Raw genomic sequence first — 43,362 nt, forward strand, 5'->3', positions numbered from 1 at the left:
CCGTGAGGATTCCGCGGGTTGGGTGGGCGCGATCGCGCACTGGAACGACGACTACACGGGCTTGGAGATGCGGGTCCTCCGGGGCGAGACGGACTTCTCGTGGGCCGAGTCACCTCGGTCGCGGACCCGGCACTTCGTGTCCAACATCCGCACGACTGCCGGACCGGAGGCTGATGAGTTGACCGTGCGCTCAAATCTCTTGTTCTTCCGCAGCCGCGGAGACAGCGGCCGGTGGGAGTTGCTCTCGGCCGAACGCGTCGACGTGTTGCGCCGCACCGACGATTCGCTGCGGCTCGCTCGGCGCGAGGTGTTACTCGACCACTCGACGTTGCCTATCGACAACCTGTCGGTAGTCCTGTAGGGCCAGCTCCGTTCACCACCTCCGCGTGGATATCGCCGATTCCAGAAAGGGTCCAACCATATGACCACCGAAACAACCGGAACAGCTGACGCGACCGATCCCTACCTGCGGCGCGCGTTGCGGGAGGTAGCGGACGGGCTCAAGGTCGGGCGCTTACCGGCCCGCGTCGTCAGCGATCCCGCGCTACACACGATCGAGATGGAGCGGATCTTCGGGCGCGCCTGGGTGTTTCTCGGACACGAGTCGGAGTTGGCCAAGTCCGGCGACTTCGTCGTGCGGCACATCGGGGCCGATTCGGTGATCGTTTGCCGGGACAACTCCGGCCGCATCCAGGCGCTGTCCAATTCTTGTCGCCACCGTGGTGCGCTCGTGTGCCGCGCTGAGATGGGAAACACCGCGCACTTCCAATGCCCGTACCACGGCTGGGTGTACAGCAACACCGGAGAGCTCGTCGGCGTGCCGGCGATGAGTGAGGCCTATCCCGGCGGCTTCGACAAGTCGCAGTGGGGATTACGTCACATCCCCCATGTCGACTCGTACGCCGGATTCATCTTCGGCAGCGTCGATCCGAAGGCGCCGAGCCTGACCGACTACCTCGGCGACACGACGTTCTACCTCGACCTCATTGCGAAGAAGACAGCGGGCGGTCTGGAGGTGATAGGGGCACCGCATCGATGGGTGTTGTCAGCGAACTGGAAGACAGCCGCCGACAATTTTGTCGGCGACTCCTACCACACCCTCTTTGCTCACCGCTCGATGGTCGAGCTAGGCATGGCGCCCGGTGACCCAAACTTCGCGAGCGCACCAGCGGAGATCTCGCTGCAGAACGGCCACGGCGTCGGCGTACTCGGCTTTCCGCCCACGCTCGCCGATTTTCCCGAGTACGAGGGATACCCCGACGAAGTCGTCGACCAGATGGCGACGTCCTACCCGTCGCCGGTACACAAGGACCTGATGCGACGCTCAGCCTTTATTCACGGCACCGTGTTCCCGAATTTGTCGTTCATCAACGTGACCATCGCGCCGGACCACATGTCGCCCCCTACCCCCTTCATCACGTTCCGGGTATGGCATCCGCTCTCCCATGATCGGATGGAGATCCTCTCCTGGTTCCTGGTCGAACGCGATGCTCCGGAATGGTTGCGCGATGCGTCCCAGGCGTCCTACGTCAACAACTTCGGCCCAGGTGGGGTTTTCGAACAGGACGACGCCGAGGCATGGAAGGCCATCACCGAATCTGTCCAGGGCCCGTTCGCCGGTGAAGGCCTGCTGAACTACGAAATGGGCATGGACTTGACTCCGCTCACCGACTGGCCAGGGCCGGGAGAGGCCCTCCCGAGCGGGTACGCCGAGCAGAATCAGCGGCGGTTTTGGGGGAGATGGCTGGAATACATGGGTCAGCCTCCCGCATTCGGCGGGCGTGCTTGATGAAGCTTCTGCCCAGGCTATGCGCGAAGTGCGCCCGTTCACCAATCGGCGCCGCGTGAGTGCCGTGAAGGCGGGGGACCGCCGGGTCGCAATTGTCACTGCCGCCGCCGCGGGAATCGGTAAGGCGATCGCCCTGCGGTGGTGCCGCGAAGGTGGGTGCTGTGTCATGGCCGACACCGACGGCGAGGGCCTCGATGCGGCCGTGCATGAATTGGCCGAGTCCGGCGCGGCGGTTTGCGGCGTCGCCGGCGACGTTTGCCTCAGCGATGTTGCAAACAGTGTCGTCGAACGGGCGCTGACCGAGTTCGGGCGGCTCGACACACTGTTCAACGTCGTCGGCGGGAGCCTGGCTCGCAACGTGGAGGAGATCAGCGAGGAGCAGTGGCGCAGCCAGATCGACATGAACCTCGGCAGTGTCTTTCAGATGTCCAAACCCGTCATCCCACTCCTGCGCCAGGGTGGCGGCGGGTCGATCGTCAACGTCGCGTCGACGGCCGGGATCCTCGCCGAGAACAGGTGCTCCGCCTACAGCGCAAGCAAAGGCGGGGTCGTGCTGCTCACGAAGAACATGGCCCTCGACTTCGCCCGCGACAACATCCGCGTGAACGCGATCGCCCCCGGGGGCACCCGCACGCCGAGGATCGAACGGTTCCTGGCCGAGCACCCCGAACACGCCTCGATGATGGTGGACCTCTGCGCGATGCAGCGTTTCGCAGGACCAGACGAGATCGCGGCGCCGGCTGTGTTTCTTGCCTCGCCCGAGGCGTCCTACATCACCGGTGCCGTACTGCCGGTCGACGGAGGCATGACCGCCGGCGTCACTTTCCGGGCGTTCGAGGCGGTATGAGCATGATCCCCAACCGCTGGAATCTACACCGGACCCACGAAAGCACCGCGAGCTGAGATGGAAGCGATCGTTCTCAACGGCACCAACGACGTCGGTCTGACGTCGGTGCCAGACCCGGCGCCGCAGGACGGTGAGGTCATCATCGAAGTGGCGGCGACAGGGCTGTGTGGAACTGACCTCCACGAGTATGTCGCGGGGCCCACCTTCTCGCAGCCGCCGGTGGTGCTCGGTCACGAGGTCTCGGGCCGGATCGTGGAGGTCGGAGCGGGCGTCGACCAATCCCGCATCGGGGAGGGCGCCGCGGTGATCCCGATGGATTTCTGCGGGAGCTGCCACTACTGCCACCGGTCGCTCTACCACTTGTGCCAGCGCCCAGGATGGATCGGCTTCACCCGAAACGGAGGCCTCGCGAACTACGTCGCAGTGCCCTCTCGGCTCGCAGTCCGAGTGCCGGACGTGGTGGACCTCGAGGAGGCGGCGCTGACCGAGCCGACGGCGGTGGCGTTCCACGCGGTGCGGCGAGCGGAACTGCTCCTCGGCGAAACGGTGATGGTCCTCGGTGCCGGGGCACTCGGGCTCACCGTGATCCAGTGCGCACGCGCGGCCGGAGCTGCGCGAATCTTCGTCACGGAACCAAGCGGCGTGCGGGCCAGCCTGGCGCGCGACCTCGGCGCCACGTTGGTGCTCGATCCGCATGACCCCGGGACCACCGCGTGCATCCTGGAGGAGACCCGCGGTGTAGGGGTGGACGTGGTCTTCCATGTGGCGGGCAGCGCGGAGGCGTTCACACAGGGCCTGGACTGCCTCCGCAAACAGGGCCGTTTCATGGAGATGTCGTCGTGGGCCGGCGCGGCCTCGCTCGATGTCAACCGCCATCTGCTCAAGGAGATTCAGCTCCGGATGGTTTTCGGTTACGACATGTTCGACGATTTCCCGGCCGTTCTCGCCCTGATCGCCGACGGAAAACTCGCGCTCGCGCCGCAAATCACCGCTCGAGTCCCGCTGGACCGCGCCGTCAAGGAGGGATTGGGCGGGCTATTGGAGGGCCGGGAGGGTCTGGTCAAGGTGCTGGTGAAGCCGTGAGTGAGGGAGGCTTGATGGTCGTCGCCGCGACAAGCCGCGGTGTATTCACCGTGTCCGGCGACGGCAAGGCCCGGGCCTGGCCCGAGTTGCCGGGGCAGGTCATGGCCATGGCTGTCCAGGACGAGCGCGTCGCCGTCGCCGTCCACAAGCACGGCGTGTTTCTCGCCACCGCGGGCGCAGACCACTGGACTGACCTCGGCGATGGCCTCGCCCACCGCGACGTGCGCGCGCTGGCGTTCGATCCGCACACGCCCAACGCGCTCTACGCCGGAACAGAACCAGCGCACTTGCTGCGGTGGCAAGACGGGATCTGGGCCGAGTGTGGAAACGTCCTCGGCGTACCCGAAGCGAAAAGGTGGAGCTTCCCCATCCGCCCGGGAATCGCGCACGTCCGTACCATCGCCGTGCACCCACTAGAAGCTGACGTCGTCTACGTCGGCATTGAAGTTGGATCCCTCCTGATCACCCGGGACCGGGGACAGACGTGGGAGGAGATCGATGGCCTCGGTCACGACATCCACCGCGTGGTCCTGCACCCGGAAGCTCCCGACCGGCTCATCGTCACCACCGGCCAAGACACCAAGCCTTACCGCGGCGGCAAGGGCATTTACCGCAGCACCGACCGCGGATCGAGCTGGGTGCAGTCCAACAACGGACTTGGCGAGCGCAACTACACCGAAGACGCGATCGTGGTGCATCCCGCCGACCCCGACGTGGTGTTCCTCGCCGCGGCCGACGGCATCCCACCGAAGTGGGCTGCAGTGCGCCGGCTGGTGATGGGCGTGATCAACGGCAACGTCTATTTCTTGTCGCCGTCCAAACTGCGCCGACGCCGCGGCGCCGACGTGGGATTCTTCCGCAGCAACGACGGTGGCGCCTCCTGGGTACGGCTGGATAGCGAGGACGACCGCGGCCTGTTCGACATGGTCTGGGCGCTGGAAGGCGAGCTCACTGAAGGCGGCGAGCTGCTGCTGTACCACGGCACCACGGCGGGTGGGCTTTACGTGTCGGAAGACGAGGGCCACACCTGGAAGTGCCTGGCCGACGGCCTGGGCGCGATCACCCACATCGCGACGCCGAAGAAGGGAACAGCGCAGTGAAGCTTGGACCGACGCTGGAGTTCGACCACATACAGCCGGCGATCCGGAAACGGTTCACCTCTGCAGCGGACATCCCCAAAGAGGTGTTCAGCGACCCCGACGTCTACCGGGAAGAGCTCACCCGCATCTTCTATGGCCCCTACTGGCATCCGATCGCGCACCGGGCCGAGCTGGCCGAGCGCAACGCCTTCCGGACGAGATGGCTGGCCGACGTGCCGCTGCTGATGGTGCGAGACGGCGATGACCGCATCCGCGTGTTCGTCAACTCCTGCGCCCATCGGGGAACGCTACTGGAACAGCGCCGGTGCGGGGTGGCGGAGCGATTCGAGTGTCCGTATCACCGGTGGCTCTTCAACAATGACGGCCGTTTCGCCGGCGCGCCCCGCCGCATGCAGTTTCGCCCGGACTTTCGCGAGGAGGACTACGGCCTCCGGGAGCTGCACGCAGTCGAGGCGTGGGGTTTGATCTTCGTCAGCATGGCTGTGCAGCCGCCGCCGTTCGACGATTATCTCGGCGATAGCGCGGATCCGTTGCGCGACTGCATGGTCGATGACGGGAACTTGACGTTGCTGGGCTACCAGACGGTGGTGTTTCAGAGTAATTGGAAAACCTACATCGACAACGATCCCTATCACGCGCCGCTGCTGCACAGCGCATTCAAACTGCTCAACTGGCAGGGCGGCAGCGGAAACGTCTTGGTCAGCAAGCCCTATGGGCACATGTCGATTCTGTACGATGCGCAACCCTACGTGGACAACGGTTTCCTGGCTGACCCGAGTGTGGTCACGCGGATGGGGGATGACAGCCGAGCCCGCGTGATTGCGTTACGGCCGGTTACCGGGATCGTGCGTCACGTCGACACAATCAACATCCGGTACGCCCGCCCGCTGGGGGTTGATCGAACCGAGGTGCGATACACGTTCTTCGGCCATGCCAGTGACTCCGAGGACTTCGCACGCCACCGAGTCCGCCAGTCGTCAAACCTGCTGGGGCCGAGCGGCTTCATCAGTATCGAGGACGCCGCCATCTACAACCGCGTGCAGGCGACCGCGCGTGACGGCGGCTATCAGCGCTTTGTCGCCGGCGTCGGCCGACCATTGTCGGAGTCGTCGCAGAACGACGAAGTCGCCAATACCGGCTGGTGGGCGCACTACCAGGAGGTGATGGAGTTTTGCTGAAATCGAGCGTCGAAGATCGGCGGGCACGTGCCGCGTACCTGGTGGACGAACTGCTGGCAGCCTACGCCCGCGCAGTCGACGATCAAGACTTCACCGCGTGGCTTGCCCTGTTCGCGACGGAATGTGCCTACGAGGTGCGCGCGATGGAGAACGTCCGTGAGGGGCTGCCGCTGGCGTACATGATGGACGATTGCCGAGAACGGCTGGCCGACCGCGTGAAGATGATCCAGGAGGTCTGGGCGGGCACGGTCGAACCCTACGACACCCGCCACTTTCAGCAGCGTACGGCGATGCGTGAGCTCGGCGAAGACCGCTGGGAGGTACGGTCCAACGTCCTCGTCACCTACACCGGCGCCTCCGGCGAGCCGGGGATTCTGGTCAGCGGCTACAGCGAAGACGTCGTCGTCCTTGACGATGAAACCGCGCTGTTTCAGCAGAAATTCGTGGTGGTGGACAACACTCCGCCGCGCTATCTCGTGTACCCCGTTTGACTCGTCGACCGAAGGAGTGGATTAGATAATGACTGCCGTTGCGTTGATGTCGCCCGAGTGGGCACGCGCGTACCGCGACCTGTGGAACGACTCGGCCGAGATCCGGCAGGGTGCCAAAGAATTGAGCATGCTGATCGAATGGCGAGTACAGGACGCCAACGACCAGGTCTCACAGTTGGAGATCACCGATGGTGAGGCCGTCTACGGCGGGGTGCAGATCGAAGGGCGAAAGCCTGACTTCGTTCTGACTGCAACCGCGAGCGTCTGGCACCGGGTCGCGGACGGCGAGCTCGGCGTAGCGAACGCCATCGCGACGCGCAAGATCAAATTCGTGGGCCCGGTCAAGGTGGCGATGGCGAACATGGCGGTGCTCGGCGCCGGACTCCGCCTCCTAGGTCAGGTCGACGGACTCGTCTGGGGAGACTGAACATGGCAGCTTCTCCACGGTGGCAGTGCGACCGGGCGGCGGGCGCGTCCGGGGCCATTCAGTTTCACGGGGTGATTACGGATGAAGATGGTCGACCAGTTCCTAACGTCCTGATCGAGACCTGGCACGCCGCGGGGGACGACGACAACGCGGCGACGAAGATCGGACGGCCGCGGTGCGACGGCCGGATTAATGCTCGACCGACTTGCGTCATCACCGACCAACAGGGTCGATACAGCGTGAAAATGGTGCCGCCTCTAGCACCTGAGCACGGATCAGCACCGTTCATAGCGGTCTCAGTAGAAGCCCGGGGGCTTCTCGATCGGCTGATAACCCGCGCCTACCTTCCAGGGTGCCATCTCGCCAAGGACTCCCTGCTCCGCCGCCTGCCCGCCGAGCGGCGGCAAGCCCTGATTGCCACCCGCGACGACATCGGGCTTCGTTTCGACATCACGCTGCGGCCAGCAATTGGCATGACGGTTGACACCTCTGGTGAGCCGCGCCAGGAAGCAGCAACTTGACTGCGCCTCAGCAAGGTAATGGGGACTTCGAGTGAAGCGCTTTTCGCTCCGTGACAAGTTCGAGGACCTCCCGACAGCGGCTGACGTCAAAGCGCTGAAACCACTCAGCATTATTGGCGGGCTCTACGCGATGACGCTGGACATGCTCGTCGCGATGGTCAAGCCACCGTTCCAATGGCGCGAGTTCCTCTTCCAAACATGGTTCGTGGCGCGGGTTTCTGTGGTTCCCGCGCTGACGTTGTCGATTCCCCTCGTTGTCCTCACGTCATTCACCTTCAACACGTTGCTCAGCGAATTCGGCGCCACCGACTTCTCAGGAACCGGCGCAGCCTTGGGCGCGGTCAACCAGATCGGCCCCTTCGTCACCGTTCTCGTCGTCGCGGGTGCGGGCGCTTCGGCGATGTGCGCCGATCTCGGGTCGCGCACCATCCGCGAGGAAGTCGATGCGATGCGGGTCCTGGGGCTTGACCCGATCCATTCCCTTGTCGTCCCCAGGGTGCTGGCGACGACGACGGTCGCGGTGCTCCTGTCATCTGTCGTGACCGTGAATGGTCTCCTGGGCGCTTTCTTGTTCTCGGTGTACTTCCAGCACGTGACTCCCGGGTCATTCGTTGCCAGTATGACGCTGATCACGGGTCTCAGCGATGTCCTCGTGTCTCTGGTCAAGGCCACGCTGTTCGGTTTCGTGGCGGGTCTGATTGCCTGCTACCAAGGCTTGCGGGTGCAAAAAGGCGCGGCCGGTGTGGGTAACGCGGTCAACGAAACCGTTGTCATTGCGTTCTTGTTGCTGTTCGTCGTGAATGCCATCGTCACTGCGGTCGGGTTCGAGGTCACGAAATGAGCGCCGGCGTTGTCTTTCGGCAGCGGTTTCCACGCACCGCCCGCTCTTTGAGCCAGTGGAGGGCCAAGTGGAGAGGTCTCGGCGATCAGGCTCACTTCTACGGGCAGTCGGTCGCCTCGATCGTGCAGGCGGTGGGTATTTATCGGGCTGAATTGCTGCGCCAGATCGCCGCGATCGGTCTCGGAGCGGGATCCTTAGCGGTGGTTGGTGGCACCGTGGCGGTCGTTGCCTTCTTGAACTTATCGACCAGCGGCGCCCTCGCAAGTCAGGCCTACAACCAGATGTCTCAAGTCGGCGTGGAAGCGTTGGCGGGCTTCACCTCTGCCTTCGTCAACGTTCGGCTGGTAACCCCGGCCAGCTCCGCCTTCGCGTTCGCCGCGACGATCGGTGCTGGTACCACCGCGCAGCTGGGCGCAATGAAAATCAACGAGGAGGTCGACGCGCTAGCGGTGATGGGCATCCGGCCCATCGCCTATCTGGCCTCCACCCGTTTGCTCGCCGGCATGATCGTGGTCATTCCACTGTATTGCGTGGCCTTGTTGATGTCGTTCTTCTCGGTACGGGTCATCACCACCGCTTTTTACGGGCAGGGACCCGGAGTATTCGACCACTACTTCGACACCTTTCTCAGTCCGCAGGCTGTGTTCTTCTCCTTCGCCGTCACGGTCGCCGAAGTGCTGGTGATCATGTTGATCCACACGTACTACGGACTTAACGCCACCGGGGGGCCCGCGGGCGTGGGCGAGGCGGTCGGGCGCGCGACCCGGACCTCACTGATCGCGTCTCAAATGGTGATTCTGATGGTCACCCTGGCTCTCTACGGCCAGACCGGCAACTTCAACTACGCGGGGTGACGCATATGGCAGACGGTATGGGCGCTCGTCGGATCTCCCCTGAATGGTGGGCGATGTTGCTCGTCGTGGGCATCGTCGCGGCGGTGGTGCTAAGTCTGACCATGTTCAACAGGACGTTCGCCCCAAGCGTGCCGGTGACTCTGACAGCGGACCGCTCCGGTCTGATGCTGGAGCCCAACTCCCGCGTGAAGATGCGCGGGGTGCAGGTCGGCCGCGTCAGTTCTGTCGGCGGCGGAGACTCGACCCGCATCCAGCTGGACATTGACCCTGCCCAGATTCAATACATCCCGGCCAACGTCGAGGCGCGAATCCAATCGATATCCCTGTTCGGGGCGAAGTACGTCGACCTCGTCTACCCACCCAATCCAAGCCCACAGCGACTGTCCGCGGGAGCGGTGCTGAGATCATTGAACGTCGCCACCGAGGTCAACACCGTGTTTCAAAACGCGGTGCAGCTGATCAAGGCGATCGACCCGTTCAAGCTGAATGCCGTACTCAGCGCGCTTGCCGAGGGCGTGAGAGGACAGGGCGACAGGATCGGCGAAGCGATCACCGCGAGCAATCAGGTTCTGCTGCAGCTGAATCCGCGCACAGACACTCTGCGCGAGGACTTCCGCGCGCTCAAAGGTGTCAGCGACACCTACAGCGCCGCGGCAAAGAACATCATCGACACCCTGGCCGCCGCGACCACCACCAGCGCGACAGTCACCAGCCATGCCCAGCAACTCGATGCGCTGCTGCTCAACGTAGTGGGGCTGTCGCGCAGCGGAGTGGACCTGCTAGGGGCCAGCAAAGACAACCTGGTGACTGCGGTCAACCTGCTGGAACCCACGACGAACTTGCTTATGAAGTACAACCCCGAGCTCACCTGCTTGATCGTCGGCGCCAAGACCACTCTGGACTCCGGCTATGCCGACATGCTTGGCGGAAACGGCAAGTCTCTCATCATGGACGCGGAGCTGTTGCCGGGATACGACCCGTACCGGTATCCGAAAAACTTGCCCATCAACGCTGCTAAGGGCGGGGAAGGAGGCAAGCCCGGGTGCGGCTCGCTCCCCGACGTCGCCCAGAACTTCCCGGTGAGACAGCTGATCGCCAACACCGGCTTCGGCACCGGATTGGATTGGCGGCCCAATCCCGGCATCGGATTCCCCGGGTACGCCAACTACTTCCCGGTGACTCGGGCGGTCCCCGAACCGCCGAGTATCCGCTACCCGGGCGGCCCGGCGCCCGGTCCCATGCCCTACCCCGGTGCGCCGCCCTACGGCGCACCGCAGTACGGCCCCGACGGAACGCCCCTATATCCCGGGGTCCCGCCACCGCCGTCACGGGGACCCACACCACCGTGACCGCCCGCCACGCAAATGGTTCGAAACATACCCGCAGATGTCGGAGGGGAGCTTAGCCGTGACCAATAGAGTGTCGGCTGTCTTGTGGCGCCTCGGCATCTTCGTGCTCGTGTGCGCTCTGGGTGCATTTGCCCTCTTTGCCGTCTTCGCACAGCTGCGCTTCGAGCGCGAACAGACCTATACCGCTGTCTTCACCAACGTCAGCGGACTGGAGAGCGAGGATTTCGTCCGCATCGCCGGTGTGGAGGTCGGCAAGGTCCAAACCATCACAGTCCGCGATGACTCGACGGTGCAGGTCGAGTTCGGGGCCGACGACTCGGTGGTACTCACCGACGGCAGCCGCGCTGTCATCAAATACGACAACCTGATCGGAGACCGCTACCTGGCGATCGAGGAAGGCGCGGGCGGGACCAAGAAACTGCGGCCCGGCGACACAATTCCGTTGAATCGCACCGCGCCGGCACTGGATCTGGACGCCGTGATCGGTGGGTTCCGGCCGCTGTTCCGCGCCCTGGACCCCACACAGGTCAACGCTCTCACCAGCCAACTCATCGCAGCTTTTCAGGGTCAAGGCGCCACGATCGGTTCCATACTGGCTCAGACTGCAGCGCTGACGAACACTCTGGCCGACCGAGACGAGCTGATCGGGCAAACCATCGTCAACTTGAACGCGGTGCTGGGATCGCTGGGCGAGCACAGCGAGCAATTCGGCAAGGCTGTCGACTCGCTGTCGCAGCTCGTGCACGGGCTGCAAGCCCGCAAGCAGGACATCAGCAACGGAGTGGCCTATGCCAACGAGGCTGCCCGGTCGATCGCCGACCTTCTCGCACAAGCCCGACCACCGCTGCAGAAAACTGTGCACGAGACCGATCGCACCGCGACCGCTGTGCTCGCAGATCGTGACTACTTCGACAACCTCCTCAATACATTGCCTGATGCCTACCGAGTACTGCTGCGGCAAGGGCTCTACGGCAACTACTTCGCCTTCTACCTGTGCGATCTGCTGCTGAAAGTGAATGGAAAGGGCGGACAACCCGTGTACATCAAGCTAGTCGGACAAAGTAGCGGCAGGTGCACACCCCAATGAAGCCGTTCGCGGAGCGCAACTTCGTTCTCATGGGAACCATCGGTGTATTGGCCACCGCCGTGCTCGTAGTCGGCGCGCTCAACTACAACAAGCTGCCGTTCGTCTCCTCCGGCAAGACCTATTCGGCGTATTTCGACGAGGCTGGTGGACTGACCACTGGAGCCCCGGTGCGGGTGTCGGGCGCTCCCGCCGGCCAAGTCGAGAGCATCACGCTCGACGGGCAGTGGGTACTGGTCAAGTTCACGGTGGCCGACGGTATCCGGCTGGGGGACCGCAGCGAGGCGTCGATCAAGACGACCAGTGTGCTTGGCAATAAGGTCCTCGATCTCACGACCCGCGGCGCGGGGACACTCTCCGGCGCCATCCCTGTCGAGCGGACGACCTCACCGTATCAATTGCCGGACGCCCTCGGAGACCTTACGACTACCATCAGCGGGCTCGACACCGAGCAACTGTCAACGTCGTTAACAGTGCTGTCCCAGACGCTCCAAGACACCCCCGATGACCTGCGCCTCGCCGTCGCGGGCGTCGCCCGCTTCTCGGAAACCCTCAACCAGCGCGATGCCAAGCTGCGCGAACTGCTCGCGAACGCCGCCAAGGCCACCACCGTCCTGGGCGAACGCACCAACGACATCGTGCGCCTGATCTCCGACACCAATGCGTTGTTGGCGCAGCTGCGCTCCCAAAGCGCTGCGCTGGACGAAATCTCGACCAACATCTCCCAGCTGAGTCGACAACTCGCTGGCTTCATCGCGGAAAACAAGACGACGCTCAAACCCGCCCTCGACAAGCTCAACGGGGTTCTCGAGATCCTCGACAACCGGAAGATCCAGATCCAAGAGTCCATCAAAGGGCTGGCGGCCTATGCGATGCAGTTCGGCGAGACTGTCGCAGCCGGCCCGTTCTTCAACGCCTACCTCGCCAACCTAGTGCCCGGACAGTTCATTCAACCGTTCGTCGATGCGGCATTCTCCGATCTCGGTCTGGATCCCAACGTGCTGCTACCTTCCGAGCGCGACGACCCCCAGGTGGGCCAGCCCGGCACCCCGGCACTGCCGATTCCCTATCCGAGGACCGGCCAGGGTGGCGACCCCAAACTGACGCTGCCCGACGCGATCACCGGAAACCCGGGCGATCCCCGCTACCCGTACCGCGAACCCGTACCGGCCCCTCCGCCAGGTGGACCCCCACCAGGTCCGCCGGCATCCCCACCAGCCGATCAGCACGGTCCACAGCCGCCCACCCCAAGCCCGGTCTTCGTGCCGGCGCCCGGCGAAGTCGCGCCCGGACCAACAGATTCCTCGATTCCCCAAGGCAGACGATGACGAACTCTCGGACCAAGCTCGGATTGGCAATCGTTTTGGTCAGCCTCATCGTGGGCGGGGCGGTTGCGGTGACGCGTGCGGCACGCGAGGTCGATCGAGTGCACGTCGTCGCCTACTTCGACAACAGCAACGGGGTGTTCGTCGGCGATGATGTCCGCATCAAGGGCGTTCGCGTAGGCGGGATCGACGCCATCGACCCGCAGCCCACACAAGTCAAGATCGCCTTCTGGTTCGACGCCAAATACGCGGTGCCCGCCGATGCCAAAGCCGTGATCCTGTCGCCGACCCTGGTGACCTCCCGCGCCATCCAATTGACGCCCGGCTACACCGGTGGCCCGACGCTGCAGGACAACGCCACCATCCCCAGGGAACGCACCGCTGTTCCAGTGGAGTTCGACGAAGTCCGCCAACAGCTCGAACGGCTGACGACACTGCTGCAGCCCACCGAGCCCGGCGGAGTCAGCACGCTGGGCGCCCTGGTCAACACCGCCGCCGACAACTTGCGCGGCCAAGGCCCGGCAATACGCGACGCCATCATCAAGTTGTCCCAGTCGGTGTCCGCGCTAGCCGATCACAGCCCGGACATCTTCACCAGCGTCAAGAATCTTTCGACACTCGTGTCTGCGCTGCAGGACAGCACCGTCCTGATACGTCAGCTGAATCAGAACCTCGCGTCGGTCACCGGGCTACTGACCAACAACCCGACCGAAGTCGGGGATGCGGTGAAGAATCTCAATGACGTGGTGAGCGACCTGACGGCCTTCGTCGCCGCAAACCGCGAGACGATCGGCGCCACGTCGGACAAGTTGACGTCGGTCTCACAGGCACTGACGGACAGCACCGACGACATCAAACAGCTGCTGCATATCGCGCCGACGACGTTGTCCAACGCCGCCAACCTCTACAAGCCCGCCCAGGGCACGCTCACCGGAGTCCTCAACGTCGCCAACTTCTCGGATCCGATCACCTTTCTGTGCGGCGCAGTACAGGCCGCCTCGCGACTGAACAACGAACAGTCGGCGAAGTTATGTGTGCAGTACTTGGCGCCGATCATCAAGAACCGCCAATACAACTTCCCCCCGATCGGGGTGAACCCCTTTGTCCAGGCCAGCGCCCGGCCGAATGAAGTCACCTACAGTGAGGACTGGATGCGCCCGGATTACATTCCGCCGCAGCCGACGTCGCCGCTCGGCGCAACGGCCTCCGACCCGAATCCGCCGCCACCGCTTGCCGGGCCAGCGCTGCCAGCCGAAGCCCCGGTGCCGGTTCCCGGCCCGTCGGATCAGCAGACCGATCCGGCCGCCGGGCTGCCCGGCATGATGATTCCGCCCGGGGGCGGCTCATGACGAGGAAGCGCTGCGTTCGCGCCGGCGCAGTGATCGTGATCGCACTGACCATCGCCGCGCTGTCGGGATGCGGTTTTCGCGGCCTGAACTCCTTTCGGCTGCCCGGGACGCAAGGCAACGGGAAGGGCTCCTACACGATCCAGGCCGAAATGCCCGATGTCGAAAATCTGCAGCCGAACTCGCGTGTCCGAGTGGGCGACGTCAATGTGGGCACCGTCACGAAGATCGAGCGTCGAGGCTGGCATGCGCTGCTCACGCTCGCACTCAATGGCGACGTCGATCTTCCCGCCAACTCGACCGTGTCGCTGGGTCAAACCAGCCTGCTGGGCTCACTGCACATCGAGTTGGCACCCCCCACCGATGTTCGCCCGGCGGGAAAACTTCGGGCCGGTTCGCTGATCCCGCTGACCTCGGCTGGGGCCTACCCGTCCACCGAACAGACCCTGGCGTCGGTATCCCTCCTGCTCAACGGCGGCGGAGTGGGGCAAGTACAGGACATCACCGCAGCAATCACGTCCGCGCTCGGAGGCCGGGAAGAGGAATTCCGCAGCCTGCTCACACAGCTGGACACCTTCACCGCCAACGTCAACGGTCAAATCGGCGACATCATCGCGGCCACCGAAAGCCTCAACAATCTGGTCGCACAGTTCGCGGCACAAAAACCAGTCATCGACAAGGCCCTCGAAACGATTCCCGACGCGCTTGCGGTCATCAACGCCGAACGCGACCAGCTCGTGGAGGCGGTCGACCAGCTCGGCAAATTCAGCGCGCTGGCCGCCGACTCAGTCAACCAGTCCCAAGAGTCGTTGATCCAAATCCTGAACGACCTGGGACCCGTGCTGGAATCACTGGCGAACGCCGGTCCCGCGCTCACCCGTTCACTGAACTTGTTCACCACGGTTCCGTTCGTGAAAGACAACCTCACCAAGTGGTGGCGCGGTGATTACGCCAACATCACCACCATCGTCGACTTGACATTGAGTCGCATCGACGCGGCGCTGTTTACCGGTACCCGGTTCGAAGGCAAGCTCACCGAACTGGAACTGCAGTGGGGCCGAACGATCGGGCAACTGCCCAGCCCCTACACCGCGCGAAATCCGCTGATCGTCCCCTACCGGTTGGACCAAGGACCGTAATGTACCTGAGTAAACGAGTCCGGTTGCAGCTGGCCGTGTTTGGAGTGGTGACACTGTTGGCCGGTGGAAGCATGGCCTTCTACTACCTTCGGCTGCCGAGTCTGCTCTTCGGTGTCGGCCGCTATCAGGTCACCATGAAGCTTCAGGACGCAGCAAGCCTGTACGACAACGCCAACGTGACCTACCGGGGCACGACGGTGGGCCGGGTCGCAGATGTCCGCCTCAGTGACACCGGAGTCGACGCGGTGCTGTCGCTGCAGTCAGACATCAAGATCCCGGCCGACCTCGACGCTCACGTGGGCAGCCAGACCGCGGTCGGCGAGTTGTTCGTCGACCTCGTCCCGCGAAGCGGTGACGGTGCGCTGCTGGCGAACGGCGACGTGATATCGGCCGACCGCACCTCGGTCCCTCCCGACATCAACGCACTGCTGCGCGCGGTCAACACCGGTGTTGAGGCGATCCCGCGTGACAACCTCAAAACGGTGATCGACGAGTCCTACACGGCTTTCGGTGGCCTGGGCCCCGAGCTTTCCCGGCTGACCCGGGGTGCCACCACGCTGGCCATCGATGCGCGCAACAACCTGCCCGCACTGACCACCCTCATCGACGAGGCCAAACCCTTCTTGGATACCCAGACCGAAACCTCCGACTCCATCCAGACCTGGGCGGCCAACCTCGCTCAAATCACCAATCAGCTGCAGCTGCACGATGATTCGGTGCAGGGCTTACTGGTCAACGGACCCCCCGCCGCTGACCAGGTACGTCAGCTGTTTGACCGGGTACGGCCCACCCTGCCTATCCTGCTGGCGAATCTGGTCAGCCTCGGGCAAGTGGGACTGACCTATCAACCCAACCTCGAGCAGATTCTCGCCCTGTTCCCGATCGAGATCGCCGGCCTCCAGGGTGCCGCGCTGGCCAACCGAAACACCAAACAGGATTACAAAGGTGTGTTCTTGTCCTTCAACCTGAACCTCAACGTGCCCCCGCCGTGCAGAACGGGATACCTACCCGCCCAGCAGCAACGCGCACCGTCTGAAGTGGATTACCCACCGAAGCCGGCCGGTGACTTGTACTGCCGGATACCACAGGAATCCGGCCTCACGAACGTCCGCGGGGCTCGCAACCTGCCCTGTGTGACTCGGCCGGGAAAGCGCGCGCCGACGGTGAAGATGTGCGAAAGCGACGAAAATTACGTACCACTCAACGACGGCACCAACTGGAAAGGCGATCCGAACGCGACGCTGTCCGGTCAGGCGGTTCCGCAGCTGCCGCCAGGAACGCCACCGCCCACCCCCGTGCCGGCGACCGCCCCGATTCCGGTCGCCGAGTACGACCCGAGCACAGGCAGCTACATCGGACCGGATGGAAAACAGTACAGGCAGGCGGATTTGGGCCGGAATGCTGCCGGGGACCAGACCTGGCAGGACATGCTGCTTCCGCCAAAGGACGGTGAACGGTGACCATCGACACCGCGGACGACCCGGCCCGCGACGATCCCACACCGAGTATGACGGCCCCTGATGACACCCTCGATGTCGGTCCGGCCGAAGCCGCCGACGGCGGGGACCCCGAAGTCGCCAACGGAAAACAACATGGGGACACCGCGCCCCCCTCGCGAACCCCGATGCCGCCGCAGCGACTAGCGCTTGTGATGGGGTTGCTGGCGGCCGTGACGATGGCCGCACTGACCAGTTGGCTGGGCTACCAGGCCCGCCAAACGCATGAGTCCTCCGAACAACGGCAGCTGTTTGTTCAGGTCGGACGTCAAGGAGCACTGAATCTAACCACGATCGACTGGCAGCACGCCGATGCCGACACTAAGCGCATTCTCGACTCGGCGACTGGCACGTTCTACGACGAGTTCTCCCAGCGGTCACAACCATTCATCGACGTGGTCAACAAAGTGAAGTCCAAATCGGTCGGCACCATTACTGAGGCGGGCTTGGAGTCCCAGTCTCATGACACGGCCCAAGTGCTGGTCGCGGTCAGCGTGAAGACCACTGTCGGCGGTGGACCCGAACAGGAACCCCGAGCATGGCGAATGCGCGTCACGGTGCAGAAAGTTGGCAACGATGTGAAGGTCGCCGACGTGGAGTTCGTGCCGTGAGTAATTCACCAGCGAAAGGTGAACAGGATGATGTCGTCCACTCCGCCGGAGCCGACGATCAACCGCCATCACCCGGGAAAGCATCGAACAGCGCGTCGGGATGCGAGGCCGCCGTAGCGCCAGAATGCCTGAATGCCAATGATATTGCCTCGACAGACAATCGTCGCGGCACTTTCGTGCGGATGCTCGGATTCTGGCTCTTGCCCGTTATCGCGTTGTTGTTGGCGCTGGGTGCGGCCTACTTCAAGTATCAAGAAGGGACCGCCGGTGACGAGGATCGCGCCCGCGTTGAAACCGTTCAGGTCGCCACCGAAGCGACGGTCGCGATGCTGTCCTACACGCCTGAAACGGCAGCCGAGAAATTGAAGGATGCGCGCGATCGACTGACGGGACCATTTCGCGGTTCATATACATCGTTGACTGAGGATGTCGTGATTCCTGGGGCGCAGCAGAAGCGAATCTCGGCCACCGCCAGGGTGTCAGCCGCTGCCTCCGTGTCCGCCGGTAAGAACCGTGCCATCGTCTTGGTGTTTGTCGACCAAACCACCACTGTGGGCAATGACGCGCCGACAGAGACCGACTCCGTCGTTCAGGTCAGCCTCGACAAGGTCGGATCCCGCTGGTTGATATCGGGTTTCGAGCCGAAATGAGCACCATCCCAACTTCAAGGTCGGCTGGTGGCCCCCGAATCCGCCGATAGCAGCTGTGAGGAGTGAACTTGAGTGCCCTGCGCGCAGTGAGACCATTTTGCATCGACGTCGCTGATGACGTTCTCGATGATCTACGAACGCGTCTGTCGCGGACCCGTTGGCCGGAAGCCGAGTGTGTACCGGACTGGACCCAGGGCATCCCGCTCGGGTACACCCGCGACCTGGCCGCGTATTGGGCCGACGGATACGACTGGCGGTCCCGTGAAGCCGCCCTCAACCGATTCGATCAGTTCGTCGTCGAAATCGACGGCGTGGACATCCATTTCATTCACCAGCGATCTCCGCACGAAGAGGCTTTTCCGCTGGTGATCACCCACGGTTGGCCTGGCTCGATCGTGGAGTTTCGCAACGTGATCGAGCCGCTGACCAATCCGACTGCCCACGGGGGACGGGCCGAGGACGCCTTCCACGTGGTGTGCCCGGCGCTTCCGGGCTACGGCTTCTCCGGCAAGCCCACCAACGCCGGGTGGGGTGTTGAAAGAATCGCGCAGGCGTGGGAGGCGCTCATGCTGCGACTTGGCTACGAGCGCTACGGTGCCCAAGGCGGCGACTGGGGAGCAGCGATCACCACACAAATGGGCCGCAACCGCGGCCACTGCGCCGCCATCCATCTGAATATGCCGATCGCTTACCCTCCAGCGGGTGGCATCACCGATCCGACCGAGGAAGAACAGCTGGCCCTGGCCGCCCTGACGACTTATCAGCGTTGGGAGACAGGCTATTCCGAGCAGCAGTCCACCCGGCCTCAGACCGTCGGCTACGGACTGGCCGATTCGCCGGTCGGCCAGATGGCCTGGATCGTCGAGAAATTCGCAGCGTGGATGGACTGCGACGGCCATCCCGAGAACGTGCTCAGCCGCGATGAGCTCCTCGACAACGTCATGATGTACTGGGCTACCAATAGTGGCTCCTCCTCGGCCCGGTTGTACTGGGAGAGCTTCAAGACCCTGGACGCGACAACTCGTGTGGAATTGCCCACTGGTATTGCTGCCTTCCCCAAGGAGGTCCTGCGCGCACCGCGAAGTTGGTGCGAACCGATCTACAACATCACCCATTGGACGACCATGCCGCGCGGCGGGCACTTCGCCGCTCTGGAACAACCGAGGCTCTTCGTCGACGACATCCGCGCATTCTTCGAATCCGTGCGGTGATGCGGGCAGCCGGCAGGCAACGAAGCTTTGGGAGCACGCTTTCGATGAGCTAAACTTTCTGTATTGCGGAGATATTATCTGCTAGCAAGAGGATGCCCGCTGACAAGCACGTGTCAACTATCAAGGAGGCGATGAGTGGTAGACGACCCACGGAGTGCAGTCATGAGAACGTGGACGCTCCCGCTAGGTGTCGCAACTTTGCAGGGCCAAAGCGTCTACGACGTGGAGGATCCGTGTACCGGCGACGTGCTGACCCAGGTGCCCGACTGCAGCAGTGAGGATGTCGACAGGGTGGTGGCGACTGCACATGCCGCTCAACGCGATTGGGCGCTGCGGACGCCTCGCCAGCGCGGCACCGCGCTGCGGGCTTTGGCGACACTCATGCGCGATCACTCTGAAGAGCTCGCGCTGCTCGACGCAATTGACGGCGGCTTTCCACTGCCTGCGATGCGCGACGACGTCACGTGGGCGGCCGACGTGCTCGAGCTGATGGCAGACGACGCGCTCGACCTCGGCGGACGGACTATCCCGCTCTCGGCGAACCTGCACTACACGCTGCAGCAGCCCTACGGCGTAGTCGCTCGAATCGTCCCCTTCAATCATCCCGTCCTATTTGCAGGATCCAAGATCGCCGCTCCGCTGATGGCGGGGAACGCCGTGGTGCTCAAAGCTCCCGATCAAACACCGTTGTCGGCCATCCGGCTCGCCGAGCTGGCCAGGGAGGTCCTGCCCGAAGGCCTATTCGGGGTGGTAACCGGGCACGGGGCAACTGCCGGCGCCGCGTTGGTTGCCCATCCACTAGTCCGGCGAATCGGCTTCATCGGCTCCCCGGGCACGGGCCGACATATCCAGCGCTTGGCGGCCGAGCACGGCGTCAAATACGTCACGCTGGAACTCGGCGGCAAGAACCCGATGATCGTCATGCCCGACGCCGACCTCGAGGCGGCTGCCAAAAGCGCCGTGGTAGGGATGAACTTCACCACCACAGCGGGCCAATCATGCGGATCAACAAGCAGACTGCTGCTGCACGAAGCGATCGCTGACGAGGTGATTGATCTGGTCGTCGATCAGGTCGCTGCCATCAAGGTAGGCGACCCGCTCGTTGACGGCACCGACATGGGACCCGTCATCGACCAAGCGCAATACTCAAAGTCGTTGCGGGCCATCGAGTCAGGACGGGCGGGCGGCGCCAGCGTACTTACCGGTGGAGGACGCGCGCAGGGTGTTGGTAGCAAAGGCTGGTATGTCGCCCCGACCGTATTGGCTGGAGTGGCACCACAAGCCGATGTCGCCCGCGACGAGATCTTCGGGCCCGTTCTTTCGATGCTGACCGTCCGTGACGAAGCCGAGGCTGTCGAAGTTGCCAACAGCGTCGAGTTCGGGTTGACCGCCGCGGTGTGGACCAACGACGTAAGCCAAGCCCACCGCATGGCTGCGGGACTTGATGCCGGCTACGTCTGGATAAACGGCAGTGCACGCCACTACTGGGGGTTGCCCTTCGGCGGTCGGAAATCGTCAGGTGTTGGGTCCGAAGAGTCCACGGAGGAACTGCTGTCCTACACCCAAGTTAAGGCAGTAACCGTCACCTTGGACTGAACTGCGTCGATGCGCCGGAAGGCGCCTACAGCGGACGGTGACCTTTCTCGCAGTCGAAATCCTGTGGGAGAACTGCTATTTGACGTAGGGCGTCAGTCGGCCGTGCATCGGCGCCCCAGACGATAAGCGACCGATTAGAAAATCGACTCGGGACACGGCATCGCGCCGTTGCGGGTATGTGACACGCGGCTGTTTCCCCCGGAACCCCTCCGATGCCCGCGGCGGCGGCTATGTCCGGCGTCGGGTCGGGCAGCAGGCAATCGACTGGTACACGCCGACTTGCACTAGCATCAGTTGTAGTTTCAAAATAGTTGTGTGAATGAAACTGTTGTCGAACGACTGAGCCGCCGGCACAAGGCCTTCGTCCTGGCGTCCTGCTGCCTGAGCGTGCTCATTGTGTCGATCGACGTGACCATCGCCAACGTTGCAATCCCGAGCATCCGCGCCGACCTTTCGGCGTCGCCTTCGCAAATGCAGTGGGTCATTGACATCTACACCTTGATGGTGGCCTCGCTACTGCTGCTCTCGGGTGCCATGGCCGACCGATTCGGTCGGCGGCGTACGTTGCAGATCGGGTTGACAATCTTTGCGTCGGCCTCCCTACTGTGCAGCGTGGCTCCCAACGTCGAAACGCTGATCGGCGCCCGCTTCCTGCAGGCGATCGGCGGTTCGATGCTCACTCCTGCTGGGTTGTCGATCGTCACGCAGGTGTTCACCGGCAGAGTGGAGCGCGCGCGCGTCATCGGCATATGGGGGGGCGTCGTAGGCATCTCGATGGCCTTGGGTCCGATCATGGGCGGAATACTTCTCGAGTATGTTGACTGGCGAGCAGTGTTCTGGATCAACGTGCCGATCTGCGCGCTTGCGGTGCTGTTGACCGCGATCTTCGTTCCCGAATCCAAGTCGGTCACCATGCGCCACGTCGACCTGATCGGCTTGGTCCTGGGCATGGCCTTCCTGTTCGGACTGGTGTTCGTGCTCATCGAAGGGCCAGGGATGGGCTGGACCGACACCCGCGTCGTCGTTAGCTGTTGCCTCGCAGCGCTGGCCTTCGCGACATTCCTGCGCTACGAGTCACGCCGCCTCGACCCGTTCGTCGAGCTCCGATTCTTCCGCAGCATCCCGTTTGCTTCGGCGACGGCCATCGCGGTGTGCGCATTCGCTGCATGGGGCGCGTTCCTGTTCATGATGTCAATCTATTTGCAAGGGGAGCGCGGGCTTTCAGCGGTGAATACCGGGCTGATGTTTCTGCCCGTGGCCGTCGGCGCATTCATCTTCTCGCCCTTGTCTGGCCGGCTGGTGGGGCGATTTGGTGCCAGACCGTCGCTGATGATCGCCGGCGCATTGATCGTCGCCGCGACTCTCATGCTCGCGCAGATGAGCGACGCTACCCCGCAATGGCGAATGCTGGTCGCCTTTGCGGTTTTCGGCGTCGGTACTTCGATGGTGAACGCACCGGTCACAACCGCGGCCGTCAGCGGTATGCCGACCGACCGCGCCGGTGCGGCGGCGGCTATCACATCCACGAGCCGACAGGTGGGCGTCGCCATCGGTGTGGCCATATGTGGCCCGGTCGCTGGTGCGGCATTGGGCGACACCAACGTCGATTTCGCGGTCTCCGCCCAGCCCCTATGGCTAGTGTTCGCTGGAGTTGGTGTGCTGATCTTCACGCTCGGTGTCTACTCGACGTCGAAGCGCGCGCTGCGCTCAGCAGAGCATCTGGCGCCGCTGATCGCAGGAACCGATCCGCGACGGGAGGCTGCCGATGTCGCGTAATCCGGAAGCGGACGAGGTCTGGCGCGCGATGACCGCACTGGTCACCGACAACCGCGACAGTTGGAGGCGAGCGACCGTCGACCAGACGGGCCTACCTTTCAGTCGCATCCGGATACTGCTCCGGCTGTCCCGCGGGTCGATGACCGTCAAAGAGGTCGCGCACGCCGTGACAATCGATCCCCCGGCGGCCACGGTGGCCGTCAACGATCTGGAGGACCGCGGCCTAGTCATGCGTCAGACTATTCCCACCAACCGGCGGTACAAAGTGGTATCACTGACCGACGCCGGCTGGTCGATGGTGGCCACCATCAATGCGGTCGACGACCCGGCTCCCGAAGCGCTTGCGGCACTTGAGGGTAATGAACTGAGGGCGCTGCGCGATGCGATAGCAAGAGTCAGCGCCGCCGCCAAACACTGAATGAAAGCCGCGGCCGGATCGCTCAACGAACGACTCTCAGTCCGGCCTAGCGAACCTGCAACTTGCCAGGGTCGCTGTGGGGTACTGCAGAAGTCGGGTCAGATGGCGGGATTGGTGGACCAAGGGCCGCGACTGTCGAGAAGAACTCTGTTCGGTTGGAGTCCTGGGTGGCAGACGTCGGTCTGCGAGGGGATGCCGGCTGATACCGCCGTTACCGCGGTGGCCTAAATAATAGCTTGCAAACAGTTGTCATCCTATGTAAGCTTCCGTGTGGTGTAGCCCACATGAGTGCTCACGTTCTACGGGCACAAATCGATAGGAAGGTGCGCCCGGTGGATTCGATGGCGCCTGATGCGACGACAATGCGAACCTTAGAGAATGCGCGCGGCTCCATCCTAAAGGGTCGCCTCCCTGCGTCTCTCATCGCTAATGCAGCGCTTTACGAGCTCGAATTGAAGCGAGTATTTGGTAGGACCTGGCAGTTTCTCTGCCACGAAGACGAGATCCCCAATGCGGGTGACTATGTAGTGCGCTACATCGCTGATAACTCAATTATTGTCGCGCGGCAGCAGGATATGACGATTCGGGCGATGTCGAACTCGTGTCGGCACCGCGGCACGCTGCTTTGCCGAACCGAGTCTGGGAATGAGTCGGCGTTCCAGTGTCCGTACCACGGTTGGACCTATCGAAACAACGGTGATCTCATCGCGATACCTGCGCAGCAGGCAGTGTACGGTGCTGCGTTCGACAAGAGTCGGCTAGGGTTGCGCGCTCTGCCGATGCTGGACTCGTACGCGGGCCTTGTCTTCGGGTGTGTGTCGGATGAGGCGCCGGGACTGGATGAGTACCTCGGGGACATGCGCTGGTATCTCGATTTGATGATGAAGAAGAGCCCGGCCGGCCTTGAGGCGTGGGGTGCCCCGCAGCGTTGGGTGATTGACGCGAACTGGAAGACCGGCGCCGATAACTTTGTTGGGGACGGCTATCACACGGTGATGACGCACCGTTCGATGTGCGAGCTGGGGTTGTTACCGCCCGATAATGTGGCCGTTTCGCCGGCCCACGTCAGCCTATCGGGCGGGCACGGGGCGGGCGTTCTAGGCGCACCACCCGGCATACCCGCACCGCCGTACATGGGCTATCCCGAGGAAGTCGTCTCCGGTCTCAGCGAGGGTTACGGCGATGACGTCCATGGCGAGTTGCTGAAACGGACGATGTTCATTCATGGCAATGTGTTCCCGAACTTGTCCTTCTTGAACGCCTTCATCGCCAAGGACGGGCAGTCTATGCCGATGCCCATTCTGACCTTGCGGCAATGGCGTCCCTTGGACGCAGCTCGTATGGAGGTGTGGTCGTGGTTCTTCGTGGAGCGCAACGCGCCCGAAGAGTTCAAGCAGCAGTCGTTTGAGACTTATGTTCGGACGTTCGGGGTGGCAGGTGTTTTCGAGCAGGATGACGCTGAAATATTTCAGGCTATTACCAAGGGAACGCGGGGCGAGTTGGCTGGTGGTGTGGAGCTGAACCTGGAGATGGGATTGGACAATCTGGCTCCTGATCCAACGTGGCTGGGCCCGGGACGACCGTTGGCCAGTGGCTACGCCGAACAGAATCAGCGCGAGTACTGGAAGCAGTACTTCGACTATCTGGCCACACCGAGAAGGGATGAGAACGTATGACGTCAACGGTGCCGCAGGATCCACCTCAGGCTGCGAGGGTTTCGCGCGACGTGCGCGAGGAAATCGAAGACTTCCTTTTCGACGAGGCCGATCTGTTGGATCGCGATGAGTTCGAAGAGTGGCTGGAATTGCTGGCACCGGATGTGCACTATTTCGCGCGCGTCCGTCAGACGCTTCGCAGAGCAGGTGGCCCGGGGTTCTCTGAGCGCTCTATGCACCTGAGTGATAACTACACGAGTCTGAAGATGCGTATTCAGCGGCACCGAACGTCGTCGGATTGGGCTGAGGATCCTCCGTCGCGGATCCGGCACTTCATCACCAATGTCAGGGTCAGGTCTGGTGAGGACGGCGATGAGTACCGTGTGACGTCGAATGCGTTGCTGGTGCGCACGCGCGCAGACGAGCCTAAGGTGGAGACAGTCGCTGCCGAGCGCCGAGACATTATTCGTCGCGACGAGACGGGTTTGAAACTGGTCCAGCGCGAGATCCTGCTGGATCACACCACGTTGCCCACGCACAACCTGTCATTCTGGATCTAAGGTGCCGGTGAGCTTGACATCATTACGGCGGCGCCTCCGCCGAAACTCCGGCCCACGAACGTTGTGGCCGAGCGAATTTGGGTCTGTCCTTAAGGTAGGCCGGTAGGTGCGCGCAGCTATTTATCACGGTCGCGAAGACGTGCGGATTGAAGAGCTTCCCGACCCGAGTCCACGTGCGGGCGAAGTGGTCATCGAGGTGGCCCGAGCGGGGATCTGCGGCACAGACCTGCATGAGTACATCGCCGGTCCGATGCATGCTGCGCCAGGGGTCGTCATTGGACACGAATATTCCGGGACGGTGGTCGGCGTCGGGTCCGGCGTGCGCGAGTTCACCGAAGGTGACCGGGTTTGCGGCGTCGGCGTTTTCGGCTGCGGTGAATGCGGCTTCTGCAAACAGGGCGCTGAAGCACTCTGCGGAGCAGTCGGTTTCATCGGCTTCGCTGTCAACGGAGCGCTTGCCCGCTACGCGTCGTTGCCGACGAAGGCGTTGTTTCGCATCCCGGATGAGATCAGTCTCGCCGAGGCTGCCGTCGTTGAACCGATCGCGTCGGCGTACCACGCTGTTCGCCGTAGCCAGCTGGCATCTGGTGAGACCGTCTTCATCGCCGGTGCCGGCCCGATCGGCCTTGCCCTTGTGCAATTCTGCCTTGCTCAAGGTGCGACTCAGGTCATCGTCAGTGAGGTTTCGGGGACACGCCGCGTTGCCGCCCACCGGGTCGGGGCTACGCGCGTAATCGATCCTCTGGTCGAGGATGCAGTTGAGGTGGTTCGGACGTTGACGAACGGAAACGGCGTCGATGTCTCCTTCGACGCTGCGGGCGTACAACCCGCGCTTGATGCGGCGTTGGGCGTGCTGCGCCCCCGCGGTCGATTGATGGTCGTGGCGATTTGGGAGGCCCCGGCTGGTATCGACATCAATCGAAGCGTCATGCGCGAAGCAGATATTGGCTTTTCATTCTGTTACGAAGCGCAAAGGCAGGTTCCGGCGATTCTTGACTTACTAGCTACGGGGGCGATCAGCCTTGGTGAACTCATCACCGACGAGATCCCGTTGGATGCCGTGGTCAGTCAGGGTCTCGAGGAACTGCGCGTCAACCGCGATGCACACGTAAAAATTCTGATCGACCCATCGGCATAGCACGACCGGTATCGCGCCGTCGATTGTCACGCCGCCCCACCAAAGGAGTTAAGTGTCTGCCAATATGGAGAGTCTGTTCGACGGTCTGACAGTCCTCGAGTTGGGGCATGTGATCGCGGCGCCTTTCGCTGCGTCGCTGATCGGCGACTTCGGAGCACAGGTCATCAAGATCGAAGACCCCGGCTCGGGGGACATGTTGCGTAGGTCCGGTCCTCGTAAAGACGGAGTGCCCCTTTGGTGGAAGTCCGCGGCGCGGAACAAGTCAAGCGTCGCTGTCGATCTGCGTCTCCCCGAGGGGCAAGCGCTGGTGCGCAAAATGGTCGAACGCGCCGACGTGGTGATCGAAAACTTCCGCCCGGGAACGCTTGAGCGTTGGGGACTGGGATGGGAGGAGCTGCACGCATCGAACCCGCGGCTGATCATGTTGCGGATTTCTGGGTATGGCCAGATCGGCCCGGAGAGCGCAAAGCCGGGATACGGACGGGTCGGCGAGGCCATGAGCGGAGCGGTACACATCACCGGGCATCCTGACCGGCCACCGACGCATTTCGGTTTCTCCCTGGGCGATGTCACGACAGGAATCATGGGTGCGTTCGCTGTTGCCGGAGCACTGTTCAAACGCGAAGCGATCGGGGATCGCTTCGATGGGGAATGTATCGACCTGGCTCTCTACGAATCACTGTTTCGTGGTATCGACTGGCAGGTCATCCTTTATGACCAGTTGAACTTTGTTGCCGAGCGTCAGGGCAACCAGTTTCAGGTCAGCCCGTCACCGGTGTCAGACACGTATCTCAGTGGCGATGGGGTGTGGTACACCGTGGCGACCGGCACCGTTCGGTCAGTGCAGAGCCTGCTCGAACTGCTGGGCGGCACGACTCTGCGCAATGATCCGAAGTACGCGACTCAGGAACTGCAGATGTTGCACCGCGAGGAGCTCGGCGAGATGGTTCGCCAGTGGTTCGCCGAAAACAACTCCGATATCGTCGAAAAGGCCTGCGCGAGTGCGGGTGTCGTGGCTGCGCGGATCTTCACGCCGGCAGAGATGTTCTCCAGTCCCACGTTCGCGGCTCGCCAGAGCCTGGTCGAGGTCGCCGACCAGGAATTGGGTCCGGTCCGTGTCACCGGGGTGGTACCAAGGCTGACGAACTTTCCCGGATCCGTGCGCAGCACTGGGCCCGGTCTCGGGATCCACGGCCAAGAGGTGCTGACCGAGTGGCTCGGCATGGCCGACTCGGAGTACGAGGCGCTGGTATCGAGTGGCGTCGTCGGGGCGGTCGACGTTGACGGAGAGGTTCCCGGGCATTGAGTTCGCTGCGCGACAAGGCCTGCATCGTCGGCGTTGGTCATACGGCCTACCGTCGTGATGGCACTGAGTCGGCAACGGACCTTGGCCTGCAACTCGAAGCGGCCCATGCCGCGATCGTGGATGCCGGGTTGTCGGCTGGCGAGATCGATGGGCTCATCTGCCCGATCAACGGTGGCACGGCCGAAGATTTCATCGCGAATCTCGGCCTGACGCATGTTCGTTACGCGGTGACTTCCCATACCGGAGGCGCGGCAAGTGTGGCGGCCCTGGCAACTGCGGCGATGGCGGTTTGGTCGGGCGTCGCGCGGCATGTCCTCATTCCCGCGGGCTGGTGTGGGTACTCAGGTCCGCGTGCCCGCGGGATGGCATCGAGCGCGGACATGGCGATAGGCAAGGTTGTCCGGGACTATTACGCGCCACAGGGCGCGGTGTCGGCCGTGCACCAGTATGCGCTCGTGGCCGACCGATACGTCCGCAAGTATGACGTGCCGCCTGAAGCGATGGGGGCGGTGGCAGTCGCGTTTCGTGCTAACGCGCAGCTCAACTCGAATGCGGTGATGTGCGGCCGTGAGCTGACGATGCAGGAGTATCTCGACGCTCCACCGATCAGTACGCCGTTTCGTTTGTTCGATTGCAGTCTGGAGACCGACGGCGCAGCGGCGGTGGTGGTATCAGCGGCCGAATGTGCGGCTGACGGCCCGCACCGGCCGGTGTTTGTGATGAGTGTGGCCGAAGGTCGCCCATTTCCCGTCGATGAGTTCGCCAACAGGGCCGACCCATTGGAGATTGGGCTTGCCGAGGCGGCGCCGCGCGCATTTGCCGACGCTGGTGTCACCCCGTCTGACATCGATCTGCTCGAGGTTTACGACAGTTTCACTGTCAACGTGTTGCGGCAGATCGAATCGGCCGGGTTCTGTAAGCCAGGCGAAGCAGCGGATTTCGTTCTCGACGGATGTATCGCCGCTGACGGTTCGTTGCCCACGAATCTCAACGGCGGTTTGTTATCCGAAGCCCACGTGCAAGGCATGAACAATCTGGTCGAGGCGGTGCGGCAACTGCGCGGGGGCTTAGCGGAGCGGCAGGTCCACAATGCGGAGTTGGCGGTAGTGACCGGTATGGGCGGCGGATGGGGTTCAGGTGCTCTCGCGATATTGCGTCGGTGACAGCGTTGTGACTGGCCGGTTCACAAGGGGACCGATGTGACACGAACGGGACCGGATGTCGCAGCACCGCCGTTGCCATCCCTGGAGGGTCTCACGGCCCAGTTCTATGAGCATTGCCGACGTGAAGAGCTGTCGTTTCAGCGTTGTTCAGGGTGCGGCCGTTGGCGTCACGTTCCTCGCCTGACGTGCGCGCGCTGCGGCAGTGACGCTTGGTCTTGGCAGAGGTCGTCGGGCAGGGGAGTGGTATTCAGCCACACGGTTATTCACCGCGCGCTGCATCCCGGGTTCGACCAGGCCGTCCCGTTCGTGTGCGCCGTCGTCGAAATGGATGAGGGTGTGCGGATGGTGGCACGGATGGTGGGCGTAGTTGCCGACCGGACGGCGATGCTGGTTGATGCGGCCGTCGAGGTTGTCTATGTGCACGTCGCCGATGATGTTGTGCTGCCGGCATTTCGGCTGCCCGCTGCGGAAGTGCGGGGCAATGGCCGCCGCTGACGAGTTACGCGATCGTGTCGGTGAGAAGATCGGATTCCGGGGCGCCGACTCGGTGACGCAGAACGACATCCGCCGCAAACTGGAGGTTTTCACCTTTTCCTGTCCGCTGCATGACGACGAGGCGGCAGCGAAGGCGAACGGGTACCTCGGCGTTGTGGCCCCGGTGACGATGACTCCGCTGTGGGGGCTGCCGCCGTATTGGGCACCCGGGCAGCCCAGTCCCTATCTGGTCGACGGGCAGGAGATGACGGGCAACATCACCGACACGCTGGCTCTGCCGTTCAGCCGATCGGTCAACGTCAGCAGCGAGTGGCAGTACCACGCACCGCTGTACTTGGGGGACAGGTTGCAGGGGACTACGACGATCATCTCGGTAGAGCAGAAGCGCACCCGGGTGGGTACCGGAGTCTTCCTGCAATACGAGTCGGAGTACGTGAAGGTTTCGGGAGAACTGGTGGCGCTCAACCGAAATACCGTCTTCAACTACGACCCAGACGACGCCTCCAGGCCTGAGCCCGGCACTTCGGCCCGCGCCCAGCAGGGCGACCGAGGTCCCCGCACGCGCTCAGTGGACGATGCCGATACCGGTGTCGATTGGAACACGCCACTTCAGTTCGACGACGTTACGGTCGGTGCGCAAGTGCGCGGGCCGGCCTTGGCCCTGACTTACCAGCGCATTGTGATGAACATTGCCGCGGATCGCATGTTTTCCGGGATACACCACAGCGCCGCGGCCGCTCATGCCGCGGGGCTTGCCGACATCATCTTCAATACTCGTGGCCTGGAAACTCTTTTCGAGACCGGGCTTCGTCGATGGATGGGCCTTCGCGGCAGGTTGGTGCAGCTGGGTCCGTTTAAGATGAGTGCCTCGGTTCACCCGGGCGACGTGGTGCAGGCGCGATGGACGGTGACTGGCAAGCATGCCCAGGCTGGCGCAGAAACCGTAGATCTCCAATTCGGTGTCTTCGCCGGGGATCGGCAAGCGGCGCAAGGGATTGCCGCCATCGCCCTCGATGGCAAAAGCAAAGCTCATCAGAAGTTTGTAGGACAAGAAGGGGTCAAATGAGTGTTATCAAGGCGGACGTGGAGGTCTGCCAGGGCTACGCGAACTGTGTCGTTGCAGCGGCCGACGTCTTTGACATCGGTGATGCGGGAACTGTTGTCATTCTTGATGACACGGTAGCCGAGAGCGATGAGGCGCGGATTGTCACGGCGATTCGCAGTTGCCCCGTCTCGGCTCTACGCCTCGAAACGGCCTGAGTGAGACGGCCGTGAACGGCGCAAGTATCAGGGGGTCGGATGCATGGTGGAGACGAGTCGGATCGTCGAATGTCCTTGAGTCTCAACCAACATGAGTTCTCGTGTATTGCATCCTCAATCAGGATCTGGCTCCACTTCCACTTCGACGCGTGAGATCGGTGCCCGGCAGACGCGGTGACGGTTTGTGGTGATTTGAGTTACGGCTGTCTCGGGGTGATTCGGGCATTACAGCAAAGGAAAGGTACCGATGACGTTAAAAATGAGTACTTCAGGCGGTTCGGACACGACCGCTCGTAGTCTCGTCGATGTCGATCGCGGGGAGATCAGTCGCGAAATCTTCACCGATGCTTCGATTTTCAACCGTGAGTTGGAGTATTTGTTTCCGCGAGCCTGGCTGTTTGTGGGCCATGCCACGCAGGTGTCTGCGCCGGGCCAGTTCTTCTCGTCGAGGATGGGTTCGGATCCGGTGCTGTTGACCCGTGACGCTCAAGGTGATGTGAATGTCCTCCTCAATTCGTGCCGACATCGGGGTATGGCGGTGTGTCGCTACGACGAGGGCCGTACGCTGCAGTTCACCTGCCCCTACCATGGCTGGTCGTACTCGATGGACGGCTCGCTGGTGTCCACTCCAGGGGATTTGCACGGTGTGCCGCAGCAGGGCATGGCCTACGGCAACGGCCTTGACAAAGCGAGTTGGGGACTTGTCAGGGCTGCCAAGGTGCACAATTACAAGGGCCTGATCTTCGCGTGCTGGGACCCCGCCGCCCCGGATTTCGACGAGTATGTCGGCGACTTTCACTATTGGCTGGACAACCTGGCTGATGCTTTCGATGGCACCGAGGGCGCGACCGAGGTGTTCCGTGGAGTGCAGAAGTGGCGCATCAGATCGAATTGGAAGTTCGTTTCAGAAAACTTTCTGGGCGATACCTATCACGGGGCGACGACCCATGCCTCGGTTGAACAGGTGGGTATCGGGCCGGGTGGCAGAAACTCCCGGCGTCACGGTGAACGACAGGATCAGGGTGGTTTTTCGAAGGGCCGTGTGAAGACGTCGTTTCGGATGGGCCATGGCGCGTCGGACAATCTGGCGTATGAGATTCCCTATCCTGAGTTCGCCGAAGAACCGGCCTTGAGTGAGTACTTCTCCCAGGCGTGGGCGGTCCGCAAGGAGCGACTGCAGGCGCAGGGCAGACTGCTCGGCGGACGTGGCCCAGCGACGATGTTCCCCAATATGTCGTTCTCCGCCGGTTTTCCGCGGACGATCCTGGTGTCACACCCGATCAGCCCCACCGAAACCGAAGTGTGGCGGTGGTACCTCATCGACAAGAACGCACCCGATGATGTACGTGACTGGCTGCGCCGCTATTACATGCGCTACTCGGGTCCTGGAGGGATGACGGAGCAAGACGATATGGAGAACTGGAATTACGCGACGCAGGCCAGCCAGGGCGTGATAGCCCGGCGCTATCCCTACAACTATCAGCAGGGTCTCGATATGGAAACTCCCAGTGCGCTCGACCAGGCTGTGCATTCTCACCAGCCCATCGCTGGCGAGGTGAATGCACGCGCCTTTTACCGGCGATGGGCCGAGTTCACTGACAACCTCTCGTGGCCTCAACTCATCGAACTTGCCAAATCCGACGAGAGAGCCGCACGGTCGTGAGTGCAACGGGCGGTGAAATTTCCACGAGGCAGGATGCGGTAGAGAAGTTGCTGCTTCAGGCCGAAATCGCCGATTTCCTCTATCGGGAAGCCGACCTGCTCGACGAACGACGTTACTCCGAATGGCTCGGTCTGCTCACCGAGGACTACGAGTACTCCGTTCCACTGCGGGTGAACGTCGCCTACGAGGACCTCGCGCAGCTGGAGCAGACTCAGGAAGGTCACGACATCTGCTGGTTCGACGAGAAAAAGGAGACCGTCGCTTTGCGGGTGGAGCAGCTGATGACTGGACTGCACTGGGCCGAGGAACCCGTCTCGCGAGTGTCACACCTGGTTACCAACGTGCGTATTGAAGGAGTAGACGGCGCGGAAGTCGATGTGAGTTGCCGGTTCCTGGTGTATCGAAACCGGGTCGCCGATGAGACTGATTTGCTGGTCGGCCGGCGCAAGGACCGGTTGCGCCGCGTCGCCGGTGACTGGCAACTGTGCCGTCGCCGGCTACTCCTCGACCAAACGGTCTTACTCGCTAAAAACCTGTCGATCATTCTATGAAGCCGGACCATGTCCTTGAACCCTTGACCTTCAGCACGGCAAAATATAGTCTTCTCTAAACATATTCGATGGGCCGCGACCGATGAGGGGGCAGCTGGATTGTCTACTTCGCTCCAACCGAAGCGGCGTGCCGATGACGTGACCGCCCTGCGTGTGATGACAGAGGAAATGCGCCCGCTTCTCGTCGGCGACGGGTACCAGATGTTCGATGTCCGCGCTCCGCAATCATCTGGCCCACCGCCGCACCAACATCCCTGGGATGAAAGCTATGTCGTGCTGGAGGGCGAACTGTGGGTAAGCCGCGGCGGCGAAGAAGCGACCCTGCAGGTGGGTGAGGCGATTCGAGTGCCGGCTGGCGTCGTGCACGCCTATCGCGTTCTCTCTGACGGCGCCCGGTGGATCACGACTTCGTCTTGCCCGGGCGGCGCGCTGGATTTCTTCTCAGACGTGGACGAAACGTCGAACGGCCCGGGTGACGTGAAGGCCCTCATTGAGGCGGCCAAGCGAAACAGTGTCCGATTCGCCGATCCGGCGCTGGGATAGCCGTATGTTGAGCCACCATGCCGCAGATGCCGGCATTCGCCGACTGTGTCGGTAGTCGGTTTACGGCCTGACATTCGGTGGTCGGTGTCATGAGGCGGGTCGGCGTGATCGGCTTGGGCGCCATGGGTTCCGCGCTGGCGGCGTCGCTTCTCGCGACGGACCATTCGGTGGTTTGTTTCGACATTCGGCCCGACGTGTTACGCCCAGTTGTCGAGCTAGGCGCCGAGGCTGCTGCGGACGCGCGTGAGTTGGCCGGCGCATGTGATGTCGTTTTGACGTTCCTCCCGGGGCCGAGTCAGGTGCTGGAGGTGGCGCTCGGGTCGGAGCGAGGTGTCCTGGCCGGCCTTGCCGACGGGGCCGCCCTGCTGGATATGTCGACCTGTAATCCCGAGGTTGCAGCGATCATCGGTCAGGCCTACGACGCGGCTGGGAGGCGTTTTGTCGATTGCCCCGTCAGCCGAAAGGCGCCGAACATGACCGTTCTGGTCGGAGGGCCAAGCGGGGTGCTCGGCCCTGATGCCGATGTCCTCGCCGCCGTCTCGCGCACCTTGGTGTACTGCGGCCATCGAGGTGCGGGATATGCCACCAAGCTTCTCAACCAGCACGTCAAGTACAGCTGGTATCTCGCTTCGGCGGAAGCCCTCTTAATCGCTGAGGCGATGGGATTGAATGCCGGCGAGGTAGCCGACGCGATCGCGGAGTGCAGCGGGGGGGACTCGGGTCTCACTACGGCGGCGGCGTACTTCCGCCACGACACCGAGTCAGTTAGGAACCGCGCCCCCGCTAGCACCATTACGAAAGACTCCGCGCTGGCGGAAAGTATGGCGACGAACGCCGGTATCCGCAGCAGGACGCTTGAGCCCGTCGTGGACTTCTTCCAAAGTGTTGCGGCCTCGGAGTTTCGCGACCGTGCCTACCCCGAAAGCACAGAACTTCTTCAGCGAATCCGGTCGATGCCTCCGAAGTGAACCCCTACGTCTTGAGTGCGACCCCCGTCACGCTGTATAGCTAACTGAATTGTTAACGGGTCGAATATCGGTGAGCGGAAAGAAAGACCACCGACCATTTGCCGGTATGATCGGCACCCGGGTGGAGATGTCTGCCGAACCGCTGATCAACGTTGCAAGGGACTTCATGAGTACCGAGAAGTTGACGATGGCCGAACAGGTCGCGGCCAAGACCCGCGAAGCCGGACCCGATCACGACCCCTCTTCGTTGGCGCTCCCGCTTGCGCTCTACCGTGCTGTGACCGCCTTCGGTCGGGTCGCCGTCGATGAGTTGACGCCGGTAGACCTCTCGATGAGCCAGTTCAACGTTCTGACCGTCCTGAAGCGCGCCGACGGGCCGATGACGATGGGCGCACTGGCCGATTCTATTTCTGTACGCCAAGCCAGCCTGACGAGCGTGGTGGACACGCTGACCAAGGCAGGTTTTGTCACACGCAAGGTGAATCCCCGCGATCGGCGCTCGGTTGTGGTCGCGATATCGAAGAAGGGCGATCAGTTCATGACCGAATTTCTGCCCGGTCATTACGACTTTCTGCAGAGACTCTTTGCCGGTATCAACCCGCGACACAGGCAGCAGCTGCTTGCACGACTGAACGAACTAATAGATTGTTTGGAGAACTACCCGAGTGGCCAGCGCACCTCCTGATCGGTCCCCGGGTATAGGACGGTCGACGCCGCTACGGTGCTGACGTCCACTCACCGGTCCTCGCTTGGCATCCACGGCTCCAACTGAGGGGTCTATCGGGTGCACTCAGGTAGTGAGTACTCCCGAGAAGAACGTTCGCTCGTCGGCTAGGTTGCGTCCGACCTTGGTGAAACGTGGCAGTCCGCGTGGCGTTCAGGGTTTGTCGCGAGGTGCGAATGACATTGCGGCACAGAAAGAATTATTGATACGACGCTGCACGACCGCAGCGAAGAACTGTGTCGATGTGATGGTCGACAGTTTGCGTCGCCAGCCGCACCGCTGCGCCCGCTTGACGTGGGCATCGTCTCCCCTTCGAGGGTCGATTTACACAGAAGCCTAAATTTCTACCTTGCAGATATTCGGGAAGTATGATAAAAACTGGGTACTGTACTGGCTGAGAGGACGTCGAAGGTTGCATAAAGACGCTTCAATTTGTGTGAGCTTGCTTGGAGCGGAAACACGCTTCGTAGATGTCGACGGCGTCCGAACCAGGACAATTCAGGCAGGGGAAGGTCCGGACCTCATTCTCATGCACGGGGGAGGCGGTCACGCCGAAGCCTTCGCCCGCAACGTAACGGCGCTGTCGCGTCATTTCCGAGTGCATGCGCTGGACCTGTTGGGTCACGGTCTCACCAGTGGTTGTGAGGTCGCCCCGAAGCGGCGGGACTATGTCAGTCACCTACTCGGATACATGGACCAGGAAGGCATCGACCGAGCCCACCTGGTGGGCGAGTCGTTAGGAGGTTGGATCGCGGCGTGGACTGCGTTGGAACATCCCGACCGTGTCGACCGGTTGATCTACGTGTGCGGCGCGCGGTTGACGCTAGAGGTCGGCGCCGATGCCGAGGCTCGCACCGCTGCCGGGCGCGCAGAGCTTGCCCGGGTCACCCGGCAATTCCTGGCTGACCCGAGTCCGGCGAATGTGCGGGAGAGGATGGCCTGGCTTTTCCACCACCCTGACCGCGACCTGACCGATGAACTGGTGGCGCTGCGGTGGGCACTTTACCAGAGCGAAGAATCGCGGTCGGCACTGACGAACGCGACGGCGCCGCCCTCAGCGGCGACTGCTGAGGACAATCTCACGGCTGAGCGATTGACCAGCTTGACCAGGCCCACGCTCGTGCTGTGGACGAGTCACAATCCCTCGGCGACGGTGGAATTCGGACGGCGGGCAGCCGAGCTAATTCCCGGCGCTGAATTCGCATTGATGGAGGATTGTGGCCATTGGCCGCAGTGGGAACGGCCGGAAGAGTTCAACCAAATCCTCACCAATTATCTTCAAGGTGATCGCGAGTCCCGAGGGCAACGTTGATGGAGACAATCGGTTCCAAAACCGGCTCGGCGCTGCCGATAGACTCCTCGGCCTTCTACGACGAGGCGGTGTACCAGCGGGAACTCGACTCCATCTTCAAGCGGTCGTGGCTATTCGTCGGCCACGAGTCCATGATCCCCAAGCCCGGTGACTTCCGCACAACCTATATGGCCGACGACGCCGTGATCGTATGCCGGGACAAGGAATCTCGTGTTCGTGTGCTGCTGAACAAATGTCGGCACCGGGGCAATAAAGTCTGTCAGTTCGACAAGGGCAACGCGAACATCTTTCACTGCAGCTATCACGGCTGGAGTTACGACACTGCCGGACGGCTGCGCAGTGTTCCGCTAGCCGGGAGCGCCTACGGGCCGCAGTTCGATAAGGCCAGCATGGGCCTCGTCTCCCCCCGGGTAGCTACCTACAAAGGACTTATCTTTGCTTGCTGGGATCAGTCGGCGCCGCCGCTGGAAGAATATCTGGGGGAGGGCCTGCTGTGGTACCTCGACAACTTTCTACTCGACTGTGACCCCAACGGCCTGCAGGTCGTTCCCGGCCTGCACCGCTACCTCATGCCCGTCAACTGGAAGTTGTTGGCCGAGAACTTCGGCGGCGACCAGTATCACTTCGCTGCCACTCACGGATCGGTTTCCGCACTGTCGAAAGCTGGGCAGACTGCCCGCATCAACTTTTCGATAGACGAGGGGCAGCACTACAGCGTGGTTCTCGACGGCTGCGCGCCCCATGGGTTGCTGCAACTGGCAGTCGGTAAGAATTTCTATCAGGACGATCTCGCCCAAGCCGAAACGCTGGGTACCGAAGCAGTCGACTGGCTAACCGAGCGGCAGCGCCTGCAAGACGAGCGGTTGGCGACATCCCCCGTGCAGCCCTACAGCTTTCACGTAGCCAATATCTTCCCAAACTTCAGCATGATTGGCATGGGCACGGCCTTTTACGGTCGGGGATTCATCATGTGGCAGCCTCGGGGACCGCGGTTGACCGAGGTTTGGGAGTGGTGTCTGGTGGAAAGCTCCGCGCCCCGTGCTGTCAAGGAACGCATGGTCTTCATCTTGAGTCAGCGGCAATCGGCGGCCGGTCTCGTGACGCCCGATGATCACGAAAACTTCGAACGATTGTCCGACGCCCTTGACACCGGAGTCGCCCGGGATGTGCCGTTCAACTACTCACTCGGCCAGGACGTCGAACCAATGGAGTCGCTGGTTGCGGAGTTACCCGGCAATGTCAGGCCGCAGATCAGCGAAGCCTACCAGCGCGAGTTCTATCGGCACTGGCACCGAACTATGACGGAGCCGGCCTAGCCATGGAGACCAGCCAGTTGGACGTGGAACTGCGGCTGCGAATAAACGAATTCTATGCGCGGGAGACCATGCTTCTCGATGATGGGCGGCTGGACGAGTGGCTGGGCTTATTGGCGCCGGATGTCAGATACACGATGCCATTCCCAGAGTCCAGCACGCATCCGGTCGACGATGATGACGGCCTACCGCCGTTTCTGTTGTTCAACGACGACTACGAATCGCTGAAGCTGAGAATTGCCCGGCTGGCTACTGGGCTCGCCCCCGGGGAAACTCCACGCACGATCACTCAGCGCATTGTCAGCGACATCCTGGTCACCGATGTATCCGATCAAGAGCTGAGCGTCCGATCCAGCGTCATGGTGTTTCTCGTACGCCACGAACGCCACGAAAGCTTCTTCATCGGCAAACGACAAGACGTTCTACGCCGAGACAAGCACTCGGGCCTGCTGCTGGCCGCCCGGGACATCACCCTGGCTCATAGCGTTCTTCCACGAGCGATTTCGATCTTCTTCTAATGCCCAGTCGTCCAATAGCCCTCAGTTAGGTCGCACACATGACAGATGTCGCTTCACGCGAACTAGGCCTGGGATTTCTCGGAATCGGTCAGGCAGTCGCCCGAATCTTCCAGCAGTACCCAGACATGTCGACGCTGCCGTATCGGGTTGTGGCGGCTGCGGATACCCGGTCCCACTCGCTCGCCCGCTTCGCCACCGAGTTCGCAGGCCACACCTATACCGACGCAGAGCAACTGTGTGCCGACCCGAGCGTGGACGTCGTCTACATCGCCACCCCTCCCGAGCTGCATCGGGAGCATGCCCTGATGGCCGCGCATTACGGAAAACACATGATCGTCGAAAAGCCGTTGGCCATGTCGATCGACGATTGCACTGCAATGGTCGAGGCGGCCCAGGCAGCGGGCGTGCAGCTGATGGCCGGCCACACACACAGCTTTGACGCGCCGGTGCGAGCGATGGCCGAACTTGTACGCAGTGGCGATCTCGGCGAGTTGCTCATGGTCAACACCTGGAACTTCAATGACTTCAACCGGCGACCGTGGCCGACTTCGGAATTGCGCTCGACCAGCGGGCCAGTGCTCAACCAGGGGCCCCACCAGGTCGATATCGTGCGGCAAATAGTCGGCGGTTTGGCCAGAACAGTGCGTGCGTCGACAATATGGGACGACGTCCGGAAATGCGTCGGGGGATACACCTGTCATCTCGGATTCGAATCAGGAGCTTCCGCCACGCTCGTCTATGACGCGCGAGCTTTCTTCGACGTCGCGGAGTTGCACTCCTGGGTGGCAGAAGACGGCGGCCGCCGCAGCCCCCAAGCCAACCAGCGAGTAGCCAGCAACTTCGCTGCGCTCAGTCAGAACCCTGACCACCTTGAAGTCGCACTGGAAGCGCAGAAGGAACAGGGCCGCTACGGTGCTGCGACGACGACCGAAGAATCACAGGAACTGTGGGGGTACTCCGCCCCCGGAGAGATCATCCACCACCCCTACTTCGGCCTGACCGTGGTGTCCTGCGAACGCGGCGCGATCAGGCAGTCGCCCGACGGGCTGGTGGTGTACGGGCAAAACGGATTGCAGGAAATACCGGTCGCGCGCACCATGCGGGGCAGGGCCGCAGAGTTGGCTGAACTACACCGGGCGATCACTGAGGACCGCCCTGTTCAGCACGACGGTCGCTGGGGGCGCGCGACGCTAGAAGTATGTTTCGCCATCCTGCAGTCGGCCTACGAAGATCGCGAAGTCGTTCTCTCCCACCAGGTATCGCTGTGACTTCAGATGAGGAGAAATCGTGGGTGAGATTGTAGCCGGTTACGCGTCGTCGCATGCCTTCACTTTCATCCCGCCTCCCAGGTGGGAAGGCTTCCGCATAAAGAACAGGCAAAGCTACACATTGCGACGCGGTAAGACACCACCTGACCCTGCAGGCAGGTACGAAGAACCATTCGACGACGCTGCGGCGCGTTACGCGCACATCGAGAACGGGCTTCAAAGGCTGCGTGACAGCATCAGACAAGACCGACTGGATTGCCTGATCATCATCGGTGATGACCAGAACGAAAACTTCGACGGTTCGGCACTGCCCCAGATAGCCATCCACACAGGAGATGGGTTCACAGTGTCTGACCGCTTCTTGCCAGACGCGCGGTTTTGGAAAAGTTCGCCCGAACTCAGTAGGGACTTGAGTGAGCACACCGTCGAGGCCGGATTCGACGTCGCCACCGTTGTCGATTTCCGTGAGACCACCTTGCACTCACACGCCCATGGCGAGATTGTCGCCAATATTCTCGGAGACCACCAAATCCCAGTGGTGTTGGTATTCCTCAATGCCGTTCACGTGCCGTCGTTGTCGCCTAAACGGTGCTTCGCGCTCGGCCGCGCGATTGCCGACGCCGTGCGGTCACGCCGCCCTGCAGACGAGAGGATAGGTCTTTACGCGTCCGGTGGGCTCTCACACTTCACTGCCGGCTATCCATGGGCTGCCTACGATGGGCCGCGCGTTCACGGTTCAATCGACGACGAATTCGATCGACGCACCCTGAAGTGCCTTGCTACCGGAAACGGCTACGAGCTGAGCAAACTGACCAGCGAAGACCTGCTCAACTCTGGCAACATCGAGCTGAGATCATGGATATGTGCCGTCGGCGCAGTCGGCGGCAACACGCCATGGGCCAGCGTCTATGAGCCCATTCCCCGCGCCCTGATGGGAATGGCCGTCGCCTGGACGAACTGCGAAGTCACTGTTTAGCGCGTCGAACGTGAGGCACGCGAAATTTGATTCGGCGGGTGTGTGGGTTATCCGCAGACCTACTCGACGTTTGCACTGAGAACCCCCACGGTCGAAGGAAGATGTCGTCGGCCGTGACCCTGGGACGAGGGCATGTCTGCCCACCCTCTGGCCCAGGCAACCGGCAGAACCGTGGGCCGCCGAGACGCCGCTCGCGAAAGGGTACGTGTCTCAATGTCGTTGTTGCGCCGCCTGCGCGGACTGTCGGCGACAATAGGCCCACACCGAAACCAGAGTCTCTGTTTTACAGAGTAGATCTCTGTTATACAGTAAGGCTATTGGGTGTAGCGCCTAACTGCGTGGAAGTGATGGCTCGTGGTTAACGATGCCTTCTGCTTCGGGGCCTCAACAGCCCAAGCCCTATAGGAACGGTTAAGGAGGCGAACCGGATGGCCATCTGCGCTGCCAGCACCACCCATCGCAGTTTGGGTAAGGCATCCGCGGACTTCGCTGTCGTCGTCAAGGACGGCGTCGACACCGAAACCCCGAGTTGGCGATGAGCTCCACCCCTTCGGGTGCAGGGCTAGACACTGAACGACACGCCATCGCGCTGGCCTGTCGCGTCCTGGCGGCGCGCGACTTGGCGCCAGGCATCCTCGGCCACATCAGCCTGCGCGTCGACCGAGATCGACTGCTGATCCGATGTCGTGGTCCGCGCGAGCGAGGGCTCGCGTTCACCAGCGCAGAGGACATCCGGATGGTCACGTTGGACGGTACAGCGGGCGGCAAAGGAGAACTCGACGATGGTTACCAGCCGCCGAACGAGTTGCCACTGCACACCGAAGTGCTCCGCACCCGCCGCGATGTCAATGCTGTGGTTCATGCGCACCCCGAGGCGGTAGTCGCCGCCGATCTCGCCGGTCTGGCTGTCCGACCGATCGTCGGAGCGTTTGACATACCCGGTTTTCGGCTCGCCGCGGCTGGCGTGCCGGTCTATCGGCGAGGCGTATTGGTGCGCAATCGGCAACTAGCCCAGGAAATGGTTGCTGCTATGGCAGACCGGCCGGTGGTCGTTCTCCGTGCCCACGGCCTCACCAGTGCTGCGGACACCGTCGAGCGGGCCGTACTACAGGCCATCAGCGTCGACACGATCTCGCGTTTGTCGCTCCAGATCGCTTCTGCGGGTGGCACTCTGGCTGATTTGCCCGACGCTGATGCAGCAGAGCTGCCTGATCTCGGTAACGCTTTCAACGAGACCATCGCGTGGCGTCACGAGTTGGCGCGCCTCGAAACCCATGGTTTGTCGTGTCACCCATCGGAGAAAAGGTCCTCATAGGCACATCCGGGCACGCGCTCATGTCCATTGCCGCGGGTGGTCTGGGACGCGGCTTCCGATCCCATCGGACCATTGGCGTAGACATCCCCCGCACTCTCCTCGCCCGAGCATCGAGACCCGCGTGAATCGGAGCTTCGACAGCGCTGCGCGGATAGACCCCCATTCAGCGGCGAGGACACTGGTGGGCAGATGCAGAGCAACAAGAGCATTGCGCATCACCGGAGGGACGATAGTTTTGAGTTGGTTGACCGGGCAAGTCGCCCTGGTGACCGGCGGGGCAGCCGGAATCGGTTTGGCCGTGGTCGAGCGTTTCTTGGCCGAGGGCGCATGCGTGGGCGTCCTGGATCGCTCGGAAGGCGACCTGGCTACCATCGGCAACGCCGACGGCAGGCTCATCGCGGTAACAGGTGACGTGACGTCGTATGCAGACAACGTCATGGCGGTGCGCGAAACGGTCGATGCGTTCGGAAAGCTCGACGTCTTCGTCGGCAACGCTGGGATCTTCGATTACTTTGCCCCTTTGGTGGGTTTCGACGGAGCCGACCTCAGCAGCGCCTTCGATGAGATCTTCGCGGTCAATGTAAAGGGCTACCTCCTTGGTGCCAGGGCCGCCGTTCCTGAACTCCTCAAAAGCGATGGCCCGAGCATGATCTTCACCGTCTCCAACTCTGGCTTCTATGCCTCCAGTGGCGGCCCGCTGTACACCGCTTCCAAGCACGCAGTCGTTGGCGTAGTGCGTGAACTGGCCTACGAGTTGGCGCCGAAGATCAGGGTGAATGGCGTCGCTCCAGGCGGCACGGTAACGGGCCTGCGTGGAATCGAGGACCTCGGCCAGGGTCAGGACGTGTTGTCATCGGTGCCCGGCATCGCCGACATTATGAGTACTACAAACCCATTGCAGTACGCGCAGCAGCCCGCCGATCACGCCGGCCTGTATCTGCTACTCGCGTCTGCAGACAACTCGCGAGCGGTGACCGGCGTCGTCATCAACAGCGACGGCGGCTTGGGCGTGCGGGGCCTCAACCAGCCGTCCGGAGGGCTGGAACTTGCCACCGGCGCGATGCGCATCGACGTCGGGTCAACATAGGAGGTTTTACACATGTTGGTGAAAGCGTTGGGTTATGTGGGTGTGGAGTCTCCGGATGCGAAGGAGTGGTTGGCGTTCGGTCCGGAGGTTTTGGGGATGGAGGCGGTTGAGGCGTCCAGTGGGTCGGTCCTGTTGCGGATCGACGACGCGGATCACCGGATCGCCGTTCATCACGGGGACCGCAACCGGATGCTGTATGCGGGGTGGGATGTGGGCAGCGAGGATGCGCTTGAGGCTGCCGGGGAGTTGCTGCACAAGCGGGGCATTGGGTTTGAGGTGGGAACCGAGGAGGACTGCGCGGCCCGCGGTGTGTTGGGCTTTTTGACGCTGTCGGATCCTTCGGGGTTGCGTCATGAGTTGTTTTACGGTCAGAAGGTGGTGCCGGGTTCCTTCCGGCCCGGTCGTGCGATATCGG

The 43,362-nt window shown here is 62.4% G+C and carries 43 protein-coding genes and 1 pseudogene; all 44 read left to right on the forward strand.

Annotation, left to right across the window (positions count from 1 at the left end):
- Positions 1 to 361: aromatic-ring-hydroxylating dioxygenase subunit beta (locus RMCN_RS26550; RefSeq protein ID WP_067395655.1), on the forward strand; the 361-nt coding region annotated here is incomplete at its 5' end.
- Between the two features lie 60 nt (positions 362 to 421).
- Positions 422 to 1,789 (forward strand): aromatic ring-hydroxylating dioxygenase subunit alpha, encoded by a 1,368-nt coding sequence (locus RMCN_RS26555; RefSeq protein WP_067395658.1) that lies wholly within the window; start codon positions 422 to 424, stop codon positions 1,787 to 1,789.
- Between the two features lie 19 nt (positions 1,790 to 1,808).
- Entirely contained in the window at positions 1,809 to 2,636 is an 828-nt protein-coding gene (locus RMCN_RS26560) for an SDR family NAD(P)-dependent oxidoreductase (protein WP_011767831.1), read from the forward strand.
- A gap of 57 nt (positions 2,637 to 2,693) precedes the next feature.
- Positions 2,694 to 3,719, forward strand: coding sequence for a 2,3-butanediol dehydrogenase (locus RMCN_RS26565; RefSeq protein ID WP_011559050.1), 1,026 nt, complete (start codon positions 2,694 to 2,696; stop codon positions 3,717 to 3,719).
- Positions 3,716 to 4,819, forward strand: coding sequence for a beta propeller repeat protein (locus RMCN_RS26570; protein ID WP_233151270.1), 1,104 nt, complete (start codon positions 3,716 to 3,718; stop codon positions 4,817 to 4,819). Before RMCN_RS26565 ends, RMCN_RS26570 begins: the two co-directional genes overlap by 4 nt.
- Positions 4,820 to 4,902: 83 nt before the next feature.
- Positions 4,903 to 5,997: an aromatic ring-hydroxylating oxygenase subunit alpha gene (locus tag RMCN_RS26575; RefSeq protein WP_234787799.1), complete on the forward strand. Its 1,095-nt coding sequence runs from the start codon at positions 4,903 to 4,905 to the stop codon at positions 5,995 to 5,997.
- Positions 5,991 to 6,488 carry an aromatic-ring-hydroxylating dioxygenase subunit beta gene (locus RMCN_RS26580; protein ID WP_067395663.1) on the forward strand — a complete coding sequence of 166 codons (498 nt, stop codon included), beginning with the start codon at positions 5,991 to 5,993 and terminating at the stop codon, positions 6,486 to 6,488. The genes RMCN_RS26575 and RMCN_RS26580 overlap by 7 nt, the downstream gene beginning before the upstream one ends.
- A 28-nt stretch (positions 6,489 to 6,516) precedes the next feature.
- Positions 6,517 to 6,915 carry an SCP2 sterol-binding domain-containing protein gene (locus RMCN_RS26585; RefSeq protein WP_067395667.1) on the forward strand — a complete coding sequence of 133 codons (399 nt, stop codon included), beginning with the start codon at positions 6,517 to 6,519 and terminating at the stop codon, positions 6,913 to 6,915.
- A gap of 2 nt (positions 6,916 to 6,917) precedes the next feature.
- On the forward strand, positions 6,918 to 7,436 hold the full coding sequence (locus tag RMCN_RS26590; RefSeq protein WP_067395670.1) for a dioxygenase family protein: 519 nt from the start codon (positions 6,918 to 6,920) through the stop codon (positions 7,434 to 7,436).
- A gap of 31 nt (positions 7,437 to 7,467) precedes the next feature.
- Positions 7,468 to 8,277 (forward strand): MlaE family ABC transporter permease, encoded by an 810-nt coding sequence (locus RMCN_RS26595; RefSeq protein WP_067395673.1) that lies wholly within the window; start codon positions 7,468 to 7,470, stop codon positions 8,275 to 8,277.
- Positions 8,274 to 9,131, forward strand: a complete 858-nt coding sequence (locus RMCN_RS26600; RefSeq protein ID WP_067395677.1) for an ABC transporter permease — start codon at positions 8,274 to 8,276, stop codon at positions 9,129 to 9,131. The genes RMCN_RS26595 and RMCN_RS26600 overlap by 4 nt, the downstream gene beginning before the upstream one ends.
- A gap of 5 nt (positions 9,132 to 9,136) precedes the next feature.
- Entirely contained in the window at positions 9,137 to 10,480 is a 1,344-nt protein-coding gene (locus tag RMCN_RS26605; RefSeq protein WP_067395680.1) for an MCE family protein, read from the forward strand.
- Between the two features lie 58 nt (positions 10,481 to 10,538).
- On the forward strand, positions 10,539 to 11,567 hold the full coding sequence (locus RMCN_RS26610; protein WP_067395683.1) for a virulence factor Mce family protein: 1,029 nt from the start codon (positions 10,539 to 10,541) through the stop codon (positions 11,565 to 11,567).
- Positions 11,564 to 12,892, forward strand: coding sequence for an MCE family protein (locus RMCN_RS26615; protein ID WP_067395686.1), 1,329 nt, complete (start codon positions 11,564 to 11,566; stop codon positions 12,890 to 12,892). Before RMCN_RS26610 ends, RMCN_RS26615 begins: the two co-directional genes overlap by 4 nt.
- On the forward strand, positions 12,889 to 14,238 hold the full coding sequence (locus RMCN_RS26620; RefSeq protein ID WP_067395689.1) for an MCE family protein: 1,350 nt from the start codon (positions 12,889 to 12,891) through the stop codon (positions 14,236 to 14,238). Before RMCN_RS26615 ends, RMCN_RS26620 begins: the two co-directional genes overlap by 4 nt.
- On the forward strand, positions 14,235 to 15,374 hold the full coding sequence (locus tag RMCN_RS26625; protein ID WP_067395692.1) for an MCE family protein: 1,140 nt from the start codon (positions 14,235 to 14,237) through the stop codon (positions 15,372 to 15,374). Before RMCN_RS26620 ends, RMCN_RS26625 begins: the two co-directional genes overlap by 4 nt.
- On the forward strand, positions 15,374 to 16,834 hold the full coding sequence (locus RMCN_RS26630; protein WP_067395695.1) for an MCE family protein: 1,461 nt from the start codon (positions 15,374 to 15,376) through the stop codon (positions 16,832 to 16,834). Before RMCN_RS26625 ends, RMCN_RS26630 begins: the two co-directional genes overlap by 1 nt.
- Positions 16,831 to 17,481 carry an Rv1363c family protein gene (locus tag RMCN_RS26635; RefSeq protein WP_067395697.1) on the forward strand — a complete coding sequence of 217 codons (651 nt, stop codon included), beginning with the start codon at positions 16,831 to 16,833 and terminating at the stop codon, positions 17,479 to 17,481. Before RMCN_RS26630 ends, RMCN_RS26635 begins: the two co-directional genes overlap by 4 nt.
- Positions 17,478 to 18,131, forward strand: a complete 654-nt coding sequence (locus tag RMCN_RS26640; protein WP_067395699.1) for a hypothetical protein — start codon at positions 17,478 to 17,480, stop codon at positions 18,129 to 18,131. The genes RMCN_RS26635 and RMCN_RS26640 overlap by 4 nt, the downstream gene beginning before the upstream one ends.
- Before the next feature lie 86 nt (positions 18,132 to 18,217).
- Positions 18,218 to 19,342 (forward strand): epoxide hydrolase family protein, encoded by a 1,125-nt coding sequence (locus RMCN_RS26645; RefSeq protein WP_067395743.1) that lies wholly within the window; start codon positions 18,218 to 18,220, stop codon positions 19,340 to 19,342.
- 162 nt (positions 19,343 to 19,504) lie between these two features.
- Complete coding sequence (locus RMCN_RS26650) at positions 19,505 to 20,938, forward strand: aldehyde dehydrogenase family protein (protein ID WP_067395702.1); 1,434 nt, start codon at positions 19,505 to 19,507, stop codon at positions 20,936 to 20,938.
- A gap of 315 nt (positions 20,939 to 21,253) precedes the next feature.
- Positions 21,254 to 22,714: an MFS transporter gene (locus RMCN_RS26655; protein WP_067395704.1), complete on the forward strand. Its 1,461-nt coding sequence runs from the start codon at positions 21,254 to 21,256 to the stop codon at positions 22,712 to 22,714.
- Complete coding sequence (locus RMCN_RS26660; RefSeq protein WP_013470368.1) at positions 22,704 to 23,132, forward strand: MarR family winged helix-turn-helix transcriptional regulator; 429 nt, start codon at positions 22,704 to 22,706, stop codon at positions 23,130 to 23,132. The genes RMCN_RS26655 and RMCN_RS26660 overlap by 11 nt, the downstream gene beginning before the upstream one ends.
- Before the next feature lie 284 nt (positions 23,133 to 23,416).
- Complete coding sequence (locus tag RMCN_RS26665; RefSeq protein ID WP_067395707.1) at positions 23,417 to 24,808, forward strand: Rieske 2Fe-2S domain-containing protein; 1,392 nt, start codon at positions 23,417 to 23,419, stop codon at positions 24,806 to 24,808.
- Positions 24,805 to 25,347 (forward strand): aromatic-ring-hydroxylating dioxygenase subunit beta, encoded by a 543-nt coding sequence (locus tag RMCN_RS26670; protein WP_067395714.1) that lies wholly within the window; start codon positions 24,805 to 24,807, stop codon positions 25,345 to 25,347. The genes RMCN_RS26665 and RMCN_RS26670 overlap by 4 nt, the downstream gene beginning before the upstream one ends.
- A 106-nt stretch (positions 25,348 to 25,453) precedes the next feature.
- Positions 25,454 to 26,485: a 2,3-butanediol dehydrogenase gene (locus RMCN_RS26675; RefSeq protein ID WP_067395715.1), complete on the forward strand. Its 1,032-nt coding sequence runs from the start codon at positions 25,454 to 25,456 to the stop codon at positions 26,483 to 26,485.
- Between the two features lie 52 nt (positions 26,486 to 26,537).
- Entirely contained in the window at positions 26,538 to 27,791 is a 1,254-nt protein-coding gene (locus RMCN_RS26680) for a CaiB/BaiF CoA transferase family protein (RefSeq protein ID WP_067395716.1), read from the forward strand.
- Complete coding sequence (locus RMCN_RS26685; protein WP_067395717.1) at positions 27,788 to 28,954, forward strand: thiolase C-terminal domain-containing protein; 1,167 nt, start codon at positions 27,788 to 27,790, stop codon at positions 28,952 to 28,954. Before RMCN_RS26680 ends, RMCN_RS26685 begins: the two co-directional genes overlap by 4 nt.
- A 36-nt stretch (positions 28,955 to 28,990) precedes the next feature.
- Positions 28,991 to 29,449: a Zn-ribbon domain-containing OB-fold protein gene (locus RMCN_RS31910; RefSeq protein ID WP_067395718.1), complete on the forward strand. Its 459-nt coding sequence runs from the start codon at positions 28,991 to 28,993 to the stop codon at positions 29,447 to 29,449.
- Positions 29,436 to 30,515, forward strand: coding sequence for an FAS1-like dehydratase domain-containing protein (locus RMCN_RS26695; RefSeq protein WP_067395719.1), 1,080 nt, complete (start codon positions 29,436 to 29,438; stop codon positions 30,513 to 30,515). The genes RMCN_RS31910 and RMCN_RS26695 overlap by 14 nt, the downstream gene beginning before the upstream one ends.
- On the forward strand, positions 30,512 to 30,709 hold the full coding sequence (locus tag RMCN_RS26700) for a ferredoxin (RefSeq protein WP_043416400.1): 198 nt from the start codon (positions 30,512 to 30,514) through the stop codon (positions 30,707 to 30,709). The genes RMCN_RS26695 and RMCN_RS26700 overlap by 4 nt, the downstream gene beginning before the upstream one ends.
- 247 nt (positions 30,710 to 30,956) lie before the next feature.
- Entirely contained in the window at positions 30,957 to 32,372 is a 1,416-nt protein-coding gene (locus tag RMCN_RS26705) for an aromatic ring-hydroxylating oxygenase subunit alpha (protein WP_067395722.1), read from the forward strand.
- Complete coding sequence (locus RMCN_RS26710; protein ID WP_067395725.1) at positions 32,369 to 32,923, forward strand: 3-phenylpropionate/cinnamic acid dioxygenase subunit beta; 555 nt, start codon at positions 32,369 to 32,371, stop codon at positions 32,921 to 32,923. Before RMCN_RS26705 ends, RMCN_RS26710 begins: the two co-directional genes overlap by 4 nt.
- Positions 32,924 to 33,022: 99 nt before the next feature.
- Positions 33,023 to 33,466 (forward strand): cupin domain-containing protein, encoded by a 444-nt coding sequence (locus RMCN_RS26715; protein ID WP_011559081.1) that lies wholly within the window; start codon positions 33,023 to 33,025, stop codon positions 33,464 to 33,466.
- Between the two features lie 89 nt (positions 33,467 to 33,555).
- Complete coding sequence (locus RMCN_RS26720) at positions 33,556 to 34,434, forward strand: NAD(P)-dependent oxidoreductase (protein ID WP_067395728.1); 879 nt, start codon at positions 33,556 to 33,558, stop codon at positions 34,432 to 34,434.
- A 166-nt stretch (positions 34,435 to 34,600) separates the two neighbouring features.
- Positions 34,601 to 35,119, forward strand: a complete 519-nt coding sequence (locus tag RMCN_RS26725; RefSeq protein ID WP_036348802.1) for a MarR family winged helix-turn-helix transcriptional regulator — start codon at positions 34,601 to 34,603, stop codon at positions 35,117 to 35,119.
- Between the two features lie 451 nt (positions 35,120 to 35,570).
- Positions 35,571 to 36,470, forward strand: a complete 900-nt coding sequence (locus RMCN_RS26730) for an alpha/beta fold hydrolase (protein ID WP_067395731.1) — start codon at positions 35,571 to 35,573, stop codon at positions 36,468 to 36,470.
- On the forward strand, positions 36,470 to 37,786 hold the full coding sequence (locus RMCN_RS26735; protein ID WP_067395733.1) for an aromatic ring-hydroxylating oxygenase subunit alpha: 1,317 nt from the start codon (positions 36,470 to 36,472) through the stop codon (positions 37,784 to 37,786). The genes RMCN_RS26730 and RMCN_RS26735 overlap by 1 nt, the downstream gene beginning before the upstream one ends.
- 2 nt (positions 37,787 to 37,788) lie before the next feature.
- Positions 37,789 to 38,301 carry an aromatic-ring-hydroxylating dioxygenase subunit beta gene (locus RMCN_RS26740; protein ID WP_067395735.1) on the forward strand — a complete coding sequence of 171 codons (513 nt, stop codon included), beginning with the start codon at positions 37,789 to 37,791 and terminating at the stop codon, positions 38,299 to 38,301.
- Between the two features lie 38 nt (positions 38,302 to 38,339).
- Positions 38,340 to 39,569 carry a Gfo/Idh/MocA family protein gene (locus RMCN_RS26745; RefSeq protein ID WP_067395738.1) on the forward strand — a complete coding sequence of 410 codons (1,230 nt, stop codon included), beginning with the start codon at positions 38,340 to 38,342 and terminating at the stop codon, positions 39,567 to 39,569.
- Between the two features lie 19 nt (positions 39,570 to 39,588).
- Entirely contained in the window at positions 39,589 to 40,545 is a 957-nt protein-coding gene (locus tag RMCN_RS26750) for a DODA-type extradiol aromatic ring-opening family dioxygenase (RefSeq protein WP_067395741.1), read from the forward strand.
- 535 nt (positions 40,546 to 41,080) lie between these two features.
- Complete coding sequence (locus tag RMCN_RS26755) at positions 41,081 to 41,860, forward strand: 3,4-dihydroxyphthalate decarboxylase (protein WP_011559089.1); 780 nt, start codon at positions 41,081 to 41,083, stop codon at positions 41,858 to 41,860.
- Between the two features lie 235 nt (positions 41,861 to 42,095).
- A complete protein-coding gene (hcaB, locus tag RMCN_RS26760) occupies positions 42,096 to 42,947 on the forward strand; it encodes a 3-(cis-5,6-dihydroxycyclohexa-1,3-dien-1-yl)propanoate dehydrogenase (protein WP_131808611.1) in 852 nt (283 codons plus the stop codon).
- A 12-nt stretch (positions 42,948 to 42,959) separates the two neighbouring features.
- Positions 42,960 to 43,362: pseudogene (locus RMCN_RS26765) on the forward strand (VOC family protein); the annotation flags it as partial.

The organism is Mycolicibacterium novocastrense (assembly GCF_001570485.1).
Lineage (GTDB): Bacteria > Actinomycetota > Actinomycetes > Mycobacteriales > Mycobacteriaceae > Mycobacterium > Mycobacterium novocastrense.

Bases quoted from the DNA above. Each gene is read 5' to 3' on its own strand.
- RMCN_RS26695 (WP_067395719.1), top strand. From the start codon at position 29,436: ATGGCCGCCGCTGACGAGTTACGCGATCGTGTCGGTGAGAAGATCGGA.
- RMCN_RS26605 (WP_067395680.1), top strand. From the start codon at position 9,137: ATGGCAGACGGTATGGGCGCTCGTCGGATCTCCCCTGAATGGTGGGCG.
- RMCN_RS26625 (WP_067395692.1), top strand. From the start codon at position 14,235: ATGACGAGGAAGCGCTGCGTTCGCGCCGGCGCAGTGATCGTGATCGCA.
- RMCN_RS26565 (WP_011559050.1), top strand. From the start codon at position 2,694: ATGGAAGCGATCGTTCTCAACGGCACCAACGACGTCGGTCTGACGTCG.
- RMCN_RS26560 (WP_011767831.1), top strand. From the start codon at position 1,809: ATGCGCGAAGTGCGCCCGTTCACCAATCGGCGCCGCGTGAGTGCCGTG.
- RMCN_RS26720 (WP_067395728.1), top strand. From the start codon at position 33,556: ATGAGGCGGGTCGGCGTGATCGGCTTGGGCGCCATGGGTTCCGCGCTG.
- RMCN_RS26555 (WP_067395658.1), top strand. From the start codon at position 422: ATGACCACCGAAACAACCGGAACAGCTGACGCGACCGATCCCTACCTG.
- RMCN_RS26615 (WP_067395686.1), top strand. From the start codon at position 11,564: ATGAAGCCGTTCGCGGAGCGCAACTTCGTTCTCATGGGAACCATCGGT.
- RMCN_RS26670 (WP_067395714.1), top strand. From the start codon at position 24,805: ATGACGTCAACGGTGCCGCAGGATCCACCTCAGGCTGCGAGGGTTTCG.
- RMCN_RS26735 (WP_067395733.1), top strand. From the start codon at position 36,470: ATGGAGACAATCGGTTCCAAAACCGGCTCGGCGCTGCCGATAGACTCC.
- RMCN_RS26705 (WP_067395722.1), top strand. From the start codon at position 30,957: ATGACGTTAAAAATGAGTACTTCAGGCGGTTCGGACACGACCGCTCGT.
- RMCN_RS26755 (WP_011559089.1), top strand. From the start codon at position 41,081: ATGAGCTCCACCCCTTCGGGTGCAGGGCTAGACACTGAACGACACGCC.
- RMCN_RS26600 (WP_067395677.1), top strand. From the start codon at position 8,274: ATGAGCGCCGGCGTTGTCTTTCGGCAGCGGTTTCCACGCACCGCCCGC.
- RMCN_RS26585 (WP_067395667.1), top strand. From the start codon at position 6,517: ATGACTGCCGTTGCGTTGATGTCGCCCGAGTGGGCACGCGCGTACCGC.
- RMCN_RS26740 (WP_067395735.1), top strand. From the start codon at position 37,789: ATGGAGACCAGCCAGTTGGACGTGGAACTGCGGCTGCGAATAAACGAA.
- RMCN_RS26660 (WP_013470368.1), top strand. From the start codon at position 22,704: ATGTCGCGTAATCCGGAAGCGGACGAGGTCTGGCGCGCGATGACCGCA.
- RMCN_RS26745 (WP_067395738.1), top strand. From the start codon at position 38,340: ATGACAGATGTCGCTTCACGCGAACTAGGCCTGGGATTTCTCGGAATC.
- RMCN_RS26700 (WP_043416400.1), top strand. From the start codon at position 30,512: ATGAGTGTTATCAAGGCGGACGTGGAGGTCTGCCAGGGCTACGCGAAC.
- RMCN_RS26620 (WP_067395689.1), top strand. From the start codon at position 12,889: ATGACGAACTCTCGGACCAAGCTCGGATTGGCAATCGTTTTGGTCAGC.
- RMCN_RS26665 (WP_067395707.1), top strand. From the start codon at position 23,417: ATGAGTGCTCACGTTCTACGGGCACAAATCGATAGGAAGGTGCGCCCG.
- RMCN_RS26650 (WP_067395702.1), top strand. From the start codon at position 19,505: ATGAGAACGTGGACGCTCCCGCTAGGTGTCGCAACTTTGCAGGGCCAA.
- RMCN_RS26725 (WP_036348802.1), top strand. From the start codon at position 34,601: ATGAGTACCGAGAAGTTGACGATGGCCGAACAGGTCGCGGCCAAGACC.
- RMCN_RS26590 (WP_067395670.1), top strand. From the start codon at position 6,918: ATGGCAGCTTCTCCACGGTGGCAGTGCGACCGGGCGGCGGGCGCGTCC.
- RMCN_RS26630 (WP_067395695.1), top strand. From the start codon at position 15,374: ATGTACCTGAGTAAACGAGTCCGGTTGCAGCTGGCCGTGTTTGGAGTG.